This window comes from Microcoleus sp. B4-C2, from assembly GCF_036705265.1.
Lineage (GTDB): Bacteria > Cyanobacteriota > Cyanobacteriia > Cyanobacteriales > Microcoleaceae > Microcoleus.
This window is the reverse complement of record NZ_JAUBUB010000024.1, coordinates 1-57,671: the sequence shown is the minus strand read 5'-3', so window position 1 is coordinate 57,671 and position 57,671 is coordinate 1. Positions and strand designations below refer to the sequence as shown.

Here is a 57,671-nt window from a genome sequence, read left to right as displayed (position 1 = left end):
TACTTGGAACTCTCGTTTATGAATACGAGAAAACTTGAGAACCCATACCTGACATTTATGGGATAGAACTGTTAAAAGCTTTAATCGAAGAATTTGACCTGAGACAAAAAGACCTAGTTCCTATTTTTAAAACCGAGTCAATTGTCTCAGATATCCTCCATGAAAAGCGTAAACTTACAACTGAACACATACAAAAACTTGCAGAGTTTTTCAGTGTCTCGCCGGCTGTTTTCTTTCCAGTGCATCCAGTTAAAACAACTACTTGAATTGAGAAACATATTTTTGTTTGTAGTAAGGACTTTAGTCCAGAAACCCGGTTTTTACGATAACACGCATTGTCACCGAGAGATTCTCTAAAAACCCGGTTTCTTGAATCGGAGTGCCTAAATCCTGAGAATGCTTCCTTTTCATTGTTTCTTAAAGGCGAGACAGTTTATCATAATTAGCAACTAAATAGAATTTAAACAACCTGCCATGCTGTGGACACCCGGACAAATCCTCAAAACTCGCCCTTTCCGCATTGACACCATCCTGGGAATGGGGGGATTTGGCATGACTTACAAGGCCACACACTTGCAACTTAACTATCAAATTGTCCTCAAAACACCGAATCTAAGTTTGCAAAATGACCCGGAATACGCCAACTTTGTTCGCAGATTTATCCGCGAAGGGCAAATCTTAGCAAAATTTTGCCAAAACGCACATCCTGGAATTGTCCGCATTAGCGATTTGTTTGAGGAAAAAGGCCTTCACTGTTTGGTAATGGATTTAATCGTCGGTCAAAGTTTATTTGATACAGTACGGCAACGGGGGCGACTCCCGGATACAGAAGCAGTGGCAATTATCCGCCAAATTGGAGAAGCATTAAGTGATGTTCACCAAGCCGGAATAGTCCATCGAGATGCCCATCCAGGTAATATTATGTTGCGTCCCAACGGGCAAGCAGTATTAATTGATTTTGGTCTGGCAAGTGAATTAATGCCAACTGTTATTAGTAGCAGACATCCTCATAACCCTGCTTTTGCTCCTTGGGAACAGCATATCGAAGGTAGTGGTAAACCAACAGTTGATATTTATGCTTTAGCTGCATCTTTATATTATACAGTAACGGGAAAACCGCCAACAGCTTCCCTCAATCGGCAGTTTAGAAACGAAGCATTGCCACCTGCGAAAGATTTTGGGGTGAAGGATTGGGTGAGTTTAGCAATAGAAAAAGGGATGGCATCCGAACCACAACAGCGATCGCAGTCGATGAAAGATTGGTTGAGTTATCTCCGGGAACCGATTCCGCAAACGGTTGCGAGTGTTTCGGTACAGCTTAAATCAGCGCGGGGTGTTGACTATACTCGCCTGCGGGATTTATTGGCGGCGGGGAAGTGGAAAGAGGCGGATCAGGAAACAAACTGTGTCATGCTGAAAGCCGCTAAACGGGAGGTAGACGGTTGGTTAGATACGGAATCCATCAAAAATTTTCCTTGCGATGATTTACACATGATCGACCAGTTGTGGGTAAAGTATAGTCATGGTCGCTTTGGCTTTAGCGTCCAGAAAAAAATCTGGTTAGAAGTCGGTGGAAAATATGATTATGATGATGAGGCTGAACGCAAGCTGGCCGAGCGCGTTGGTTGGCGAAAAGGGCGCAAGTGGTTAGATTATGAAGACCTAACCTTTAATAATCACCAAGCACCGAGGGGCCACCTTCCTGTGAGCGTAGGTGGATTGGAATTGGTGGGTTGTTGGGAAGGGTGCGTGGAAGCATGGTATGATATTTCTGATTGGGCTAATAAAGCTATAATATGTAATCTATAGGGATTTCAGCTCTTTGTTAATTTGTTTATAGAACCTTTTTATACGAAATTTATGGTGAGTTAGCGAACATTAATGCAAATCCTATCAAAATATATATAGCTTAGATATGCCCTATGAAATAGAATTTACAACTGAATCTTTAGCAGACCTAAAACTTCTCAGACCTATCGATCGCAGTAAAGTAATCGATGCTATTGAAATCCATCTGATACACAACCCTACCCAAGAAAGTAAAAGCAGAATTAAACGTTTGCGGGAGATGGATAAACCGCAATATCGGCTGCGGGTAGATGAAATTCGTATTTTCTATGACGTTCGGGAGAATATTGTAGAAATTATCGCAATTGTTCCTAAATCACAAGCCGCTGAATGGCTGTTACGTGAAGGAAAAACTACAGAACCAACGGAGGAATAGATAATGAAAACTGTTACTTTGACTGACTTACAAACAAATGTCTCAAAATACCTCGAACTTGCAGAAGTAGAAGACATCATCATCTTGAAAGAAGGAAAACCAATTGGCGTATTGCGAGGTTTTTCTGATGAAGATGATGCCTTTGATTATGACTTAGAAAATCATCCCCTATTTAAAGAAAGAGTCAGGAAGTCTCGCCAGCAATTTCGAGAAGGAAAAGGCATTAGTTTAGAGGATGTCAAAGCTGAACTTCTCAAAGAGAATCTACTCTAAAATCGAGGCGTAATCATGCGTTATGCCATTGTCATTGAAAAAACACCTAATAACTATTCAGCATATCCGCCCGATTTACCCGGATGTGCAGCCACAGGTGCTACCCTTGCAGAAGTACAGCAGCAAATTAAAGAAGCGATCGAATTTCACTTAGAAGGGTTGCGAGAAGAAGGTTTACCCATTCCCGAACCAACTACTCTTTGTGAGTATGTAGAAGCATGGTAGTAGGGCAAAATATTTCATAGATTAAGTCGGCAAAATTCAATTATAATCTGCTCTAAAGAGGATGTTATCGAACGTTTCTTAGTCCAACAGTAACAACTATATCATTCCAAATCCGCAAGAGCTAATTTCAAGCAAGCACGAACCTCCTTGCAGTCACGTTCCGACAGATGACCAATTAGAACTAAGTTGGAAGATGGGGGTAGAGTGACAATAAAACTGCGAAAAACTGAAGCGACTCGTAAACCTGCTGCGGCCCAATCTTGGAGTATATAATCAGTTAAACCTAAAGCAGTGGTCTGTGTAGTAAGGAGTCCAGCTATGACATCAGAGCGAGTTGTGTTATAGGTAACTGATGATAGAATTACAGCCGGACGACGTTTAATGCCAGTGACACCAGGAAAATCTACTGTCACCACATCACCAGGATTAAAAGACACTATTACATCTCCTCATTTTCAGAAAAAATGGTTGCCGCGTACTGCAAAGAAAATGCCGTCACATCGAGTTTATCTTCCTCAGTCCAAGTCTCGCTTTCATCGACAACCGACAGATTTTGCTGCACCAAATCGTTGAGAATAAGAGTTGCCAAGCGCAGTCTATCCTTTGGTGAAAGGGTAGACAGAACGCGATCGTAAACTTCTCGAACAGTAGTTAACATAGCAAATCCTCTTGCTTCTTATCTTGTGGAACACTTAGGACAGGTTGATTTGATTATAGCTCAAAAATTTAATAAAATTATGCTATAATTAAGTTCTAATTTATAACCCCATATTCACCTATGCCAACTTTAACTGATATTGGCACTTTAATTATCCGCGATCCGCACCTTCGCGGTGGCATCCCTATTATTGCAGGTACTGCCACATCGGTGCAGCGAATCGTAGTCTTATACAAACAAGGTAATAGTGCTGAGGAAATAGCAGCGGATCTGGATCATCTCACCTTAGCGCAGGTTTATGCTGCACTGACTTATTATCACGCAAATCGAGCAGAAATAGAAGCAGATTTAGCGGCTGAACAAGCTGAATATGAACGTTTGGCAGCATTAAATCGGCTAAAAATGCAGAAGAAAGCATGAGCCAAATTCGTCTTTACTTAGATGAAGATTCACGAAGTAAAAAACTATTGCAAGCTTTACAAAGTCGTGGTGTAGATGTCATTACAGTTTCCGAAACAGGGATGTTATCTCGCAGCGATGAAGAGCAATTAATTTGGGCTTTTACTAATCAAAGGGTAATTTATAGTTTCAACATTAGGGATTTTTATAGAATCCATACCAATTGGCTAGAAAGAGGAGATTCTCATGCAGGAATTATTTTAGGACAGCAAAATTATTCAGTGGGAGAACAAATGCGTCGCCTTTTGAGTCTAATTTCTGCCAAATCAGCGGCAGAAATGCAAAATCAAATAGAGTTTATCAGTGCTTGGAGTGAAGAGTAAAGATATTATCGATCGAGATAATTAGAATCCCGACTTCTCCAAGAAGTCGGGGTTGTGAGTATTCTGGTTTGTGACTACAAACTGCACAGCCTAACTAAAAGATCGATCGTCAAACGGCAACTCATCAAACAGCGAATTAATATCAGCCTCAGAATTCGCAACAGGGGAATTAGCGCGAGATGCCGACGGCTTAACAGAATTCACCTGGGCTACCGATAACTTGGCGGCAGGTTCCGATTTCTGTAACTTAACTACAGGTAATTCTCCTCCATTTTCTCCATTTTTGCCCGTTTGATTCCACATCATCATTCCCAGCAAACCATCAACCAAACCACCACCACTACCGTTGCCTGTTACCGCAACATCCGGCACAACTCGCACGTTACGATCGCCTATAATTTGCATTAACTGCAAAGCCGTATAACCCGAACCTCCCAAAGCTACAACACCCGCGCGATAAGCTTCAGCTTGAGCATTTCCCTTCACCCGAATCGACTCTGCTTCGCCTTGAGCTTGTTTCACCTGAGAATTCGCTTTCAACTCAGAAATCTTCACGCCTTGTTCGGATTTTACCATCTCTTGTTGAATCTCAGCTAGCGCCGTTTCCCGCACCAATTGTTGCCGCTGAGTTTGTGCTAATTGCTGCACCTCATAAGTCTTGCACTGTTCCTCAGCAATTTTGCGATCTGTTTGAGTTTGCATCAACTCTGCAGGCGGCAAAATATCCCCGATTAAAGTATCAATTGCCTGCACGTCGTAGGTACGCAAAGCTGCTTTGATATACTCGGCGGCTTCCGCTTGCCTGCCGCTTCTTGCCGAGAGAAAATCTAATACAGAATAAGCTTGAGCCGAATTGCGGAAATAATTCCCAATTGTCGGCTGCAAAACATGGTCAACTAAATTCTGCATTGAGCCGACGCGAGAGATGACTTTTGGAGCATCCAAAGCGCCGACGTGAATAATCTGAGCTACTTCTAAATCAAAGGCAAAACCGTCTTGAGAACGCACGGTTAAAGACGGAATGCCTGTGCCGAACTCGCTATAAACTGCCGGAATGGCTGTTCATTCTTTGGATTTAGAACTTTTGGAGAGCTTACCCTCAAAAGGTTGAACTCCACTATTTGGATAGTTGTCATCACTGGGGCTAAAAATCCGCACCGCTGCTTCCGAAACGTAACGCATCGCGTTTGCCAAAGATTTAGAAAGATTCATAGAATCTGCCTCTCTTGTCTGAGTTCTGATACTTTTAATATTACTCTGATTTTGGGGCTGTGGATGAGTTTAGCAATATTTATTTGAATTACTTATTGGTCTGCAACATCGAAGCAAGCTGAAGGTTTAAGAAATTACGCATTTTTGGACGATCGACCTTTTGCTGGTAGATTATTTCCTCGCTCAACTCCAGCACTCGCGATCGCCCTCCCGACGGTCAGAAACCGGGTTTTCTAACTCTATTCAAAGGCTGCAACGAAATATTTTCGCAAAAAACCCGGAACGCTTGAGTGTTTGTGCTTAATTCTGAGTTTGTTAAATTCAATATTTATATTGAATTTACCATAATATTAATGTACAAATTAACCGAGATCCGCTATCAAAGGGCATTATAAGCGAATTTATCCGACAAATATCTGCAATCTTCATCAAATATTTACAAAAAGATATGGTGTTTGTCACTATAATTAAGAAAAAGAAGTTTGTCCGGGGTTTTTTTTATGAAAACTACCACAGAAAGCCTGCAGCTCACAGGTTTTGAAGAAATCTTAGAAGACCAGGAACTAACGGTTTCTTCAGCAGATTACAGCCTTTTGACCGATCTCTACCAGCTAACGATGGCCGCTTGTTACGTCGGGGAAGGGCTCGACGGGCGGGCCGCGAGTTTTGAGTTGTTCGCGCGCAGGCTGCCAGAAGGTTTTGGCTACGCGATCGCGATGGGTTTGGCTCAAGTTATCGATTATTTGGAGAAATTTCGGTTTTCTCAGTCGCAAATTGAGGCTTTGCAGTCCACTGGGATTTTTGCCGGCGCCCCGGAACGATTTTGGACTTTACTCGCCACAGCCCGTTTTACTGGCGATGTTTGGGCGGTGCCGGAGGGGACGGCGGTTTTTGCCAACGAGCCTCTGCTGCGAATTGAGGCTCCTCTGTGGCAGGCTCAGTTAGTGGAAACTTATTTATTGAATGCCATAAATTATCAAACTTTGATTGCGACGCGGGCAGCGCGGCTGCGGGATGTGGCGGGCCCGGAGGCTAAGTTGCTGGAATTCGGGACGCGCAGGGCTTTTGGGCCTCAAGCTGCTGTTTGGGCGGCTAGGGCTGCTCTGGCTGCGGGATTCGACGGAACTTCTAATGTTTTGGCTGCTTTGAAGTTGGGCCGCAAACCTGTCGGTACGATCGCCCATGCTTTGGTAATGGCTGTTGCCGCCCTCGAAGGCAGCGAGAATCAGGCGTTTGCAGCTTTTCACCGCTATTTTCCGGGGGCGCCACTGCTGATCGATACTTATGATACTGTGGGGGCGGCGCGGATGTTGGCCGATCGAGTAAACAGCGGTGAAATGCAGTTGGAAGGCGTGCGGCTGGATTCGGGCGATTTGGCGGTGCTGTCGCGGGAAGTTCGATCGATCCTGCCTGGGGTTCCAATTTTTGCTAGTGGCGATTTGGACGATCGAGAAATTGCTAAATTAAAAAGTAGCGGTGCTTGCATTGACGGTTACGGTTTGGGAACCAAGTTAGTCAGCGGTTCCCCTGTGAACGGTGTTTATAAGTTGGTGGAAATTGACGGAATTCCGGTGATGAAAGAGGCAAGCGGCAAGGTAACATATCCAGGAAGAAAGCAAATTTTTAGACATATTGAAAATGGGCAAATTCTCGGAGATTGTTTAGGATTGTCGGGAGAAAATATTCACAATTGCGATTCTTACTTACCATTAATGGAGTTGGTTTTCAAGGAGGGAAAACGAGTCAAGAACCAGGAAAGTTTGGAGGATATCGCCAAACGCACTGCTGCTTCTGTCGCCAGTCTTAGACCCGAAACTCGTCAACTTGACAACCCGATTTCGCCGTCAGTGGAAATTTCTACAGATTTGCAGAGTCTCACCGAAAAAACGAAAAAGAGTCAATCGATTTTAGATTTTAGATTTTAGATTGAAGTCAGTAGTCAGTAGTCAACAGTCAACAGTCAACAGTCAACAGTCAACAGTCAACAATTACCGATTCCCTATGCAGAAGATTGCTCTTTTTGGAACCAGTGCCGATCCACCAACAGCGGGACATAAAACAATTCTGAGTTGGCTTTCGCAACATTTTGATTGGGTAGCAGTTTGGGCGTCGGACAATCCTTTTAAGTCGCACCAAACTTCTCTAGAACACCGATCGGCAATGCTGCTGTTAATGATTCAAGAAATTAATTCGCCCAGACACAATCTTTGCTTGCATCCAGAACTCAGCAGTCCGAGGACTGTGGAAACTGTGGAACAAGCAAAATTGCTGTGGCCGAATGCAGATTTGACGCTGGTAATAGGTTCGGACTTGGTGGGGCAACTGTCTCGCTGGTACAAATTTGAACAATTGTTAAAACAAGTGGACTTGCTGATAGTACCGCGACCCGGTTATCCATCAGAACAATTAGATTTGTGGCAGTTGAGGCGCATGGGTGCAGAGGTGGCGATCGCATCTTTGAGTGCTCCCAATGTTTCTTCTACTTCCTATCGGGAAAAAGGAGACAGGGAAGCTCTGACTCCCACCATCGAAGATTACATCCATAGGGAGCATTTGTACGCATGGCACGAGGCACAAACAAGAGCGAGGGTTGCTCATTAGCTGACTTTAAAGTAGGAGTAGATAATGTTATTTTTTCCGTCGATACCGTGCAGAACCGCTTGTTGGTGCTGTTGCTAATGCGGCCAGACGAACCGTTTATCGATTCTTGGAGTCTTCCCGGTACTTTGGTGCGACACGGAGAGTCTCTTGAAAATGCGGCTTACCGGATTTTGTCTGAGAAAATTAGGGTAAAAAATTTGTATCTGGAGCAATTGTATACTTTCGGAGAACCGGGGCGCGATCCTCGGGAAATTACCAGGGGCGATCGCTATCTTTCGGTGAGTTATTTTGCTTTGGTTCGTTTTGAGGAAGCTGAGTTAATTGCTGGGAGTGTAGTCGCGGGTGTGGGCCACCGCGTCGGCGGCATTGCTTGGTATCCCGTGCAACAAGTTCCTAAGCTGGCCTTCGATCACAATCAAATTCTCGAATACGGATATCGGCGACTGCGTAACAAACTTGAATACAGCCCGGTAGCTTTTGAAGTGTTGCCGGAACTTTTTACTTTGAGCGATTTGTATCAACTTTATACAACTATTTTGGGGGAAAATTTTTCTGATTATTCTAATTTTAGAGCTCGATTGTTGAAATTGGGTTTTTTGTGCGATACCGGTGTTAAGGTTTCGCGCGGGGCGGGCCGCCCTGCTAGTTTGTACCGCTTTGATGCGACCGCTTTTGCTCCTTTCAAAAATAAGCCTCTGGTGTTTATCTAGCTGTTTATTGGATGACATTCGGGGAGCAATTTAGTAACATGAGAATAGAAGCTATTAAGGAGTACGGACTATGAAAGATCCAGATGAATGCGCTAATATTCACGAAGTTCGGGAGGAAATTGATATCATCGATCGAGAAGTGATCGAGGCTTTGAGCAAGAGATTTCAATACGTCATCGCTGCAGCAAGGTTCAAAACGAGTGAAGCTAGCGTTAAATCGTTCGATCGCTTTCACGATATGTTACAGCAGCGGCGCGAGTGGGCTCAACAATCGGGTTTGAATCCTGATGTGGTTGAAAATATTTACCGGGATTTGGTAAATTATTATATTGAGGAAGAGTTGAAACATTACAAATCAAAGTAATCTTTCGCTACATTCAAATCTAGGACTATAGGAAAGTAAGTCCGCGCGGGCGGACTGTTAGCAATATTTATTAAGTGATTTGGTAATATGAAAATTGCGATCGCACAACTCAATCCTACTATTGGTGATATCTTTGGCAACTCCAACCTAATTCTGGAGGCTGCGAAAAAAGCTGAGGTTGAGGGCGCAAACTTATTGCTAACACCGGAACTTTCCCTGATCGGTTATCCGCCGCGCGATTTGTTAATCAATCCGAGTTTCATTGCAGATGCAGGTGCACAGTTGCTGCAACTAGCGCAAGCTTTGCCGCCGGAGTTGGCAGTCATAGCAGGCACTGCCTTACCTAATGCTAATGCTGTTCAACTAGGCGGAAAATCCTTGTTTAATAGCGCTGTTTTGTTGCAAAATGGCGTGGTCAAACAAGTTTTTCATAAACGCTTGTTGCCTACTTATGATGTATTTGATGAAGATAGATATTTTGAACCGGGAGAAAACAGCAATTACTTTTCTATTGGCGAAGTCAAAATCGGCGTGACAATCTGTGAAGATTTGTGGAACAATGAGGAGTTTTGGGGTAAACGCAGTTACGCGGGCGATCCTGTTTCCGATTTGGCAAAATTGGGTGTAGATTTAGTGGTGAATTTGTCGGCATCGCCTTATTCTGCTCTGAAGCGGGGAGTGCGATCGGCGATGTTGCAGCACAGCGTCATCCGCTGCGGGATACCGATTATTTATGCTAATCAAATAGGAGGAAATGACGATATTATTTTTGACGGCAGCAGTTTTGCTGTGAATCGAAAGGGTGATTTAATTCAGGTATTAGCTTCTTTTGAAACGGATTTTGCGGTGCTGGAATATGATGCAGCTAAACAAGATTTAGTTGCCAGCGGGAACGGGCAAGATGCCCGTTCCACAACTGATTTGGGATTAGGTGAAGGACGACAAAAACTAGGTTCGATCGGCAGTGGCGTTGGCAGCGGCGGGAACGGGCATCTTGCCCGTTCCACAACTGATTTGAGTTTTTATCCGGCAGAAGGAGATGCCGAAATTTGGGCGGCTTTGGTTTTGGGAGTGCGAGATTATGTTCGCAAGTGCGGTTTTTCTAAGGTTGTACTCGGTTTGAGTGGCGGGATAGATTCGGCTTTGGTGGCTGCGATCGCCAGTTGCGCGATCGGGCCCGAAAATGTTCTAGGGGTGTTGATGCCTTCTCCTTATAGTTCGGATCATTCGGTTAATGATGCTTTGGAATTAGCCCGAAATCTGGGCATCGCGATCGAAATGTTGTCGATCGACGATTTGATGAAAACTTACGATCGCACTCTCGCCGATTTGTTTGTCAACACAACTTTCGGCATTGCTGAGGAAAATATTCAATCGCGGATTCGAGGCAATCTGTTGATGGCAATTTCTAATAAGTTCGGACATTTGCTACTTTCGACTGGCAATAAGTCGGAAATGGCGGTGGGTTACTGCACCCTCTACGGCGATATGAATGGGGGATTGGCGGTGATTTCCGATGTGCCGAAAACTCGCGTTTATTCGCTTTGTAGGTGGCTGAATTCTGGCGGATATGTAGGGGCGGTGCCCCCGTGCCCGCCCTCTCCCTACCCACCCCCGTACCCGCCCCTGGGAAAGGAAATTATTCCGGTTAATATTATTACTAAACCGCCTAGTGCTGAACTGAAACCGGGGCAAGTTGACCAAGATTCTTTGCCGGATTACGATGTTTTGGATGACATCTTGCAGCGGTCGATCGAACATCACGAATCGGTTCAACAAATTATCGCTGCCGGACACGATGAAGCGGTGGTTAAACGTGTAGTAAAATTAGTCAGGCAAGCGGAGTTTAAGCGGCGGCAAGCAGCCCCAGGTTTGAAAATTAGCGATCGAGCTTTTGGTACCGGTTGGCGGATGCCGATCGCCAAATCTTCCTTCTATTAAACCCATCCTTAAACGCAAAATGGTTAACATCGACGGTACTTTCGGCTTCGATTTTCTCGCGGGAACTCTCAGCAACGATACGATAAGAGGATTTGCGGGTAATGATACTATTCAAGGTTTGGGGGGAAACGACCGAATTTTTGGCGATCGGGAAAATGACTTGCTAGCAGGAAATGAAGGCGCTGATACGCTGTCGGGTGGTCAGGGAAGCGATACAATCTATGGAGGACAAGGTGAAGATGGGATTTTTGGCGATCGGGGTAACGATTTGCTAATAGGCGGCGAAGGTAGGGATATCTTGACAGGAGGGGCAGGCGATGATTTATTTGTGATTGAAAGAACCGCCGCCGCATCAACTATTACGGAAGCCGATATAATTACAGATTTTGGCAACGGCAATGATAAAATTGTCTTGACCGAAGGCATGAAGTTTAGCGATTTAGAGCTTTCTGTTTCTGACAACCAAACTATTATGAAAGATAAAAACTCTGGTAATTATTTAGGAGTTGTTTTGGGAAACTCTAATCTGACTGAATCAAACTTTATGTCGCTGTTTGGCGGACTAGATATGGGTCAACTTTTGCCAATTTCTGTTAACACGATTATAGCCGATCGCGCGTTAGCGGAGCCCTCGCAGAGGATCGGACTGGAAGTGGCGCAAACTCCCCAAGAACAAGCCACAGGTTTAATGTTTCGCACAGAATTGCCGGATGACAGGGGAATGCTTTTTCCCATCGAACCCGCGCGAAACGTGCGTTTCTGGATGAAAAACGTGTTTATTGAGCTCGATATGGTTTTTCTGCGGGAAGGCGTCGTGCAGGCGATAATTCCTAACGTACCGCCGTGTTTGAGCGAAACCTGCCCCAACTACGGCCCGGATGTTCCCGTTGACGGAGTGATCGAACTCAGAGGCGGAAGGGCGGCCCAATTGGGATTGAAAGTGGGCGATCGGATTCCCAATTTACCCTAAAAGGTAGATGATATCATGTCTGTTTGATTCGGACTTGTATGATATTAAATTTTGTAGGGGCGGGTTCACAAACAATAATTGCCCATAATCTACAATATAATAAACCCGCCCCCGCCCATACTACCGGACATGATATGATTTTATCGCAGCATTAAACATTTGTGCATCCCATGAATCCTATTGAATTAAAAATAATCCCCCATCAAACTCAAGACGGTTTAGCTTACCAACATTTGCGCTTGCGAATTACAACTCAAGACGGTATCATCACACCAGATGATTTACAAGGTTTGAAACTTCCTCAAGACGTTCAATTGAGCCAAGGAATTGTCATTGAAGGTAGAGGAGCAATTTGGCTGTACGGGTATTTAGTACACGAATGTCATCCTGCAGCTTGGGTGGGATGTTACGATCCGCGATTAGAAGGTGCGGTGGTAGTAGCGACGCACAAGCACGAGGTATCTGTTGGACAGGTATTAAAATTGAGTTTACCAAGCGATTAAGACTCTCCTGAGTTTTAGGTGATAATAAATAAAAATAAAACTTCCCGTAGTGGGGGAATCTTACCTGCCTTAGCGACTGTGAATTTCTTACTCCCTCCCCTTGCTAAGGGGAGGGTTGGGGTGGGGTAAAAAATTTACGAGTCATTTAGCATTGCTATAGCTGCCTCAGAAGATTATTAGCCACAGATGCACGCACAGCAATCCGTATAAATTCACAAAACATCTGCGCTGTTTAGCGTGCAGTTGGTGTTGTCATGCACCTTACTGAATCCGCACTAAGGCAAAAAAATAGTTTGACGGGCAATATACTATTGTTAGTTGTTATTTCTTAGTTATTAATTATGGCAAATTACAGAACTGTATTGTTGTTCAATAGTCTAACTTTAGTGCTAGTTGGGCTAGTGACGGCGTGTCTGAGTTTATTCGGTTCTTCAGTAAAAGGGTTATTTTTGCCGCCTTGTTCTGCCACGTATCCGGGTGCAGGTTTCTTTTTCTTGGCGTTTCAAATGTTATTTTATTTATCGGTAATGGTGTGCGCTTTTACCTTTGGATTGCTGAGAATTATTCAACCCGATCGCCCCGAAAATCGATTTATTTTATATTCGGCACTGTTTGCAGGTTGCTTTCTGTGCAATGAAGTTTTTCGCACCCACGTTCATCTGGGACGTGCGGGTTTTCCGAAAGTTACAATTGTCATATTTTACGCGGTGCTGGCAATTGCATATGGATTAGCTTTTCGGAGACAAATTCGCTCGACTCCCTATCCTTTACTGCTGAGTGGCGTTGGTTTGTTATTTGTTGCCTTTTTTGCAGAAGCGCTGCCTTTAAAAAACGAGATCATTTCGAGCTTACTGGAGGGAATACCGAAACTGTTGAGCGGGATTAATATTGCACTTTATTTTTGGTTTTTGTGTCAGGGTTTGATAGTGCGATCGCTTGTTGCAGGTGGCGGCAAAGCCGGAGGAAATTGAATTTCACCACCAATTATTTCAGGAGTATATCAGACCCGCTCGATCGCTGATAATATACGTAGGTTGGGTTGAACGAAGTGAAACCCAACTCCAGATATGTAGGTTGGCTTTAACGAAGCGTTGGAGTTGGGTTTCGTTCCTCAACCCAACCTACATATCTACTATGCTACGAACTTATATCAAAACAAAAAGTACCGCTGGGCCATTGGCAAAACAGTTGCCGGTTCGCAAGTTAACAATTCCCCATCCGCCCTGACTTCATAAGTTTCTGGATCGACTTCCATTTGTGGCAAATAATCGTTGAGTTTCATGTCTCTTTTGCTAATTTGTCGTGTGCCGGAAACTGCTACAGTGGGCTTTTGCAAACCTAGCTGTGCGGCAATACCTCGATCGCGCGCCGCCTGCGAAACGAATGTCAGACAAGTCGCCCCAATCGCACCGCCAAAGCTGCCAAACATCGGCCTCATGTGCACCGGTTGCGGCGTCGGAATGCTGGCGTTAGCATCTCCCATCTGCCCGTAGGCGATCGCCCCTCCTTTAATTACCAGTTCCGGTTTCACCCCAAAAAAAGCCGGCCGCCACAAACACAAATCCGCCAATTTCCCCTCTTCCACCGAACCGACATACTGACTAATTCCGTGAGTAATCGCCGGATTAATTGTATATTTTGCAATATACCGCTTCACCCTAAAATTATCATTAATCCCCTCTGTTTCCCCCCCTTGATAAGGGGGGGTTATCCCTCTTGTTTCCCCCCCTTGATAAGGGGGGGTTATCCCTCTTGTTTCCCCCCCTTGGTAAGGGGGGGTTAGGGGGGGTAAATTCCCCCGCTGCACTTTCATTTTATGTGCCGTTTGCCAAGTCCGAATAATCACCTCTCCCACTCTTCCCATCGCCTGCGAGTCAGAAGAAATCATACTAAACGCACCTAAATCGTGCAAAATATCCTCAGCAGCAATAGTTTCCCTTCTAATTCTCGACTCAGCAAAAGCCACATCTTCAGGAATGCCTCGATCCAAATGGTGGCAAACCATCAACATATCTAAATGTTCTTCTAAAGTATTGACAGTGTAAGGGCGAGTCGGGTTAGTTGACGAGGGCAAAACATTAGCTTGGCCGCACACTTTAATAATATCCGGTGCGTGTCCGCCGCCAGCACCTTCAGTGTGGTAAGTGTGAATAGCGCGATTTTTAAATGCGGCAATTGTGGCTTCGACAAATCCCGCTTCATTGAGAGTATCGGTGTGAATTGCAACTTGCACATCGTACTCGTCAGCTACACTCAAACAAGTGTCGATCGTTGCTGGTGTAGTTCCCCAATCTTCGTGGAGTTTCAAACCCATTGCACCGGCGAAGATTTGTTCAATTAATCCTTGGGGTTGACTGCTATTTCCTTTACCTAAAAACCCTAGATTTACGGGGAAAGCGTCGGCTGCTTGCAGCATTCGGTACATATGCCAAGGCCCAGGAGTGCAAGTTGTGGCGTTTGTACCCGTTGCAGGGCCAGTGCCGCCGCCGATCATTGTCGTGATTCCAGAGGCGATCGCCACTTCTATTTGTTGCGGGCAAATAAAGTGAATGTGAGAGTCAATTCCCCCAGCGGTGAGAATCATTCCTTCACCGGCAATTACTTCAGTACCAGGCCCGATAATAATATCTACCCTATCTTGAATATAAGGATTTCCGGCTTTACCAATTTTGTAAATTTTGCCGTCTTTAATGCCTACATCTGCTTTAACAATTCCCCACCAGTCTAATATTAAAGCATTAGTAATTACCGTGTCAACAGCGCCGTCTGCATTAGAAATCGGCGATTGTCCCATGCCATCTCGGATGACTTTGCCACCGCCAAATTTAACTTCATCCCCGTAGGTTGTGAAGTCTTGTTCAACTTCTATGAATAATTCTGTATCGGCTAACCGGACGCGATCGCCCACAGTCGGCCCGAAGGTTTCCGCGTAGGCGCGGCGATCCATTCTGTAACTCATATTAATTAGCTCCTTACTTGATTTAATTTTCCCACAAACTGGTTCACCTGTTCTTCTGTTTTAAAGAATCCTTCACCAATTGAACCAAAGAAATCATCTTGTGCTATTTCTTGATAGTTAGGTAACAAATTAGCCAACTCTTCTACATCAATGTTTAAATAGTTTGACAATCTATCTATGTATACCTTAAACTTTAGACCCTCCCTAGGCGTGCTTTCAGTTAACAAAATATTGAAGATAACTTGGCTATTTTGACTTGTTCCTCTCAATGCCAGACCTCTTGTTGTTGTATTTATCCAAAATATTTGTGGTATAATTTCGTTGTAAAGTAGTCTATACACTTTTCCAACTTCATTGCTCTCTGCTATTTCAATTAATTCTTCCAGGGTCAAGTTGGGCTTTCTTTTTGATATTATATTTACAGGTTTTATTTCAGCCTCAATCAAGAATTTTCTTGCTAGTAACTCTCTACCACTAGAGTCACAGAAATACTGGAATGTTGCGACATTGATTCTCACACCATAAGTTTCTAATAAGTATTTAATAATCCTTTCAGAACTACTATCAATCTGTGCAGCTACAATTATAATGTTGTGCTGAGCATTCAAAATATCAGGGAATTCTGAGCTAAATTTATCACAAAAAGCCTTTTCTAAGTTACTGCCATTTTTAGTCCGTAAATAAGCATTGGCAATTTCTCTAACTCTCTCGTTTGACAAATCCTTAACCCATGAGGCGTAATCCAAGGCTTGTGCTGTTACTTCTCTTGATGTTTTGTCCTTCTTTAACTCAACAATGACTAAATCTCCGTTCCTATCTATACATAAAAGATCAAGTTGTCCACCATAATCAGTAATCACTTGCCGACCAATTACCAAGAGATCATCTGCTAGGATTGAAATATCATTATCTAGCCAGGTTTCTAAACGAGATTCTAAGTCTAACTTAGATTGGGTAATTTCCTTCAATTTATCCTTTGATATTTCCCACAATCTAATTTGATCGGGCATATCGAATTATACTCCTACTAATTATTCTTTTTAAGTTCTGCCAAAAAGTCTCGTCCCTCTAAAAACCTCATTCATCTAACATACCGTTCACTTTTCCATTAAAGCCGTAGACTTCACGACTACCTACAAAAGGTACTAATTGCACTTCCCTTTCATCTCCAGGTTCAAATCTAACTGCTGTTCCCGCCGGAATATCCAATCGCATTCCTTTTGCTTGTTCTCGATTAAATTCTAAGGCTTCGTTAGCTTCGTAAAAATGGTAGTGGGAACCGACTTGTATCGGGCGATCGCCCGTATTCCCTACCAGCATTCGCACCGTTTGGCGATCGGCATTTAATTCTATTTCGCCTGCTGAAACAATCATTTCTCCTGGAATCATCTTTTCCTCCTATGAGTTTCTGCGGTTTATTTTTTAACGGATCGGATCGTGTACTGTTACCAACTTAGTTCCGTCGGGAAAAGTCGCCTCAACCTGGACTTCATGCACCATTTCCGGTATCCCTTCCATCACATCTTCCCGCGTCAGGAGAGTTGTTCCATAACTCATTAAATCGGCGACGGTGAGGCCGTCTCTTGCTCCTTCTAAAATGGCTGCGGAAATGTAGGCTAGTGCTTCGGGATAGTTTAATTTTAAACCTCTTTGTTTCCGGCGCTCTGCTACCAGGGCTGCGGTGAAAATCAGCAGTTTGTCTTTTTCTTGGGGGGTGAGTTGCATTTTTATTCTGGTAAGTGCGATCGCATTATTTGGTTATGATATCGTTTACGGTTGTTTCTGAATGATTAAACCGCAAAGGGCGCAGAGTCAGAGAAGAGAGAGAGGAATAATCTAGTTAGGAGGGCAACTATATATTGAAACTCAAAGATCATCCTATTTTATCCAAACTCGGGGCAAACAGCAAGGGCCTTGTGAAAAAGACAAGCGCAGCAATTGCCAAATGTTGACAAACCAGTCTCTAGCTGCGGTGGTTGATGTACCGCGATATCGGCACAGCAAACCGTTAGGAATACGAGTGACGCCGACGGTGGAATTACCAGGATAAATTGTTGCCTCAGATGGCAAAGAGCGCACTTTCTCCACCAGTTCCGCTGTAACAGATTCGCCTACCCAAGCGAGGGTGGCGACTACGGGTTTTCCTGCGAGGCCGTGAGGACTTTCGAGCATTTTTTCTCCTCCTTTGAGCAATTGTCTGTCAATCCATAAAGGACTGTTTTGTTGCCAGACTTCGGTGTGCGATCGCCATTCTCCAGACAAGAACTTTTCGCCCCTAGCACTGCGTCCAAATCTGGTAATTTCCCACAGTAAAATCCTCGCTGTTGGTGCTAATTCTACCCGCAAATTTTGCCGATATATTGCGCCGTCAAAAACTATTGTTTCCTGTGGCAGCCATTCTAAATTAGCACCGGTTTCTAGTTGAATGTCAATATTTTGTTGTGATTCTAGTCCGCTGCTGCGATAGATTTTACCAGCGGCGGCCGTGGTAATCAAGGCTTTGGCGTTGGGTTGGAGGTGAAAATGGCTGGAAAGTCGATCGCCCCCGACAACTCCCCCAGCCGTGTGCAAGATGACGCTGTGGCAAATCTCTTTCCCTTCAGGATAAAACGGGCGCTGCACCTTGAGGGGCGCTTGCATTTGATTGTGAATAATTTGAGTTGCACCGCTGCGGTTAGCGTAGGCTAAATTGAGGTGGCCGTGCCATCCAGTTTGAATGTTATTTGTAGGTGTTTCAGTCGATTTTTGAATCACAGATTTTTGGGAGTTAATAATAAAGATTATTAACTATATAGTATTACTACCCGCTACCCAACATTCCGCCAGGGAATTAATTCCCTGGCTCACAGCTAAAGTCCTCTGAAAGAGGACTAAATAAATAGTATCAAATTTTTTGGAAAAAAATAACATATTCTTTCCAGTCCTCTTCAGAGGACTTTAGCTATTAGACAGGGACTTCAGTCCCTGGCGGGCTATGACAAAAGATAACACTAATACAAGATATCAGATTATACTAATTAATATGCGTTTTAAATTATCCTCCCATGCCAGCAACCCCTGAAAGCCTCCAAAAATTCGTCACCTACTGCCAACAACACATTACAGGCGATGAAAAAGGACAAGCACAAGTATTTTTAGACCGATTCTTCCAGGCTTTCGGCCACGATGGGGCATTAGAAGCCGGCGCAACCTATGAGGAACGGATAGAGAAAAGTAGCAAAAAAGGTCAAATGGGATTTGCTGATTTGGTGTGGAAAAAGCACGTTTTGATTGAAATGAAAAAGCGCGGTGAAGATTTGACTAAAAGAGAACACCGCACCCAAACAGAACGCTATTATATTCGCCTCAAAAAAGACGATCGCCCGCGCTACGTAATGATGTGCAATTTTGACGAGTTTCACATTTACGATTTCGACCTTCAGCCGGATCAGCCTGTAGACATTATATCCCTAAAGCAATTGCCCGCGCGATCGCCCGCTTTTGCCTTCATGGAATCTACCAGCCGCCGCCCCATATTCAAAAACAACCAAGTCGAGATTACCGAAAAAGCTGCTAGCAGAATGGGGATGCTACTGGAAATGCTAATCGATCGCGGAAAAGAGCGCAAATTTGCTAAATTTAATCAGTTTCAGGCCCAGCGATTTGTGTTGCAATGCGTCTTAGCAATGTTTGCCGAAGATAGGGGACTTTTGCCGTCGGCACTCTTTACTCGCTGCGTCAAAGATTGCCTAGAAGGAGCAAGTTCTTACGATGTCTTGGGCGGCTTATTTCAAGCAATGAATCAGCAGGGAGTCACGCCCGCAGGACGTTATGAAGGAGTCGAGTATTTCAACGGCGGATTATTTTCGGAAATACACCCCATTGAACTGCAACAGGGAGAGTTGAAAATATTAGAAGTTTGTGCCGAACAAAATTGGAGTCAGGTACGCCCTTCTATTTTTGGTAATATCTTTGAATCGGCTTTGAAAACAGATAAAAAACAGCGCCGCGCTTACGGGATTCACTTTACTACAGAGGGAGACATTCGCCGCATTGTTTTGCCCACAATTAGCTATTACTGGGAAGAGCGAATTAACGCTGCAAATACCGTAGCCAAACTGCAAAATTTGCACCAAGAATTAGGTCGCTATCGCGTCCTAGATCCGGCTTGCGGTTCGGGTAATTTTCTGTATGTAGCTTATCAGGAACTCAAGCAAGTTGAAAAGTTACTTTTAGATAAGCTAAACGAGTTCGACGGTACAAGAGGTTATATGAATTTAGTCACGCCGCAGCAATTTTACGGCATGGATATTAACTCGTTTGCAGTGGAGTTGGCGCGGGTGACGTTGATGATTGGCCGCAAGGTGGCGATCGATAATTTGGGATTGAAAGAACCTTCTCTGCCTTTAGATACTTTGGATAAAAATATTGTCTGTGCTGATGCTTTATTTACTGATTGGGTGAAGGCTGACGCGATTATCGGCAATCCTCCGTTTTTAGGCGGAAAGCACATGAGGATTGCCCTGGGAGATGAATATATTGACCGAGTGTTTAAACGCTTTCCTGATGTGAAAGATTCGGTTGATTTTTGTGCTTATTGGTTTCGCATTGCTCACAATAATTTAGAACTCAATGGCAGGGCTGGTTTAGTTGCTACTAATTCAATCAGTCAAGGTAAAAGTCGTGCTGCTGCTTTAGATTATGTCGCGCAAAATAGCGGTCACATTTATGCAGCCGTTTCTACTCAGCCTTGGTCGGGGGAAGCTAAGGTTCATGTTAGTTTGATTAACTGGAGCAAGGAAAAGCAGAAAGTTTACTATTTAGATAACCTCGTGGTTTCAAGTATTAACTCTTCACTACAAGCTACAATTGATGTTTCTCAATCTTCCAGATTGTTAGCGAATTTAAACAAATGCTTTCAAGGCGTGATTCCAGTGGGAATGGGATTCATTGTTACTCAACAACAGGTTAATGATTGGATTAAAGCTAATGCGAAAAATCAAGAGGTTATTAAACTTTTTTCAATGGGGGCAAATCTAGCAAAAACTCCTAATTGTAAGCCGGAACGCTGGATTATTGATTTTAATGATATGAGTATGGAAGAAGCTAGCAATTACGAACTACCATTACAGCATATTAGGATTCATGTTAAACCTGAACGCGAGCAAAACCGCGAAGCTATTCTGCGAGAAAAGTGGTGGAGATTTAAGCGTACTAATCAAGGAATGAGAAAGGCGATCGCCCCTTTATCTCACTACTTCACTGTACCGAGAGTCTCAAAGTGGGCTATCTTCATTCCCGCTCCCGTTAGTTGGCTACCAGGAGACAAATCAGTAGTTGTTGCCTCAGAAGACTTTTATATTCTCGGCATTCTCTCATCTAACATTCACCGAATTTGGATGCACGCTCAAAAATCAACTCTCAAAGGAGATATCGCATACACCCACAATACCTGCTTTGAAACTTTCCCATTTCCCCAGACACCGACTCGTAAATCAGTAGAGCAAATTCGGGCAACGGCGGTCGAATTGCATCAATACCGCACTCAACAAATGTCCGCAAAGCAGTGGGGAATTACTCAACTTTACAATAAATTTTTTGAAGAACCCACAAGTCAACTTTATAAACTTCATGAAGCGCTCGATCGCGAATGTAATGCAGCTTATGGATTTACTGACAGCGACGATATTTTAGCAAAAGTGCTGGAATTAAACCTAGAAGTGGCAGAAAAAGAAAAACGGGGAGAGCCGGTAGTTGGGGCTTGTGTTCCAACTGACTACAAATACTAATCGCTCTTATCATAACTTTTGTAAATTTGCGTATAATCACATAGATTGTTGATATAGATCACAAACACTCTAGTCGAAAAAGAGAGATACTAGGGGAAGCCTTGAGTCTTGAGTTGTGATTTTTGAGTTAAAAATTTAAAATTTAAAAATTAAACACTCAAAACAGCTTTCTGCTTTCAGCATAAGTGCCTTCTGCATTTATTCGCTCAATTACTCCTGATTGTTTTGGGAGGAGCTTTCAATGTTATTATTTACCCACACTCAGCCCCAAGATAGCAAAGTAGAGCAAGAACACTCTGCTAAAAAAACCTTGTTACACCATTCAAACATTAATATAAGTTGGCTAAAAGGACGATTCAACTATTTGCGGATCGGTCAAAAAATCAGCTATGGCTATGCTTTAGCTATCGGCATAGCGATTTTGGGAACTGGTGCGGGACTGAGATTGGGAGACTACTTTCACAAGCAAGCTTTAGTTCAGGTAAATGTTGCTGGGCAGCAGCAGCAACTGCTGCAAAATTTGCAAAATACCGTATTTGAAGCCCGATCGCACGCGGCGAGATTGCCAGTCGTTTTGGGAAACGCCGTGTGGCTGCAATACGAACACGATCGCTTTGTCGGGCAAATCAATCAGGCCAAAATCCTGATTTCAGAACTTGAATCTTTCGCACGAGAACATCCCAAGAGACTAGCAACAGAAGAGGCAGCATTGCACGCTATATTGAAGAAATCTGCCCTCGTCATTGATTACTACGGTCAGCTAATTAAATTGCAGTTAAAAGAAGCGGAAGTTTGGAATTTGCCCCCCAACAGCATCGAGTCCGCACAGCTACAAATGTTGAGGACTAGCAGCGGCCAAGAGGCGATCGTACTAGATAACCTCGCTCAACGTTTAACTGAGCTAATTTCTCAAGTAGAAATTCACAAACAGGAAGGAACCCAAGCATTAGAAGAATCTGAAAATTTGCGAAACCGAATTATTCTCGGAAGTATGCTAATTTCAGCACTCATCGCCGCGGCGCTAGCGGACAAAACCAGCCGCGCGATCGCCCAACCCCTCGAAACCGTCACTAATGTCGCTCAGCAAGTCGCTCGCGAATCGAATTTTAACCTGCAAGTACCAGTCACAACCGACGACGAAATAGGAGTTTTAGCTGTCTCTTTCAATCAATTGATTCAGCGAGTTAGTGAGTATACAAAAGAACTCAAAGAAACTCAATCCCAATTAATTCAAACCGAAAAAATGTCATCTCTCGGTCAAATGGTGGCAGGGATAGCCCACGAAATCAACAATCCTGTCAACTTCATCGGGGGCAACATTGACTATGCCAACCAATACATCGAAGATTTGGCAGGTTTGGTAACTCTCTATCAAGAATACTATCCCAACCCACCAGATGCCATTCTAGAGCGCATCGAAGACATTGAACTCGAATTTCTCAGAGAAGATTTGCCAAAAACCCTCTCTTCGATGAAAATGGGAGCCGATCGCATTCGCGAAATTGTCGTATCCATGCGGAATTTTTCGCGATCGGACGACGGAAAAATGAAATCAGCCGACATTCACGAAGGAATTGATAGCACCCTCGTAATTCTCAATCATCGGCTCAAACAAGGTATTCAAGTTATTAAACAATACGGCAAATTGCCTGCGGTTGAGTGCTATCCCGCGCAACTGAATCAAGTATTTATGAATATTATTAGTAATGCAATAGATGCGCTGGAGGAGGTGAAAAAGGAAGACAAAGGCTATTCGCCAACGATTTGGGTGAGCACGGAAATTACAGCCGACAATACTGTCACCGTCAAGATTCGGGATAACGGGCCGGGAATTGCAGCAGCCTGTGCCCAACAGATTTTTGACCCATTTTTTACTACAAAGTCGATCGGCAAAGGTACTGGATTAGGATTGGCTATTTCCTATCAAATCCTTGCCAAGCATCAAGGCAAAATAGAGGTGAATTCTCAAATAGGACAGGGTACGGAATTTGTGATTACTTTGCCAGTTGCTGTGTAATATTCGCGGGGCGACTTCGTTTTTGTTTGGACGTGCAAAAATTAGACAATCAAAGTCCTCTTGAGGCGTGCTGGTGATACGGGATTGTACCCCATCAGAGATCCGTTGAGGCGATCGCTCCCTTCAAAGCGGTTGCAGGATAGCCAGACGCTTAAGCGCGATCGCACCCTCGATCCAATCTCCGAAAGCCTGCCCATCACCTACGTTATCGATCGCAATACAATTTTTCTAAGTTTTGGCATCTCCGGGGTCGAAACTCTCAACGCCGATCGCGTTTACATTAGTGTCAACACTTAGATTATTCCGGCTATCGAGACTGTCGCCCCCATTATATTCAAGCCATGCAAGAAGTATTTCGGATCGGGGCATAATAGGGGAGAGAAGGCGATGCACTCTCTATCTTAATACCTCTGATTGAGCTAAAAAAGACAGCAATCATTAAATTAGGCAATAATGGGGGAGTGCCTTGCAAAAAAACTTGGTTTTGTTACGGCGGCGGTAAAGTTGCTGATTGCTGACGGCGTTGGCGATTCCTGTGAGGAATGAGAATTAAATAACTTCCACTCTTGAAAGTGGGATGGGCGTCCCGCCCGTCCTTTTTGGACGGGCGGGACGCCCATCCCACAATAACAATTAAAATTGTAAGTTATTTAATTAGCGCTCCTGAGTTAAAGCTGGCAGCGTTTAATGAGTTAAGTTTACAAGATCCGCTGCCTGATACTCGCAACCATAAAACCCCTCGATAAAAATTTTCTTAATAATTTTGCCACAACAGTTGACTGAAGCTTAACCAACGGATAATCTATTTTAATGAAACTTGCTTCCAAATAGCTTATAATAGTTATGCAATTTTCAACTGCCACTCAAACTCCTAAAAATTATGAAGCGGCGGCATTTTGTTGGGTTATCGCTATTGTTTGTAGCAAGCTGTTCTACAACAGTAAATCAATCTAATCGCACTTCTTCCAGTTTGGCCGTAAGTGAACCTGAAACCCTTGAATTTGCTGTGACTGATGTTCATGGTGCAGAAGATTTGCAGCAAAATTATCAAACCTTTCGCACTGTTCTTGGGGAAGTTTTGGAGAAAAAAATTGAATTGTTCCCTGTCGATAACTATATAGAAGCAGCAGTAGCCCTCCAGTCTGGTCAGCTAAAACTAGCTCTAACAGGGCCATCTGAATATGTGATTATGCGGGCCCGGACAAATGCTGTTCCCATCATTGCCATCACCCGCCCCGACTATCACTCAATTATTCTTGTTCGTGCCAATAGCGAAATTAAGTCCGCAGCACAATTGAAAGGTAAAACAATAGCTATGTGGGAAATAGGTGCAACTGGTGGTCATCTAAGCCCGATTAAAATTCTCCTGGATGCTGGCTTAAATCCCCAATCCGACTTCAAAATCTCAATGTTGGGAATCAAGGGTTTGCAGGCTCTCAAAAAAGACCAAGTTGATGCCTTAGCAATTGGTGTGAATAGATACAAAGATTTACTCAAAACAGACAGTTTGTCAACCAAGGATTTTCGGATTATTGCCACAGGGCAACCCTTACCTAATGATTTGTTTGTTGCTAGTAGTAATCTGCCTAATACTCTTGTTGAAGAAATTCGCGATCGCCTGGTCGAAAATCAAGATCAGCTAATTGAAGCAATTTTAGTTGGGAAAGATAATGATAAGTATCAAGGAGCTAAACTGGTGCCAGCAAACGACAGTGATTATAACATGATTCGTGAAGTTTATAAAGCTATTGGTCAGGGGAATGTTTTTTAAGGTTAAGTTTTATCTAATGCCTACTTTGTAGTAGGGCGTTAGCCCTTAATCCATAAACTATAGGGAACATTTGGTACTAGGAATCAGAAAGTTTATTTACGTGCATTTACTAATTGATAAAGTTGTTAATATTTAGCTCAGGTTGCCAGTATGCAAAAGTTTGAACAGGGAGAGAATAGGGCTGTGAGGTTCAAAAACCTTATCCTAAATAGAGGAAAAAATAATGCCGCTGTCACTGAAGGATCTCGCGACATCAAAAATCCTCTCAAAAAAACTCCCTTGACTGCAATTAACCGTTTCATTTCTCGCTTAAGCATTGCCCAAAAAATTAATTATGGCTACTCCCTAGCAATTGGAATAGCCGTACTAGGAACCACAGGGGGAATGATCTGTGGAGACTATTACCAAAAGCAAGCTTTCAAAGCTTTAACCTTCGCCGACGATCAACAAGATTTGCTCAGGGATTTAGAATATTCCGTGCAGGTAGTCCAGTCACATCCCAAACGACTAATATCTATCTTGGGAGATTCAATCTGGTTTGAATATGAAACTGCTAAGTTCTCGAAAGATGTTAATGCAGTTAAAAAAAATATTGCAGAAATAGACACTTTTAGTGAAGAATACTCGGAAGAATTAGCAGTAAATTATGCTGAATTAAAGGAATTATTAGACGGTTACACAACTGCGACAGATTCGTATTCTAAATTGCTCACCTCTTTTTGGAAAGAAATAGCTCCCTCCTCACTAAAACCAGAGGACGTTAAACAGGCGCAGCAGCAAGTATTGGATTTAATCAGAGGGGATAGAGCTGTTAAGCTCGATGTTAAGTTTGAGCGACTCTCAGAGAGTTTGAGCTTGATGACAGAAGTAGCTAATGCACAGGAAAGACAAGCCTCTGTTAATTTTAATATAGCTGAAAAATTGCGAGTGCAAATCATCGTAGTGAGTATGTTAGTTTCAGTTGTGATCGCTACTTTTCTAGCCATCTGTACCAGCCGCGCGATCGCCATCCCTATCCAAGCTGTAACCAGCGTGGCTAAAACTATTACTCAACAAGCAAACTTTGATTTGCAAGCGCCTGTCACCACAGAAGATGAAGTGGGAACCTTAGCAAAATCCATCAATCAATTAGTTCAATGGGTAGCAGAATACACGGAGGAATTAGAGCTGGGTCGCCAAACTTTGGAAGAGCGAGTAGAAGAAAGAACAGAAGAGCTTACAGCAGCGCTTCACCAACTTAAACACACCCAAACCCAGTTAATTCAAACCGAAAAAATGTCGAGTTTAGGGCAGATGGTGGCAGGGGTAGCCCATGAAATAAACAACCCTATTAACTTTATTCACGGCAACCTAGAATATGCCAACGAGTATATTATAAACTTGCTGCATTTACTTCGTCTATATCAGCAGGAATACCCGCAACCCACAGAGGCGATCGCAGAAGAAATCGCAGAAATAGAACTAGAATTTATCACAGAAGATTTACTAAAACTTCTTGAATCTATGAAAATAGGTTCAGAACGCATCCGGCAAATAGTTTTGTCTTTGCGAAATTTCTCTCGCTTAGATGAATCTCAAATGAAATTAGTTGATATTCATGAAGGCATTGACAATACACTGTTGATTTTGAACAGTCGGCTCAAGCAGGGAATTGAAGTTGTCAAAAACTATGGAGACTTGCCAGAAGTAGAGTGTTATCCAGCGCAGCTAAATCAAGTATTTATGAATATTATAGCAAATGCGATAGATGCACTAGAACAATCATCCCATGACTCTAAAAAAGGGAAAAATCCTCAGATTTTAATTCAGACGCAAAAGTTGGACAGTAGCCAAATTCTGGTGCGAATTTGCGATAACGGCCCTGGCATTCCATCCGCAATCCAAAACAAGCTATTTGACCCATTTTTTACAACTAAAGAACCAGGAAAAGGCACTGGTATCGGACTCGCAATTTGCTACCAAATTGTGGAAAAACATCGGGGAAAAATAGAGGTAATTTCATCTTTGGGAGGGGGAGCAGAGTTTGCGATCGCACTCCCCGCCTCATCTCAAACTTGAAGCTAGATATTGTCTATTTTGAGGACATTAATGTGTTAACGACGGCACATAATTTGTTATTCGACTATTTAAACTCAGCTCCGACAGCCGCCCAATTTCCCAAACCAGCCGATTTGCTCAACCAGTTGACAGCCCGACGTAAAAAGTCGGGGCGAACTGGGCAGATATAGAGGCGCTTTTGGACTTAGTAAAAAACCATTAGCGCGAAAATTGAGCGGAAAACAGAACTCTTGGTGACAAGAAATCTGAAACCGTTGAATCACAAACGATTGAAATGGATGGGGGCGGAGGGACTTGAACCCACACGACCGTTTCGGGTCAACGGATTTTAAGTCCGTAGCGTCTACCATTCCGCCACGCCCCCCTTTGGTCAAGCTGCTGTGGTTTTGAGCCACTAACAGCAACAGCCTTTTATTCTACAGGCAAAACCCCGATTTACGCAACCCCTAATCAAAAAATTCCCAAAAGTCGCGCTGGATCTCCGCAAGCGGTACAATAGTTAACCAGCTAACGGAGCGTGTCAACTGACTTACCGGTGTTATTATTCCCCTAAAGCAAATCTATGTATATTACCTTACTGCTTTACGCCGTCTTGGCAGGAGCCTACCTCCTGGTAGTACCCGCGGCCACCTACGCTTACCTGAACAGCCGCTGGTACGTCGCTACCTCTTTTGAGCGTGGCTTCATGTACTTCTTGATGTTCTTCTTCTTCCCAGGTATGTTTCTCCTAGCTCCATTTTTGAATTTTCGGCCCAAACGGCGGCAGATAGAAGCCTAAATGCGACGTATTGACGTAATTGGAATCAGTGTCGGCTTTTTTGTAGCAGGTGGGTTTGTCTACTTGCTACTGCAATTTGCCGGACTCGACAGTATGAATGCCGGGATTTGGAGTCAGTTGTTTTTGGTTGCTGGCTTGATTGGCTGGCTGGTGACTTATTTATTTCGAGCACTGACTCAAAATATGACCTACAGCCAGCAATTGCAAGACTACAAAGAAGCTGTCTTGCAGAAGCAACTGGATGCACTCACTCCTGAAGAATTAGCCAAACTTCAAGCCGAAATTGAGCAGGAAAAAGATAGTTAGTCATCAGTCATTAGTTTGGTAGGGTGCGTCGCTGCGATATCTTGGAGAAAACTTGCAGATTATAGATGGCGACGCACCTTACACGGGATTTCGGAATATTGCGTGTATCACACATACATGGAATATGCTGTATTAGTCATTAGTCCTTAGTCCTTAGTTATTAGTCCTTAGCAATAAACTGTGAAATAAGGGCTACGGACTAAAAACCAAGGAATAGGAATATTGACTACGAATTAATGACCAATGACTGATGACCAATGACTGATGACTAATGACTGATGACTAATGACCAATGACTGATGACTAATAACTAATGACTATTTCTAATTGTTTTGAAAAGTTACGCAAGAACCACCAATGTGCATTGATTCCTTTTATTACTGCTGGCGACCCAGACTTGGAGACAACGGCTAAAGCACTGCAAATTTTGGATGACAATGGTGCAGATGCGATCGAGCTTGGCGTTCCCTATTCTGACCCGCTAGCTGACGGGCCGGTGATTCAAGCCGCTGCTACAAGGGCTCTACAGCGGGGGACGCGGTTAGATGCGGTGCTGGAAATGGTAGCGAAAGTTAGTCCGAATTTGCGATCGCCCATCATTCTCTTCACATACTACAACCCAATTTTGTACCGAGGTATAGAAACCTTCTTGCAGCAAATCAAAAGTGCTGGAGTTCAGGGATTGGTTGTACCAGACTTGCCCTTAGAAGAAGCAGACAGTCTCATCCAACCTGCCAACAAATTAGGGATTGAACTAACATTATTAGTTGCTCCGACAAGTCCCAAAAGCCGTATAGAAGCGATCGCTCGTCAGTCTCAAGGATTTATTTACTTAGTCAGTGTGACGGGGGTGACGGGAGTACGCGAAGGCTTAGAAACGAGAGCAAAAGAGTTGCTGCAAGAACTTCGCGCCGTCACCGACAAACCCATCGGCGTCGGGTTTGGTATATCGCAACCCGAACACGCTCGCCAAGTGAAAGAATGGGGTGCAGATGCTGTGATTGTTGGCAGTGCTTTTGTCAAACGCTTGGCCGAAGGAACTCCCGAACAGGGTTTAGAGGCGATCGGCGAATTCTGCAAAAGTCTAAAAACAGCGATTCAAAATCCTTAGTAACTGTACAATACTTTCAGCCATTAGACAGATGTGTGCGATCGGGATGTGCCATCACAATTGCGATTAAAGACCTTGTTGTACTTGAGATAATACACCACATTCCTTCTAGTTCCTGACTAGAAGGTTTTTTTTGAGCCGAACACGCACAACATTTCAACATAGTGGAGGCATGGAGAACCAAACAGCTATGTATGCAAACGACTTTGCCTTCTCCGGTGGGGTGTGCTGCGACTTTTAATAATGGGTAAAAGATTGAGGATTATTCATTCCTTCTTCCTGATTGGTGATTTCTCTCCGCTCGCCAAGCTGAAGAGCCTTCTTCCTTCTTATTTCTTCCTTCTTCCTTCTTCCTTCTTCCTTCTTCCTCCTACTATAACTTGAGGAATGTAACTTGGGATAGATGAAAAGCTACGGTTTCTATTCGTATACTTAAAAAAGTGTTTAAGTGCCTAATTTGGTAAGGCTAGCCATCTACAAAACCACCAGGCATTTGAGCATCTCACAATAGAAAGGAGCATTTTTGTCAGGAACTCAGGGCTAAGTGCCACTGAGCTTGTAAGAAATTGCAAGCTGTTCTGACCAGACCCCCCGCATGGCGGAGACGTTATTTAGGTCACGACACCGGTGAATGCGACGCCAGTTTTCCGCTCTGTCATCTGCAATTAAACAGTTTTAAAGTCACTGAAACAGTGTTGCAGGTCTAACAAGCCTTTATAACCAGGTCGAGGCGAACATTACCCCGCAAGGGAGAAAGGAGACAACCATATCTCCATCGGAGGGGCAACCATACCTCTCCAACCCCGAAAGGCGATTCAAAGCGGTTGAAACCGCCGCGTCGTTTCCTTCTCAGGGCTCAAGCCACGCTTGTTTCCCACTTACCGAGCATTTTTATGAAGACACTAACTGCATTTCTGAAAAAAATTCGAGCTGTACAAATTTTAACAGTTTTTCTGGCTGGCATTTTAGTATTTGTGAGTACGGCCTGCAGCAGCGCCCCTGATATTATGGCAGGAAAAACTGATGTGATGACAGGAAAAGGAAAAACTGCCGACCAAATTAGAGAAGAAGTGCCGAGCGGCGCTGTAACGTCCGAATTCAAAGGCGGCATGAACGATTACAGCGATGTCGATCCTAGAAACAAAAAGATGACAACAACAGAAGCAAAAGCTCAGCTTCTCAAAGATCAAGCGCAGCGCCGCATTGACACGAAATCTAGCAACAATGTAGGTGAAAATGTGCGGCGGGTAGCGGATGATGCGCCTGAAAAACTCGACCAAATTGGCGAAAAGATCAAGGAGGATGCTCGCACCGCCCAGCAGAAAGCTGATGACTTTGGCGACAAAACCAAACAAGGCTTTGCTAATCTTAAAGAAAACACTCGCGAAGGCTTGAAGGGAGCAAAAGATATTGTTAAAGAAGCCACCGAGGGAGCAAAAGAAAGAGTATCAGAGGGTACTGAGTCTCTGAGATATAATACCGCCGGCGGCCAAGAAAATATCAATGATGCAGCACGAGATGCAAGATAGAAGGCTCAAGATGCCTCAGACGATATTTGCTCGAAAGTGAATCGAGATATTGACTGAACTCAACGATAGGCCCAAAGAGCGACAGACTACTAATCTCAAATAACGCTGTTTCCTTTTCTGGAAGCTACATTCCGACAGGGGTTTTAACCTCTGTCGGAATGTAGGTAAAGTCAATCAATTTTAGATTTTAGATTTTAGATTTTAGATTTTAGCATTGACTTGCGCGAGATAAATTCGGGGCCTGTATCCTGGATGCTTTCGGTAAATCGATTTTAGATTAAAGATTAAAGAATTGAAGCATTGACTTGCGCGAGATAAATTCGGGGGACTGGAATGCCACTGCTCTCACGACGGATTCTTTATAATATATATAGATTGTATTTGGACTTTTTAAGGTAATAACTTTTCGATCGGCTTTGCGGAAATTTGGGCGATCGAGCTATATTAAATTCAATTAATTAAGGTGTGTATTTTTCAATACATGACAAGGCAGTGTTTATACGGTATTTCGCGTTTATTTAATCGCCTTTGAGATTAAGAGCAGAAACTTATACGTAAGTAAACAGCTTTAATCGCGATCGCTCAAGTATAAAACATTATTTTTTAATAGATAATTTGATTTTTTGATCTACAGCTCGAAAATTATGGTGTTTATGCCCTAAGATAGATAGACCAAGTTTTGTCAAGTTAATGTCTGGGTTGAGGTCAGCCAATATGGACACAATAATAAATGGAGTATATTTGACTAGGGTAATACCGGGGTATCGCTCGATCGCGCAATCGCGCAATCGTACACAGATTCTCGATCGGCTATCGATCGATTCATGGGCGAGAAAGACCGACAACCCGCCGCTAAAATTCTCAAACCTACGCTATTGTGGCGGAGGATTTCCGGGAGGCGGTGCTGCCCAAATCTCCAAAAGTTGCATTAGCGACCGTTAATTACATCGGTAGAAATAGTCCTAAACAGAAGAGAAATTTTCGACAGACTGAAATGCAGACCGGTTATTTACAAATACATTAAACCTTCCAATCTTTCAATTAATCTTGACTGTTACCTGCTATATAGAGGTGTATAAAATTTAGCAAAAAGAGGCCACGGATTCAGGATATATTAGAGCAGTAATCCGCAGCCAATCGACAGGGGAAATGGAGGTAAACCTTATCTTGGGAATTGTGTTTTGATGCTAGTAACGATGATGCACGACTTTTATGATGCGCTGGCAGATTTGGCAATCTATGCAGAGGCCCCACCGGCGGAGCGCCAACAAATCCTTGATCGCGTTGGGGCTAGTCAGAAAAAACTCAAAGAATTCGCGCACCATACGCCGATCAATTACCAACACAAGTTCGATCTGGTTGAGGCAGAATTGCTAGGCGTTTTGGGACAGACAGCAGAAGCAATGGAACTGTACGATCGAGCTATTACCGGAGCTAAAGCTAACGAATATGTCAATGAAGAAGCTCTTGCCTGCGAACTCGCTGCTAAATTTTACCTGTCATTAGGAAGGGAAAAAATTGCCAGAATCTACATGATAGATGCCTATGATTGCTATGTCCGCTGGGGAGACAGAGCAAAAATTGATGACTTAGAAAAACGTTATCCTCAATTATTAAAACCGATTTTAGAACAGGCAAAACTCCCTGCAAATTCATTAGCAAATTTTCCAACACCTGCTGGGCAAAATCAATCGCTTCATCCATCCATTCATCCATCCATTCATCCATCCATTCATCCGTCTGTTTCGGCGAGTGTCTCAGATTTCGGGAATTTTTCAACACTGCTCAAAGCTTGTCAAGCGCTCTCTAGTGAAAGAGAACTCGATCGACTGATTGCCAAACTCATGCAACTGGCGATGAAAAATACAGGAGCTGACAAAGGAGCGCTGATTTTACCAAACGGCAATCAATGGGAAATCGCGGCTACCAGCACGCTCGACAATTCGGGAGTCGAGTGGGCGATCGACTTATCATCCGCAAAACTCGATGACAACAGCGATATCTTGCCCCTCAAAATTGTTGACTGCGTTAAAAATTTATTGAAACCTGTGATTGTTCGGGATCTCGCTCAACAACGTGATTGGGATTCCGACTCCTACATCCTCAAATATCAACCGCAGAGCCTGTTGTGTTGGCCGATTCTCGATCGAGGCAGCTTAGTCGGCATTTTGTATCTGGAAAATCGCTTAACCGCAAGAGTTTTTACCCGCGATCGACTGCAACTTCTCAATCTCCTGTCTTCCCAAGCAGCCATCTGTTTGCAAAATGCTCTGCTCTATAAAAAATATCAGGATTATAACCAACAATTAGAGCGATCGCTAGTAAAAATTAGCCGAACCGAAGCTCAGCTTGCGGAGCAGAAACAAATGCTGCAAGCGATTCTTGATGTCGCTCCGATTTGGATTTGGATGGTTAATCCTAGAGGTAAAGTAAAGTTTTTCAACAAGACATTTTGTGAAGATGTGGGCGTGCCTCTGAGCGAGTTTTTAGCTGTCGATCATTACAAAGATATACTCGGAGAGAATGCAGCGAACTGTCTGGTTTCAGATGCGGCCTGCCTTGCCCAAGATTCGCCGCATTACTCCAACGAAACTCTCAGACTTGTTGACGGCAAACTGCACTATTTAGAAGTCACCAAAGTGCAGTTAAAAAATTCCCAGGGCGAGACAATCGGGATTATCGGTTTGGGCGTGGATGCCACCGAGCGCAAGCGAGCCGCAGAACTTTTGCAAGAGCAAAATCAACAGCTCGAACAAACTTTAAAAAATTTACAACAAGCGCAACTGCAAATCGTCCAAAGCGAGAAAATGTCAGCTTTGGGCAATTTAGTCGCCGGAGTCGCCCACGAAATTAACAATCCGATTGGGTTTATTTCTGGCAATTTAAGCGAAGGTAAAAGGAGTTTGGAAGATGTAATCGAACACTTAGAATTGTATCGCTCCGATGCCTCGCCATCGGAAATTGCCGACCACGCCGAAGAGATAGACATCGATTATCTTTTGGAAGATTTACCGAAGATGATTGATTCAATGCAACTTGGGTGCGAACGCATTTGCAGCATCAGCAACAGTTTGCGTACCTTCTCGCGAGGCGACAAAGACTACAAAGTTCCTTTTAATATTCACGAAGGCATTGATAGCGCTATTTTAATTTTGAAACACCGCCTCAAAGCAAACGAACACCGCCCGCAGATCGAAGTTATCACTAAATACGGCAATCTCCCTAAAATAGAATGTTTTCCCGGTCAATTAAATCAAGTTTTCATGAACATCCTTGCCAATGCGATCGATGCCTTAGAAGAGTCAAATATAGGACGCACTTTTAGCGAAATTACCGCCAATCCCAACCGCATCACGATTTGCACTGATATAGTTGGCGAAGGGTACATTAAAATTCAAATTGCTGATAACGGCACCGGAATCAAAGAGGAAATTAAACAGCAGATATTCGACCATTTGTTCACGACGAAAGGTGTCGGAAAAGGAACTGGATTGGGGTTGGCAATTGTCCACCAGATTGCGGTAGAGAAACATGGCGGAAGCATCGAGGTGAATGGCGAGCCGGGAGTTGGCACTGAGTTTGCGATCGTTTTACCTGTGAAGGGATAAATTTGAATTAAAATTTAATGTTTTTTGGGCGATCGCGTAATAAGATATACTGACTTTAATTCGGGTCTTTTTTTGAAAGCCTTAGCATAACTCTTTTAAAGTTGTATTTTAGACACCCTATAAGTGAGCGCGTCACCAATTTTTATTTGGGAGATATCTATTATACAAAAAAATTAATCACCACGGCTTCGCCTACAAAAATTTATCTTAAATTTAACCAATCTTGAATTTCTTGCGCTAACCAAGCCGCCTCAACCTCTGTCAAATTTTTTCCTAAAACATAAAAGTAAGTTCCCATATCGTTACCGGCACGAATCTTGATTTGATTTCCCGAAAGAGAGTTATTGTGAATGAAAGCACCCAAGATTTCTGATATTTCTCCTGTTTCTTGTAAGTATTTACACCCCAATACCTGATGTGTTATTTTAAAAAATTTGCGATTAAATTTAACTTGCTTTATCTCAAAAATAACCTTAACTAATAAACCTATTATAAGTACCGAAATTACTACCCCTATGCTCAATTTTCCTGTTAAAAAGGGAATAATTGTCGGGATGAATGTCATTAGCATTACTGTTCCTAGATAAGCAGATAATAAAGGCTTTCTGACTAAGACAGCCGGAATTTTAATGTGTAACTCCGTCGCTGATTTGCTAACTTGAATGAGACTGTGAGGCGGTTTAGCAATTTTCCGAACAGTCGCAATTTGAAGATTAGCTCCTTGTATGTTGCCCGATTTCAAAGCGGCTAAAGCCTCTCTAGCCAGGCGGAAACGCTTTTCTAACCCGATTTCCGTCATCTTCTCAATCCAGCTTACCAAAGTAGGATTGACACTCACGCGATCGCTAAACTGAATCCGAGAATCTTTCTGTGGTAAATCCGCAGGTGTCGCCCCCGTTAACAAATGAATTAAAGTAGCTCCCAAAGCATACAAATCCGAAGCCGCCACCGCCCGCCCCCAAAACTGTTCTAAGGGTGCATAGCCACTCGTTCCTACCACTGTAAACGTTACACCTGTCACCGCCGCTTGAGCTTGTACCGCACCAAAATCTACTAGATAAACCTGCTGATCTTCCCCCAAAATTAAATTACTCGGCTTAATATCTCGGTGCAAAACCGGGGGACTCAATTCATGCAAATAAATTAAAATTTCTAGCACTTCAGTGGCAATTTTTCGTACTTGTTTTTCGGAAAAATGCTGACCATTTTCTAAAAATTCCTGAAGTGAAAATCCCGGAATATAATCTTGCACTAATCCAAACCAAGGCAATCCTGCTCCGGCTTCCCGCTCCAGGGAAAAATAATCTCGATAGCAAGGAATGCGGGGATGATTTAGCGCCTGCAAAACTTGTGCTTCTCTTTCAAAAAGCTTGAGTTCTTCCCACTGCATTTCCGGGCTAAAAGCTAACATTTTCAGCGTCACCTGTTCTTGAAACTCTAAATCTACTGCTAGCCAAGTTTGATGACCGGCGGCTGTGCGCCCTAAACGCTGTTGCAATTGATAACGTTCTTGTAAGATTTTTCCTGGTTCTAACACAGCATTGCCTATTTTTTTTTAATTATATGAAATTTCCTTAACTATTAAATTAACTATTTTGCCGAGAGCGTTAAATTGCTAGTACAAGTAATTATCCGTGCATTTCTCCATTCGGCATAATTGTACCGCGCCACTGAGCCCCCGCTAAATTAGCAGTGCTCAAATCTGCCCTAATCAAAGTTGTGCGGTGCAAAATTGCCTCCCGCAAATCTGTTCTAGCCAGGTAAGCATCAGTCAAATCAGCTTCACTCAAATTTGCCTGATTCAAATTAGCTCGACTCAAATCAGCCCTCACCAAATTAGCTCGACTCAAGTCAGCCATAACTAAATTAGCATTGCTCAACTTAACATCAGGAAGAAATGCACCCCGCAAGTTAGCGCCAGCAAATTCAGCATCAATTAACACAGCTCTTTCCAATTTAGCATTTGTCATTACAGCCCAGGAAAAATTTGTTTCTACCAAAGTTGCTTCAGTCAAATATATGCCATCTAAAATAGCTTCGCTCAAATTCGCCTGAGTCAGATTTGCTTCCCCCAGAGATGCTTCTGTCAAATTAGCGTGACTGAGATTAGCTTTAGTCAAATCGGCACCTTGCAAATTGACGCCCCGCAAATCGGCACCTTGCAAATTTGCACCCCGCAAATTTGCACCCTCAAAAATCCGCACCTCCTTCCGCAAATTTGCACCCCGCAAGCACGCCCCGCGCAAATCTGCACCTTGCAAATTCACACCTCGCATATCTGCATCGCTCAAATTTGCATCAATAAAAACTGCCAAAGAGATATTGGCTCTGCGAAAGTCTGCACCTTGCAAAGTCGCTCCGTGGAAGTCTGCATCGGACAAATTTGCTCCGCTCAAGTTTGCTTGATTTAAGTTAGCACCGCACAGCTTTGCATTAGTTAAATTTGCGCGCTGAAGGTTAATTCTGCTCAGGTACGACATCGCTAAGTTTGCACCCCAGAGGTCAGCATTACTTAAATTGACGCCAATTAAATCGGCACCGCTCAGGTATACCCCTCTGAGATTCATACCTTGAAAATCTAGTTCTCCTGATGTATATCGCCTTAAAATTTCGCTGGCATTCATATTTTTTTTGTGGTGAATTAGGTACAATCTGCTATTTCTAGACTTGTTAAAATTCTTCTGTTCGCGCAGGCGGAATTAGTTTTTCTAGCCCCTGACTTAAGTCGGGATATTTAATGATTTTGATTGACAAATTCTTGAGTCCAAGAAACTGTTTTGCTGCCTAACTGTCGCCCGTGAATTTTCACATGAGTAAGATATTTTGATTTTAAAGTACACAGTTTTTTGTGAATGTATGTAGCTGTAGTCTGTTGGTTTGGTACTTCAGCAGACTCCAGAATCACATGGAGCCAACCGTCTTTAAATCCTACTGTAGCAGCAATTCCTTTAGGCTGTAGCAATTGATTGATCAATTGGGCGATCGCCTTTGGTTTGCCTTGTTTTGCCATTTCCAGAAGCTGATACTGATTTGCTTTAGGGCTAGAGTTTTCCGGCGGGATTTCGGAAATATTGTCTGCCATATTTTCTGGGATTTTAGAAAGATTTTTTCCGCTTTCTTTTGACTCCAATTCAATCAAAATTTCCAGCAATTTATCGGTAAACTTCTGAACTTTGCCTACATACTCTCTGAGATTTTTATATTTCCAGTACAAACGATCCTCTGCACTTCCGGTTGAAAACTTTCCATTTAAGGCTGATTCTAACTGGGTGAATATATTTTCTATTTGCGCTGTGGCGGAGTTAGCACTTTGACTGACTAATTCTGTCATTTCTTCTTCCAATCCCAACTTGCGTTTGATGGAATCGCTAATATTTATAATAACAGGAGCAGCAGGTTCTAAAATTTCGATAATAGTCGGCATTTCTGCAACTGGGAATGTTTCTACCATTTCCTGTCTGAACTCAGTAGGATAATTATTGCTGGTTTCTGGTTCTTGAAACGGTAGATTTTCTGCCGTGTCCGGCACTAAGTAACTCTTTTGAGGGTCATAATGATAGTGAGGTGGAGCAGCTTGAAGGATGTGGGTAATCTCGCCTGGATCAAAATAATCGCTGCCTTTGTCCACCAGCTCGATCTCTTGATAAACACTGTTGTTTAAATGTGTCTGATCGTAATCTTCACTAGCCGAAGATTCGGCTTCATGGGGTTCTTCCTGTTGCATTTTTGCGTAACAAGGATTCATCGCTTTGATGATTACGCTCGCTGCTTGGTCGTTTTCATCTCTGTTGTCGAGATTGCTAGCAGTTCTGTACAACTGAGATTCCAGTTCGGCTAGGGTGGTACAGACATTAAACAGTTGTCGCAGTAGATTGTCAAGTTCTTGAGTTTTCAGAAGTAGCCAGTCGCGATCGCTAAAAGTAAACTGGTGATAAAGAGTAGAAAAAATGAGGATTTTCGCCCTCAGCGGATTTGTTTGCTGCAAAATTTTTTGTCGCACATCAAATAAAGTGCCGGGGTTTCTTGCCCTTTCTTCGCTGCTGGGTACTTCCGAACTAAAGTGTTCTTCAAATGCGGGAGATTCCTGACCGCCAAAACTAGATATGTTTACTTCTAATTTGGTGAAGTCTTCAAATTCATACAGCCTGCTAAGTTGACAGACTATGAGGTCTGCTACTAAAGCATACTCGTTTTTTTTATTAACCTTAGAGACTATACTATTTAAAACAGCTTCAATATCTTCTAACCTGCTGTATTTGGCGCACAGTTCTTCAATTAAAATCCTTACATCGGCGCTGGCGAGTTGGGCAGGGTCGTTTTCCCAGAACTCTTTACAAGCAAAAAATATTATTTTTTTAATGCGCGAGAGATTCACGTCTTGTTCTAATTCGCGAACAACTTCATCTAAAATAGATAAAGCTTTCATAGTTTTCCTCCCATAAAAATACCCTGTCAGTCGATTTTAGATTTGAGATTTTAGATTTGAGATTTACTTGCAGCGCCGTGAATCTGGGAACCAGAACTTGAGTCTAAAATTTTAGTATCTCCACTCAGGAGCGTAGGTGGCACGGTACCCGTTTTTGGGCGGGTCAACACTTAGCAAGAAATAATACAATTATACCACATTTGATAAATGCAAGACTTTGATGCGATCGTAATTGGGAGCGGTATTGGGGGCTTAGTCGCAGGCTCGATGCTAGCTCGCTACGGGAAGCAGGTGCTCGTCTGCGAGAGCCACATCATAGCGGGCGGGGCAGCTCACAGCTTTTCGCGCCGGGGATTTCACTTTGATTCGGGGCCTTCTTTTTATTGCGGTTTGACTGACTCCCGCTCGTTCAATCCTTTGCGGCAAGTTTTTGATGTTTTGGAGGAATCGATCGCAGCAATTTCTTACGATCCGCTGGGGCATTACCATTTTCCAGAGGGAAGTTTACCAATTTATGCTGATGCGAGAAGTTACTTAGATGCTGTAGCTAAATTCGCACCGCAAGGTGCTGTAGAATTACAGCAATTTCAACAAAATTTATTAGTTTTGTATGAAGCTTTGCGTGGAATTCCGGCTTTAGCGCTGAGATCCGACTGGCAGTTGATACCTGTTTTGCTGTCTCGGTACTCGCATGCTTTGCTGAAGCTGTTGCCGCTAGTAGGTGCGATCGCGGGTTCAGCAGGTTCCTTGATGGATCGCGATGTGCGTGACCCTTGGGTGCGACGTTTGATCGATTTGGAGTGCTTTTTGCTGTCGGGTTTGAAAGCGCACGGAACTGTCGCGCCGGAAATAGCTTTTATGATTGGCGAACGATCGCGATGTGCGATCGAATATCCTGTAGGTGGCAGCGGTGCGATCGTCGATGCTTTAGTCAGAGGCTTGCAGCGCTGGGGAGGAAAATTGCGCCTGGGAACTCCCGTCGAGCAAATATTAGTTGAATCCGGCAAAACCAGCGGCGTTCGCTTGAAAAATGGCGAAATTATCCGCGCCCCAATTGTCATTTCCAATGCCACAATCTGGGATACTTATACAAAATTACTGCGGCCTGAAGATTTGCCGAAAAGCTACCGAAAAAACGCTTTGTCGATGCCAGCAGTAGACAGTTTCATGCACCTACATTTAGGAATTAAAGCCGAAGGACTCGAAGGTTTGACCGGCCACCACGTCGTCGTTCACGACAGCAAGATTGACATTACAGTACCCGGAAATACTTGCATGATTTCGATTCCTACAGTGTGGGATGCAACTCTCGCGCCGCCCGGACATCACGCCATTCACGCTTATACATTGGAACCTTACGAAGGTTGGGAATATGGCGAATTGTATCAGCAGAAAAAGCAAGAGCGATCGCAATCTCTGTTTCAAGCTTTAGAAAAAATTATACCGGATTTGCGATCGCGGATAGTCTTAGAGTCGATCGGCACACCGCTAACCCACGCCCGATTTTTGCGCCGATATCAAGGAACTTACGGGCCTGCAATTGCCGCCGGAAAAGGCACATTTCCCGGCCCGCAAACACCAGTCAAAGGCTTGTATCGCGTGGGAGACAGCACCATGCCGGGAATTGGCGTCCCCGCCGTCGCAGCCTCGGGTATTTTGTGCGCGAATACTTTGGTAAATTCCGATGTTACAGGACAATTTTTATAAGCGAAGGAAGTTCGGCAACGGATTATGTAACGGATGTAACGGATGTAACGGATGTCAGGAAGAAGCAAGTTCGGCAACGGATTATGTAACGGATGTAACGGATGTCAGGAAGTTCGGCAACGGATTCTGTAACGGATGTAACGGATGTAACGGATGTCAGGAAGAAGGAAGAAGGAAGAAGGAAAATTAACTGGTTCCCTGCCTCTGGCTGGGAACCGAGATCCAGAGGCTCTGCCTCGCTGGCAAAAAAACAGGAGGCTGAGCAAGAGTGAAATGCGTTCCCAGGCTCTTCCTGGGAACGAGGAAAACGAGGAAAAAACTACTTTTTACAAAATCTGCCTGCTGCCAAAACTGATTATCCACCAGCGGCAAAAGCGCCCATAATTGCGATCGACAAAGCCAAACCTGGCAACAGCAGCAATCCTAACATCAAAGCATCGTGTCCGCTCATCACTTTCTCCTGATATTGACGTTAAACATTATACTCTATAAACTGCCATCTTGCCTCGGTCTTAATAATTAATTAAAACCGACAGATAGATTCAGGATTGACAGGGCAAATTTTATTAACAATGGGATTGCCGCGCAAGTCCAGCGTAGTCAACTTTTGCAAAGATTGCAGGGAACTGATATCAGAGATTTGATTGTTGTACAAGTCTAGTAAAAATAAATTATTTAAAGCTTGTAGCGCGCTGCTATCCGAAATCGGATTGTTGAACAAATAAAGTTCAGTCAAATTAGTTAACGATTTCAGCGGACTGATGTCTGATATTTGATTGTTACCGAGGTTGAGTTCAATTAAATTAGTCAGCGATGTCAAAGGACTAATATCTGATATTTGATTTTGGAATAAAACCAATTTATTTAAATTAGTTAAAGATTTCAACGGAGTAATGTCAGATATTTCATTTCCGAACAGAAACAGCGTCTTGAGATTTTTTAAGGAAGCCAGCGGCGTGATATCCGATATTTTATTATTATAAAGGTAGAGTGTCTGGAGTTCAGTTAAATTTGCCAGAGGAGCGAGATCGGAAATTTGATTGTTGTAGAGAATCAGCGCATTTAAGTTAGTTAAATTTTTCACCGGAGTGATGTCGGAAATTTTGTTGTCAAACAAGACAAGTGCGGTAAGATTAGTTAGACCTGCTAGGGGACTGATGTCTGAGATTTGATTGGTATCGAGAACGAGTATAGTCAGATTTATTAGAGATGAAAGCGAACTGATATCTGATATTTGATTGACATCTATAACCAGAGTTTTCAGGTTAGTTAAAGATTGCAGGGTATCGAGGTCAGATATTTGATTACTGCCTAGGATGAGATTAGTAAGTTGAGTGAAAGATGAGAGGGGGCTGATATCGGTAATTTGAAGATTTTTGAGGTTAAGTTCTTTGGTATTAGAAAGCAGTTCGTTCGCGCGATCGCACTCGGCCGTGTCTGATATTTGCAACAGTATTTCTACCGTATCTTTTGCGCCGGGAGAGATGTTTTCTTTGTGCTTGCACCACTCGGAAAAGTTATTATAAGTTGTCATGGGCTGTGCTGCCTTAATCGATTTTAGATGGGAGATTTGAAATTTTAGATCAGTATAGCAATTATATTTCATTTGTGAATGAGATTTTTTTCGGGTTTTGAGAAATTTCCGCAAAAATTGTGTAAAGTAATCTTAACATCCTTAATTGCATTGCATTCGCAGGAGCCAAGAGCCAACTATGACACCAGAACTAATTTTTAATGTCGGTAATCTGTTCGTTGTGCCTTTCTGGGCAATTATGATTTTATTACCAAACTGGGGAATTACCAGAAAAGTGATGAATTCCTTTATTCCGTTTGCAGTGCTAGCCGTTTTGTACATATATTTGTTTGGTAGCAGTCTGACTGCGGAAAATGCGGCTGCTTTGTCGAATCCTAAGTTAGCAGATATTGCTAAGTTTCTGGGGGAAGAAACGGCGGCTGCTACGGGATGGATACATTTTTTAGTGATGGACTTGTTTGTCGGGCGCTGGATTTATTTGGAAGGACAGCGGACAGGAGTTTGGACGGTTCATTCTTTGGCTTTGTGTTTTTTTGCTGGGCCGATGGGATTGCTTTCTCATATTGTAACTGCTTGGATTACTCAAAGGTTTTTCCCGAATTCTGAAAGTCTTTCAGGGGCGGACAAGATGCCCACCACACAAGAAAATTGATGTATTGTGGAACGGGCCGCTCGTGCCCGTTCGTCCCTAAGAAGGGCGCAAGTTATCAATAACAATATAGAGCGTAGCTAAACCCGCTCCTTGTATTTTGAAAGAGGTAGATGGCTGTTTAATGTTGGGTGGGGCGGGTTTATGAGATTATGGGTTTTAGGCAATTATTGTTGGTGAAACCCGCCCCTATAATCCTCGATCGCAGCTTGGAACTTTTACAAAATTTTGCAATATTAAGAATTGGCTAGGGGCAGCACTAAACGAGCGACAATTAAATTGTTTTCTAACATTTCTATGGAAAAGTTTCCCCCCATTAAGCGTACCGCTCGCTGACAAATTAAGAGATTTTGCACGATCAACCTATTGGAACTAGAAACCGCTAATATATCGGGTTCGGAATCCCCGTTGAAGGCTGCAATGAAGTGTCGATCGCACGCGCCGCTATCGATTACAGACAATTCTAACAAATCTTCCCCCAACAACTGAGAGCGAATATCAATCTTGGCGCCAACAGCAGAGCGCCTGCAAGCCGTCGCCAGCAATTCGCACAGGATCAAATCCAGCTTGATGCTGTCCCCGCGAACGCTCAAAGTCTGACCTGCAGGCATCGACACAGCAGTTTCTCTGTGCACTTCCAGCAAGACTTTAGACTGTTTCACCAGGGGGGCCGTTCGATCGAGCGATCGCCTCAGCCAAGCGCTCACAGGCACCGCATCTTGTCCGAATTGCAGCCGCCACTGTTCCTGTTTCAGCAGCAAATGAGTTGACCCCACAGCATTGCCAATGTGTCGCAAAACCTGTTGGTAGCGCAAAATTTTCAGAGCATCCTTTTGTTCCTTCGCCGACTGCAAAATCGACTGACTCAACTCCCCCAACTCCTTCACCCCCGCTCCCACAGTGCGGTAAAAGTCCTCAAAACGGCGCTGTTTGTACCAGTTGAGCAACTCTAGATCCAATCGCTGCGACTCCTGGATCGATTGCACCGCCAAATACCTGCGCCACCAAGCCAACTGAGACGCCATCGAGCTGAGTAAACTCACCGACAACTCCGACCACTGGCGGCCCGGAGCGTCTGCAGCCACCACAATGCCCACCGGAGCGTGTTCTGGGGCCGTCCGCAGCGCCACCGTCATAATCTCGCCAATTCCCGGACTGCGTAGCCACCGCTTTGTCGCCAGTGGCAGTTGGCTCGTGCTCTGTTGCACCACGCAGTTAGCAGCCAGGGTTTGTTGGATCAAAGCATCTGTTTGGACAGGAATCACCGCCTCGGGATTGAGGGCAAATACGGGATTGGCAGCTACCGTCGCCACGATCGAACCTTCCTCATCACCGGGATTCCAAGTAATTACGGCTACTAAAGGACAGGAAATTGTCTGGGAAACGTGTTGAGCAAAGTTACGATCGAGCTTTTGTAGCGGCAACTCTGGGAACATCGGCGGTGAAGCAGCAGATATCTCTTGCTCAGATTGCTCATCAGGAGAATGGTGCAAAACCGCCAAACCCGATTTGAGTGATCGCTCAAATTGCTGATATTTGTCGATTGCCGAACTCTGCTGCCACGAGTGCAGGATCAATCCGAGTTGTTCGCCCACTAGCCGAACTAATTCTTGCTCCGATCGCCTCCAAGTGCGAGTTGCACTGTGCCCGACAACCAGCAAACCCTCGATCGATTTGCGATTGGCGATTTTCGATTTGAGATTGGGGTTTTCTCCCTCGGACTTTTTCGCCCTAGTGCTCGATGCCAACAGCGATCGCACCCCAGCTTCCCCCAACACTTCCCGCCAAGCGCCCAACCGCCCATCTTCCTCCCAATTTTCAATAGCCAGAGGTGCACTTGCTTGCAACAGCCCCACGTCAGCCACATCCAGGGCGTTGAGTGGCGACGGCACTGCCCTGCGGTTGCGGGGCAGATTTTGGCAGACAATTTCAAAGCGATTTTGTTCTTCGCCGTACAGCAGTAGCAAAAAGTATTCGCATTTGAGCCGATCGCACAACTGTTCGGCGGTATTTTTCAAAGTCGTCTCCCAGTCAGCATCGCTGTAGATGGCGTGAGCTATTCCGGCAGTTAAATCTCGATCAATCTCAATTTGCTGAATTTTCTCCTCCATCTCCGACACAGGAGCCGTCAGAGCCACTAACTGCGCCACTCCCCGCAGATAATGCTTTTCATTGTCTTGCCAAATCCGGGGCTCGCCGGCTTCGACTGCCAAAAATCCCAACAATTCCCCTTCCGAAACAATCGGCGCAGCCAACAGAGAGCGAGCGCGGATTTGCTGCATCAACCGCCCCGTCAGCTCAGTTTTCAGAGAACTTTGAGATTCACCGATCCAAACCATTTCTTCCCTGCCCAAAGCCTGATAAAATTCGCCCAAGTCTTGGACGGTGATGCCCGAAGCCGCTCGGCCCGGCCCGCTCAAACCCGGAGTAACTTCGCGGTTGCTGACTCGGCGCCAAAAATAGCGCCGCTCTCGCTCGAACCAATAAACATTGGTGCGCGTCGGCTCAATAAATTCATGAGTTTGTTCTACCACCGCTTGCAAGTATTGGTCGAGCGATCGCAATTCCCCCAACTGCGAAATCAGCGCTAAAAGAGACTCATCTGGGTGTTTAACTTGTTGTCGCTGCCAGTCTTTTTCTATTTGGTAAAGAGCAGTTGCCAGCGCTCCAAATACGATCGCCAACTGGGTTTTTTCCCCCGACTTGGGCGACGCTCCCCATACCTCAGTTCCGAGCAAAATCACGCCGTAGCAGCGGTCTTTGTAGCGCAGCGGAAACAGAGTCGTGCCTTGAATATTGAAAGTTTGAGCTGCTTTGCGCCATTCTCCGGCTCGGTTTTCCGATCGCAAATCCGGGACTCCCACCGGCCGGAGCTGAATCACCACTTGTTCCAGCAAATCCCCTGGACTGAGAGCAAACCGCTGTTTGAGAAAAGACTGGTCGCCGTTAGGAGTTATGCCGCCTTTCCCGAACAATCTGTGGGCCTGTCGATCGTACAACCCGATCCAAATCAAACCCCAGTCAAATTCCGCTTGCAAGTAACCGAGTGTGGTCGAAAGTAGCACTTCAACATTCTCCTCTTCTCGGAGAGTCTGGAGAACGCGCTCTAGGGTCGCGATTTGTTCGTCTAAATCCTTTGGTCTTTGCTGCTGCCCCATTTCCAAGCTTCCCCGCACCTTGTCTAATTTAAAATTACTAACTTAAAGATTCAAAAAATTAAAATGCCAAAGAGTCAACTTATAATATAATCGTCTCACTTATCCTTCAGTCTCAAACATTGGATAAAGTCGATCGAAGTTGAAGTAACAACCTCACCTTCACTGTCTGCTCGTGAATATTTTTATTTTCCTTCTCCTTTCTAATTTGTAAATTGCCCCAGTACAAATCATTGGATATTTATCAATCAAGTGTACGCCCGCTGTTGTTTTCCGTATTGAAAACCGATGCCGAGTGGCTGCACAACCGCACTCTCCAAGTTCTTGAACTCGCAGCCAGAACCCAGTCAAACCCCGCCACCAGCCAAATGCTCTCTCGATTGCAGAAATCTTTGGGAGTCCAAGATTCTCGCCTCGAACAATCTTTGTGGGGACTGAGCTTTAACAATCCTGTCGGCTTGGCCGCCGGATTTGATAAAAACGGCGTAGCTGCCGATATTTGGGCAAATTTTGGCTTTGGCTTTGCCGAACTTGGCACTGTCACTTGTCAACCACAGCCGGGAAACCCCCAACCTCGCTTGTTTCGCTTGACGGAGGACAGTGCAGCCCTCAACCGCATGGGATTTAACAATCAAGGAGCCGGGGCAATGGCAGCCCGGTTTCAGGCAGCACAGAAAAAGTCCCCACTCGATGCCCAGGGCCCCATGCCTCAGTCTCCGTTCCCCTTGGGCATCAATCTCGGTAAATCTAAGGTAACACCGTTAGAGCAGGCAGCAGCCGACTATTTGGAGAGTTTTAAGCTGCTGAAAGATTGGGGCGACTATTTTGTAGTCAACGTTTCCTCTCCGAATACGCCTGGGTTACGATCGCTCCAAGATGCTGCTGGGCTTAGCACAATTTTGGAAATTTTGCAACAAGAAAATCAGGGAATCAAGCCAATTTTAGTCAAGATTGCGCCGGATTTGGAGTCAGAGGATCTCGTATCTATCCTCGACTTAGCAAAAACCTACCAATTAGCAGGAATTATCGCCACCAATACCACCATCCGCCGCGACGGATTGAAAACACAAATATTGCCAGAAACAGGCAAACCAATCGCCGAAGAAGCCGGGGGAATTAGCGGGCTTCCTGTGCGGGAGCGATCGACAGAAGTAATCCGATTTATCTGGCAATATACAAAAGGCGAATTACCCATAATTGGAGTTGGCGGCATTTTCACCGCCGAAGATGCTTGGGAAAAAATAGCCGCCGGTGCCAGTTTAATTCAAGTTTACACCGGTTGGGTTTACGAAGGGCCTTGGATGGTGCGTCGGATTCTCCAAGGTTTGCTGCAAAAGTTAGAAGAACGCGGATTTAGTTCTATTTCTGAGGCAGTAGGTTCGGACAATCAATAGACATAGGACTGTTGACTGTTAACTGTTAACTAATGACTAATGATATCAATTCCGGTTGCATTGGAATGATTAAACCGCAGAGAACGCAGAGAACGCAGAGGAAGAGAACAGAGAGATGAATAATTCTGATGCTAACGGATTTGATATGACTAATGACTAATGACTATTGACTGTTGACTGGTGACTGTGAGTAAAAAAATGAAAATTGCGCGAATTATTTGTTGGCAGCTTGATTCGACTTTAAGCCCGACTTAGAAGCGCGGATTTGATATCATTCCGGCCTGACTGCCGGAATTGATATGACTCACAGTGCGATCGCTAAAAAAAGTATCAGGCAACACCATACCAACAGTTCCCTAACATTAATACTACAAAAAATCTTTTGGTTTCGATCGATTTTAATTAGTATTGCATCAAAAGTAAATCGGCGTTCAAAATCTTCAACAATCTTAACAACTCGATTTATCTAACACGCATCTAATCAAATATTTCCGCTAATTTCAAAGCATTAACTTGAGCTTGAGCTTTCTGCAGCGACTCCTGCCATTCCCTTTCTGGATCGCTATCAGCAACAATCCCCGCACCCACTTGTCCCCAAACAACCCCCCCCGTCGTACCGTCACTTTTTGGTGCATATAAAAGGGTGCGAATCAAAATATTTAAATCCAGGTTGCCGCGCCAGTCCAAATAACCGCAGGAACCGTAAAATAAATTGCGTTTCACCGGTTCCAATTCTTCGATGATTTCCAGACAGCGCACTTTCGGGCAACCTGTAATCGTACCGCCCGGAAATACCCCTCGAATTAAGTCGATCGCGTCGCAATCTCCTCTTAATGTACCGATAACATTACTGACGAGGTGCATCACGTGACTGTAGCGTTCAATAGTCAGAAATTCGTTAACTTTTACCGAACCCCATTCACACACCCTCCCGATATCGTTGCGCTCTAAGTCAACTAACATAATATGTTCTGCTCTTTCTTTGATATTCTCTATTAATTCCTGTGCTAACTGCTCATCTTCAATGCAGGTTGAACCTCGCCGTCTCGTTCCCGCGATCGGTCTAGTATCCACTTTTTTTCCTAATAATTGAACCAGTCTTTCCGGCGAACAACTAACTATCGCCCCCCACGGAGTTTGCCAATAACTTGCAAAAGGCGAAGGATTGATCCGTTGCAAAGCGCGGTAAATTGACCAACTACTGCAATCTGTACGGGCTTCAAACCGCAAAGATAAATTAGCCTGAAAAATATCGCCTGCATGAATATACTTCTGAGCTTTTCGCACTATTTCTTTATACTCACTCTGAGATAATTGGAAAATAGGAGTAGCGGAATTTTGTTGATAATTTTCCGGTAAATTATTCTGGATTATTTCTCCCTTGGCTTGCTCTAATTGATGCTGCATAACATCGAGTTGAGAAGGTTGACTTGCAGCCAACCAGAGAATTTGCGTTTGATGGTCTAAAACCGCAAAAGATTCTGGTTCGTACCAACAGCTAACCGGGAAAGGAAGCGGATCGGTATTGAGTTGGGGCAGGTGTTCGATTTCCCATGCTAAATCATAACCTAGCCATCCCAACCAACCCCCCGTAAAAGGAATTTCCGGCGGTACATTCACTGCTAAATTTTGCTTTTGAGAGTCCAAAAGAGCGCGCAAAAAAGGTAAAATTTCCCCGACTGGCGGTGTCCATAGCTGAGATTGACCGTCAATTATCCGGGGAGAACCTGCACAAATAGAATATCGTGCCAAGTTAGTAGAAGATGTAACTGGACTTTCTAGCAGAACAGCCATATCGCGGGGGAAACACTCCGATATTGAGCCTGCACTGTCGGCGGTTTTACCGAGAAATAAAGTTTGAAAAATCTCCGATCCGCTGCGCTGATTTAGGGGAAGCTTTCGCCAATGCCAAGGTTGTATTTTTTTCATAATAGATTGCACTCTGGTTAACACTTTCAGGAATTACGCAAAATGTCAATTCTGTAGTAAAGTGCACAGTTCGCACCCTCCTAAAATCGATTTAAAGCGTTATCTCAGCCATTATTTACAACTTTCCAAATATCTCCGCTTGCCTCTTTTTTGAGGCGTATCCAACCCCTAACGGAGTTAATGAGAAATATAGTTTTGGTTCTGTGCAAATCATCTAAGGTAATTAATTCTTCTCTGATTTTTCCCTCCTCTAAAAGTTGAGAACGAAACGTCCCCGGTAATAAACCGCACTTGAGGGGAGGTGTGATGAGACCTGCGGATGTATCGATCGCGATATTGGCGATCGTGGATTCGGTGATAACTCCATCTTGATTCCACAGAAAGACATCCTGATATTGGGGCTGCGACTCCAAAGCCATTGTATAAGGCAATCGGTAAGTTGTCTTGTGGTAAAGAAATGGGTTTTGAGAATCGATCGGTTGGCGGGCAATTCCCACAGATGCACCGATTTTTAAGATACCGCTATCTAGTGTCTGAGCTTGTAATGTTATGTTTCCGTCACAAGATATTGTTAACCGTATTTTGTGTTTGACTGACCCGCAAGTCATACTTAATGCTTGTAAAGCTTTGCTTGTTTCTGTTAGCGATAGGGAAAAATTAAAATAATCAGCCGATCGCTCTAATCTTTGAAGATGTCTGTCTAGCAAAAAATAGCCGTTTTTGGGTTCCCATAAAAGTGATTCCAGCAATTCAAAGTTTGGCTGGTGTTGAATCATATTTTTGTCAATATAATATAATGTAAATTCGGGAACAAGACAATTATTAGACCCGCGAAGCGGCCTGTTCGTGTAATTATATAGGAAGTTAACTTGAATTTATGTTGCCTAAATCCTTTATATTTCAATGGCGCTTTGCCATCGGGCTGTTAATATTAACCTCAGTGCTCACACCCCTAGCGCTCAACTACTACGTCCGATTTGTTACCCGCAACTACCGCCACAGCGATATAGCTAACGTGCCGGCAGAACCCATTGCTATAGTTTTTGGTGCCGGACTTTGGGAAGACGGCACTCCAAGCCCCATGTTAGCCGATCGAGTGCAAGCAGCCGTCGATTTGTACAAAGCGGGGCGAGTGGACAAACTTTTGATGACAGGAGACAATAGCACCGTCGATTACAACGAAGTCCAAGCAATGCAGGACTTCGCCGAAGCCCAGGGCGTACCGATTAATAATATCGTTCTCGATTATGCCGGATTTAGTACCTATGAAAGTTGCTACCGGGCGAAAGAGATTTTTGGCATAACGCAGGCTGTTTTAGTTACCCAAAACTTTCACTTAGCCCGCGCTGTTTATACCTGTCGCCGGTTGGGCATAAAGGCGATCGGCTTAGGAACGCCGGATTGGGGCAAATTTCGCCAAAAGGGCATGATTCGCTACACTTTCCGCGAATTTTTGGCAGTCATCAAAGCGCTTTGGGAAGTGCGCGTTACCCGTCCCGAACCGACTTTTTTGGGGCCGTTTGAAGGAATTCAAGAAAAGTTATGATATCATGTCCAGTCGAGCGACCGTGATTTTTGTAGGGGCCCGTGAGCCAACAATACCTGCCAACAAAGGACAATCTCCAAAACCCGCCCAGACCAGGATATTATGGTTAATCGAGCGGACATGATATGAGTGATATGTTGAAGACTTTAGTCCTTAAAACAAGGACTAAAGTCTTCACTAAAAACAAATTTTCTTACAACTAACTGGACATCAGGTAAGGATCGCGAATTAAATAACTTACAATTTTAATTGTTATTGTGGGATGGGCGTCCCGCCCGTCCAAAAAAGACGGGCGGGACGCCCATCCCACTTTCAAGAGTGGAAGTTATTTAATTCTCATTCCTAAGTCCGGGAGTTGTAAGTTTTGAGTTAAACAAAACTTACAACAAAACTCACAAATCATAGCTGGCCCGTTGCGGTAGTGTTCCATAACTTACTCGCGTTTGGAAAGCCCCGCCAGCGACCAAGTTAGGCTCACCATCATTAAGCGGCCTAGAGCCTTCAAACGCTCTTCGGCGTTATTTTCAACCAATTGAGACAGAGTTTCAGACTTAAGATTTTTCGACAATTCTTCAGCAGTTTCTGCTGGTTTTTCCAACTGAGGTTGTTCAGAAGATGTCTCAAGGCTGACTTGTGGCTGCTGATTTTTTTCTTCGGTCATTTTCTGAGTCACCTCCTGGAGTTATTGCATACATAACCCTTAATACAAATGTAATTTATTTGTATCCGGGATTTGGCGAGTCAATCGATTTTAGATTTTAGATTTTAGATTTTAGATTGAAGCATTGACTTGCGCGAGATAAATTCGGGGGGCAACTTTCTCGGATACAGGTTTTTGATTTCTGGACGGATGAATCACGTGGCGGGTATCCTGGATGCTTGATTGTCAAGTTTTCCGTACCCGACAATCGCAGTTACCAACTGACTTAAAAGTTGTGATTTCAGTTGTTAGCTATCTTAAATAGCACTTAGCCAATTTTCCTCAGAAAGCCGATTTTTTCACAGATAGGTCGTCCTCAACGAATTTTTTGTAAGAAACGGAGTTTCTGAGCATAAGTCCTGTTAAATTCACAACTCACGCACTACTACCGATGATGCACATCACTGAATTGTTATATTTACTTAACAGTAATATTTCCGAGATTCTGATATTGTTAAAGCTTAACAATTAATTTTGCTCGGATTTATCTCAATCTGCAAGCAAGTGTCTGGAAATTATTAACAAACTGAAGGTGTAGAGCCGATGGCAATTTATGTTGATACTGCAATTGTAGCGGAAGCCGCACGGGCGAGCAAGTTCGGATGGATAGCGGGAATTACTACTAATCCGACACTTTTGGCCAAAAGCGAGTTATCTCCTGAGCAAACCCTTAAACAACTGGCACAACTGATTCCAGGGGAAGTGTATTATCAGCTAATGGCATCTGATGTTGATGGCATGGTAGCAGAAGGAAAAGCGGCTTTTGAATTAATTGGACAGCAAACAGTTTTGAAAGTTCCAGCAACGGCGGCTGGTTTTCAAGCAGTCGCGCATTTGTCACCGGAAATTCCTTGCGCGGTGACGGCGATATACAGCGCATCACAAGCAGTTGTCTCAGCAGAAGCGGGGGCTAAATATGCGATCGCCTACGTGAATCGCGCCACCAGATTGTTGGGAGACGGTTTTGCCTTAGTGCGGGATATGGCAAATGTGTTGCACAGAAGTAATACTGAGATTTTGGCAGCTAGCATTAAATCGCCGGAAGAAGCGGTGAAGACTTTGTTAGCTGGCGCCCATCATTTGACATTGCCTTTTGATGTGTTGCAGGCGATCGCAGTTCACGAATTATCCCAGCAAACAGTTGATGAATTTGCCCAAAACGGGCGGGGAATTTTGGGATAATACCAAATTTATGTGAAAAGTGCAAATTGCGAATTCCTAATGGGTAATTGGTATGGGTTTTGAATCACTAATATCAAATAGGCTAACATCCGAATGATGCCGATCGTGCGAGCGTCCTGCTCTCGATGAGAGCTCACGAGCGGGACTCTAGCTTGCAGGGTAAATTCCGAGTCACCGTATTTGATAGGACTGATGAGTGAGGACTACTAACTAAGGATCGCGAATTAAATAACTTACAATTTTAATTGTTATTGTGGGATGGGCGTCCCGCCCGTCTTTTTTGGACGGGCGGGACGCCCATCCCACTTTCAAGAGTGGAAGTTATTTAATTCTCATTCCTAATGACTATTGATACCACTAAAAAAAACAATGCAACTATAAGCCATTACTTCAAACCTTACAAAATCAGTCATTACCACATCTCAAATCTCAAATCTCAAATCTCAAATCTCAAATCTCAAATCTCAAATAGTAGGACTATGGCATTCGCCAAATCTTAATAGTGCGATCGGGACTGGCGCTCACAAAAGTCTTGCTATCTCTGGAAATAGCAACCGAACTCACAAACTGACTGTGACCAGAAAGAGTGCTTCTTTCTTTTCCTGTCTTCAAATCCCAAACTATAATATCTCCGCCCCCGCTGATCAAAGTGCGGCTGTCCGGGCTAAAGGCGATCGTCCTCACCCAGCTCGAATGCCCTTTAAAAGTGCGGGTGCGCTTCCCGTCTTGTACGTTCGACAAACGGATCGTGTTGTCGGTGCTAGCACTAGCCACAATTTGCCCGTTGGGGCTAAAAGCCACAGCATTAACCGGGCCCCCGTGACCTGTGATAATTCTTCTGACTTCTCCGGTACCGAGATTCCACAAACGCACAGTCTTGTCCTGGCTGCCGCTAGCGAGAGTTTTACCATCCCGGCTCAAAGCGATCGCGTTTACTCCCCCCGCGTGGCCGCTCAAAGTCCGCAACCTGCTGCCGGTTCTGACATTCCACAAGCGAACAGTTTTGTCATCGCTGCCGCTAGCGAGAGTTTGACCGTCCCTGCTAAAAGCGATCTCGTTGACGGCGGCTTTGTGAGCGGCAATTGTCCGCATCCGTCGCCCCGTCTTCAAATCCCAGAGAATCACATTATTGTCGTCGCCCCCACTGGCCAAAATCGAGCTGTCCGGGCTCACCGCCACCGTCTTGACCGATTTTTTAGAATGCACCGAATTGAGAGTCCGCACCAGGCGTCCCGTCCTCACATTCCAAATTCTAATCGTCCCAAAGCTTGCGCTCACCAAAGTTTGACCGTCAGGCGACAGGGCGATCGCATTTACACTCCCGACATTATCCAAACTTCTTTGCAAAAAATGAGTGGTAGGTAAAGTCGAAAGCAGCCACACGGGGTTTGCCGGAAACACCCCGTAACGCAGCGAACCGTAAATTTGAGACGCGCCAATACTCACCATCAAAACAGCCGTGCCCGCCAGCAACTTCTTTTTCCAATCAAAAACATCTTTCTGGGTCTTGTTCAATCCCGAATTCAGAGGTCTGAGGCGGTTTATGGAGCTCTGTTTCTTCGCCCCACCCTCCCCGGCAGTTGTGCGAATTTTAGTTTGCCCCGTCGTCGGCAACTGAGTCGGGATCTGAGTTTCTGCGCCGTCGAGATTAATTTCCTCCAAACACTGCAAAACCATCTGGGGACTTTGAGGTCGATTCCCCGGAAAAGGCGCCATCAGATAATCGATCACATTAGCCACGGAGTCGGAAACTTGAGGAGCTCCTTTGCGCCACATTAATCTGCCCGTGCGCGGATTCTCTGGAAACGCAGTCGGCGGCTTTCCAGTCAGCAAATAAACAAAAGTGCGCCCCAGAGCAAAAAAATCTGACTGCGGAACAGCCTTGCCATTTGTTTGTTCCGGCGGCGTGTAGCCGGGGGAAACAATACCAGTTACATTTTGCCCCTGGCCCACCTTAGCGAAATAAGTCGCCGAAACTTCCCGAGCAGTCCCGAAGTCAATCAGCACTAACTGCCCGTTTGGCTTGCACATAATATTGTGCGGCTTGATATCCCGATGGAAATAGTTGAGGCGGTGAACTTGGTCTAAAATTTCCGACAGTTGTTTGAGCCAGTTTACAGCTTGTTCTTGACTAATCGGGCGGCCCCGATGTTTCAGCCAGTCTTGCAAATTGGCCCCAGCAATTTTCTCCATCACCAGACAGTGAAAAGACTCTGTGCTGTGAGCTGGCGTAAATGTAAAATAACCGTCGCGATCGACTTTTGGAATACCTGGATGTCTGAGCCTGACCAATACGTCAGCTTCTTGCTTAAACAGTTCTACAGCTTTGGGATGTTCTTTGAGCAGGACTTTGAGCACTCTTCGGGCGCCGTTGTCGTCCACTTCAAATGTTCTGCCAAAGCCGCCGCCTCCGAGAGGCGCGACTAGCCGATATCGACCTTGCAACAAAAGTTCTGACCCGCAGTGGATACACGCGGATTTGCCAGAGTTGGCTGGATCGGAGGGATTCGGGCATTTGGGATTGAGGCAATAACTCACAGAAGCCACATAACCCTGATTGAGGTTGCTCTATCAAGTTTTACTTTGACACTGCTCTACAAAAGTTGGCTAAACTTATCTAAGTTTCACCATTCAACTAGAAGTATTTTCTAGAGGGTCTGATTCCTGCTTCTGCCAAGAGAGTCGGCTCTTACTTGTCCACAGGCGTAAATTCGGGTGGAGCAGCACCCTATTTTTGAAGTCTCTACAACTATTTATTATTGTCGAAGCTTTTAGCCATTGTTTAACCATTATTTTCAACCAATTTAACGAATCGTGGTATCCCGTTCGACCTTTTTATAGGCTGGTCAGTTTTAAATCGACCGTCGTTTACTGAGTCCAACTCAATTTTCAACTTATGACGATCGTAGCACACCTAGTAAAAGACTCATGAGCACCCTTGATTGAAATCTTCCAACGTCTCTGAAGTCGAGGGAGGCTTTAGTCTTGCTTGACTTCAGCATCCCGTGTTTTTGTATAACCGGGGCAGTGCGATCGAACGATCGGCTTGAGGCCAAAGGTTTTGTTATTTGTCACAGCCGATCGAGGTCACAAATCCCCGATCGCAGCACATAATGTACAAACAGACCAGAAATAATAACGAGAGAGCATCCACATTTCAATTGTACGATCGCAACCACCACTCTCGAAGAAAGAAGTGAGAGTGGGAGAGTGAACGAGTGAGGGAGTGAAAAAATCTGCCTTCTTCCCTCGAACCTCTTCCCTCTTCCTTCAGCACAAGAAAGCCTTTTAAACAAGTCCCTCAATTACCGGATGGAAGTAGAACGCCAGCGCCAAAACCGTATAAGCTGCCAAGAGCAAAGTACCTTCTAGCCAGTTAGAATTGCCATCAGAACTGATAGAATTGGCGATCAGCACCGACACCGCAACTGCTACAAGTTCAAACGGGTTGAAATTCAAGTCCATCGGTTGGCCCAAGACAAAACCTGCCAAAACCAACACCGGCGCAACAAACAAAGCAATTTGCAAACTCGAACCCACGGCCACAGAAACCGACAAATCCATTTTATTTTTCATCGCCACCGTCACCGCTGTTGTATGTTCGGCTGCATTGCCAATAATCGGCACTAAAATCACCCCGGTAAACAGTGATGTCAGCCCCAAACGCGCCGTCGCTTCTTCCAGAGTACCCACCAACAGTTCCGACTCGACAGCTACCATCAGGGTACAGGCCAACAGCACCCCAATCCACAGCGGCAGATTGACTTTGTGGTCAGGACTGTCTGGTGCTAAGTTACTTTCAGCTAATTCTTCAAGCATTTCTATTTCTGCTACCCCCGCATCGTACAGATAACTGTGGGTTTTCATCGAAAACAGCAGCGTCAGCACGTAGACGACAATCAGGACTATAGCAACAGCGCTAGAGAGGTTCTGCATAGTTTCTGCAGGGATGCCCGTAGAGGTGGCATTAACTGCAGTCGGCACCAAAATGGCAATCACGGCTAAGTTCATCGCTGAAGCGTTCAACCGGGCGACTATCGGCTGAAATTCTTGTTCTTTGTAACGCAAGCCGCCCAGCAGCATCGCAAATCCCATCACCAGCAACAGGTTACTCATAATTGAACCGGTGATGCTGGCTTTGACAACATCTATTAGTCCGGCGTTGAGGGCGACGATGCCGATAATCAGTTCCGTGGCATTTCCGAAGGTAGCGTTCAGCAAACCCCCCAAATTGGCACCGAGGACGACGGCGATTTCTTCGGTGGCCGTCCCCATCCACGCGGCTAGAGGGATGATGGCTAAAGCCGAGGTGACGAAGATTGTGGAGGATTCCCAGCCGAGAAAGTGTCCGGCGATGGAAACTGGGATAAATAACAGCAGGCTGGAAATAATTGTATTTGTGTTTAGCATTTAGATTCTCAAAAGCTGCCAACCGTCAATCATAGCCTGTGACCAAATGAAAAAAAGGGTGAGGGTGAGGGATTTGGGTGTTTGCTTAAAGCTGGGGGTGGGCGATCCTCTTCTGCAAGCTTCGCTAACGGGCGATCGCTGCATGGCGGCTTTCACTGATGTGACAAACTAAGAGAGGGATTTGTTTAGCCGATCGATTCAATGGATTTTTGTATTCGGTTAGCTTCCTTAGAAGACATTCCTAAGCTGACAACTTTAATTCCTGATTCTGCTAGAGCTTGTGCCTGCAGGGTACTACACTTCAGAGCAGATTGAAGGCGCACTGGGCAAAGCCTTTGGGGTTGACAGTCAACTGATTCTACAAACATACTTTGTTGCTGAGAACAATCACCAAATTGTTGGTTGCGGTGGTTGGAGTAAACGTAAAACGCTTTATGGAGGTGATTCAGGCAAAAATAATCCAGAAGACAGCCTCCTCAACCCAGACAGCGACTCGGCAAAGATTCGTGCATTCTTTGTTCATCCAGCATCGGCACGTCGAAGAATTGGAAGTCAGATTATGCGAGTATGTGAACTGGCTGCTGAGCGTGCTGGATTTAACTACCAGCCGGGAAGTCCCGGGCGTATATTCAGAGGGGATGAATCTGAGCGCTAAGCGAAGTACCCCGAAT

The 57,671-nt window shown here is 44.3% G+C and carries 52 protein-coding genes, 1 tRNA gene and 1 pseudogene (1 of these 54 running past the window's edge); 33 read left to right on the top strand and 21 right to left on the bottom strand.

The features are described from left to right. The 5 genes from QUB20_RS10375 to QUB20_RS10355 all read left to right on the top strand — a co-directional run. Nucleotides 1–38 carry the final stretch of a transcriptional regulator gene (locus QUB20_RS10375; protein WP_333249135.1) on the top strand. The gene continues 151 nt to the left of window position 1, outside the view, so 38 of the gene's 189 nt are visible here — the last part of the coding sequence; the start codon falls outside the window, past its left edge; its stop codon occupies nucleotides 36–38. A gap of 436 nt (nucleotides 39–474) precedes the next feature. After that, the gene (locus QUB20_RS10370; RefSeq protein WP_333249132.1) at nucleotides 475–1,809 is read left to right on the top strand and encodes a serine/threonine-protein kinase; all 1,335 of its coding nucleotides are present in this window, start codon (nucleotides 475–477) and stop codon (nucleotides 1,807–1,809) included. Nucleotides 1,810–1,915: 106 nt separating this feature from the next. Beyond that, complete coding sequence (locus QUB20_RS10365) at nucleotides 1,916–2,224, top strand: type II toxin-antitoxin system RelE/ParE family toxin (protein ID WP_333249130.1); 309 nt, start codon at nucleotides 1,916–1,918, stop codon at nucleotides 2,222–2,224. A 3-nt stretch (nucleotides 2,225–2,227) separates the two neighbouring features. Beyond that, on the top strand, nucleotides 2,228–2,497 hold the full coding sequence (locus QUB20_RS10360; RefSeq protein WP_333249128.1) for a type II toxin-antitoxin system Phd/YefM family antitoxin: 270 nt from the start codon (nucleotides 2,228–2,230) through the stop codon (nucleotides 2,495–2,497). Nucleotides 2,498–2,512: 15 nt separating this feature from the next. Beyond that, nucleotides 2,513–2,722, top strand: a complete 210-nt coding sequence (locus tag QUB20_RS10355) for a type II toxin-antitoxin system HicB family antitoxin (protein WP_333249126.1) — start codon at nucleotides 2,513–2,515, stop codon at nucleotides 2,720–2,722. Nucleotides 2,723–2,823: 101 nt separating this feature from the next. Here the strand turns inward: QUB20_RS10355 and QUB20_RS10350 are convergent, their stop codons facing one another. Together QUB20_RS10350 and QUB20_RS10345 are read right to left on the bottom strand one after the other, a co-directional pair. Then, nucleotides 2,824–3,159 carry a type II toxin-antitoxin system PemK/MazF family toxin gene (locus QUB20_RS10350; RefSeq protein ID WP_333249123.1) on the bottom strand — a complete coding sequence of 112 codons (336 nt, stop codon included), beginning with the start codon at nucleotides 3,157–3,159 and terminating at the stop codon, nucleotides 2,824–2,826. Nucleotides 3,160–3,161: 2 nt separating this feature from the next. Beyond that, nucleotides 3,162–3,380, bottom strand: coding sequence for a hypothetical protein (locus QUB20_RS10345; RefSeq protein WP_190734845.1), 219 nt, complete (start codon nucleotides 3,378–3,380; stop codon nucleotides 3,162–3,164). Nucleotides 3,381–3,500: 120 nt separating this feature from the next. Between QUB20_RS10345 and QUB20_RS10340 the strand changes: the two genes are divergently transcribed. Beyond that, the gene (locus tag QUB20_RS10340) at nucleotides 3,501–3,800 is read left to right on the top strand and encodes a DUF433 domain-containing protein (RefSeq protein WP_333249121.1); all 300 of its coding nucleotides are present in this window, start codon (nucleotides 3,501–3,503) and stop codon (nucleotides 3,798–3,800) included. Continuing rightward, nucleotides 3,797–4,162 carry a DUF5615 family PIN-like protein gene (locus QUB20_RS10335; RefSeq protein WP_333249118.1) on the top strand — a complete coding sequence of 122 codons (366 nt, stop codon included), beginning with the start codon at nucleotides 3,797–3,799 and terminating at the stop codon, nucleotides 4,160–4,162. Before QUB20_RS10340 ends, QUB20_RS10335 begins: the two co-directional genes overlap by 4 nt. 90 nt (nucleotides 4,163–4,252) lie before the next feature. On the opposite strand, the gene QUB20_RS10330 is transcribed toward QUB20_RS10335, so the two are convergent. Continuing rightward, complete coding sequence (locus QUB20_RS10330; protein ID WP_445299390.1) at nucleotides 4,253–5,185, bottom strand: SPFH domain-containing protein; 933 nt, start codon at nucleotides 5,183–5,185, stop codon at nucleotides 4,253–4,255. 39 nt (nucleotides 5,186–5,224) lie between these two features. Further along, nucleotides 5,225–5,374: an isochorismate synthase gene (locus QUB20_RS10325; protein WP_333143642.1), complete on the bottom strand. Its 150-nt coding sequence runs from the start codon at nucleotides 5,372–5,374 to the stop codon at nucleotides 5,225–5,227. A 500-nt stretch (nucleotides 5,375–5,874) separates the two neighbouring features. Here QUB20_RS10325 and QUB20_RS10320 point away from each other — a divergent pair, with 500 nt between their 5' ends. From QUB20_RS10320 to QUB20_RS10285, 8 genes are all read left to right on the top strand, one after another. Further along, nucleotides 5,875–7,299, top strand: coding sequence for a nicotinate phosphoribosyltransferase (locus tag QUB20_RS10320; RefSeq protein ID WP_333249112.1), 1,425 nt, complete (start codon nucleotides 5,875–5,877; stop codon nucleotides 7,297–7,299). Nucleotides 7,300–7,375: 76 nt separating this feature from the next. Next, nucleotides 7,376–7,975: a nicotinate-nucleotide adenylyltransferase gene (locus QUB20_RS10315; RefSeq protein WP_333056330.1), complete on the top strand. Its 600-nt coding sequence runs from the start codon at nucleotides 7,376–7,378 to the stop codon at nucleotides 7,973–7,975. After that, nucleotides 7,936–8,685, top strand: a complete 750-nt coding sequence (locus QUB20_RS10310) for an NrtR DNA-binding winged helix domain-containing protein (RefSeq protein ID WP_333241154.1) — start codon at nucleotides 7,936–7,938, stop codon at nucleotides 8,683–8,685. The genes QUB20_RS10315 and QUB20_RS10310 overlap by 40 nt, the downstream gene beginning before the upstream one ends. A gap of 70 nt (nucleotides 8,686–8,755) precedes the next feature. Continuing rightward, nucleotides 8,756–9,049 (top strand): isochorismate lyase, encoded by a 294-nt coding sequence (locus tag QUB20_RS10305; RefSeq protein WP_333056332.1) that lies wholly within the window; start codon nucleotides 8,756–8,758, stop codon nucleotides 9,047–9,049. An 87-nt stretch (nucleotides 9,050–9,136) separates the two neighbouring features. After that, nucleotides 9,137–10,990: an NAD+ synthase gene (locus QUB20_RS10300; protein ID WP_333249109.1), complete on the top strand. Its 1,854-nt coding sequence runs from the start codon at nucleotides 9,137–9,139 to the stop codon at nucleotides 10,988–10,990. Between the two features lie 19 nt (nucleotides 10,991–11,009). Further along, a complete protein-coding gene (locus QUB20_RS10295) occupies nucleotides 11,010–11,960 on the top strand; it encodes a DUF192 domain-containing protein (protein ID WP_333249106.1) in 951 nt (316 codons plus the stop codon). Between the two features lie 170 nt (nucleotides 11,961–12,130). Then, a complete protein-coding gene (gene crn3, locus QUB20_RS10290; RefSeq protein ID WP_333083735.1) occupies nucleotides 12,131–12,463 on the top strand; it encodes a CRISPR-associated ring nuclease Crn3/Csx3 in 333 nt (110 codons plus the stop codon). Nucleotides 12,464–12,804: 341 nt separating this feature from the next. Next, nucleotides 12,805–13,434, top strand: coding sequence for a hypothetical protein (locus QUB20_RS10285; RefSeq protein WP_333249103.1), 630 nt, complete (start codon nucleotides 12,805–12,807; stop codon nucleotides 13,432–13,434). 179 nt (nucleotides 13,435–13,613) lie between these two features. Here QUB20_RS10285 and ureC read toward each other — a convergent pair whose 3' ends face one another. The 5 genes from ureC to QUB20_RS10260 form a co-directional block, all read right to left on the bottom strand. Then, nucleotides 13,614–15,422 (bottom strand): urease subunit alpha, encoded by a 1,809-nt coding sequence (gene ureC, locus QUB20_RS10280; protein WP_333249100.1) that lies wholly within the window; start codon nucleotides 15,420–15,422, stop codon nucleotides 13,614–13,616. Between the two features lie 5 nt (nucleotides 15,423–15,427). Continuing rightward, entirely contained in the window at nucleotides 15,428–16,432 is a 1,005-nt protein-coding gene (locus QUB20_RS10275) for a DUF91 domain-containing protein (protein WP_333249098.1), read from the bottom strand. Nucleotides 16,433–16,499: 67 nt separating this feature from the next. Then, nucleotides 16,500–16,811 carry an urease subunit beta gene (locus QUB20_RS10270; protein WP_333249095.1) on the bottom strand — a complete coding sequence of 104 codons (312 nt, stop codon included), beginning with the start codon at nucleotides 16,809–16,811 and terminating at the stop codon, nucleotides 16,500–16,502. 33 nt (nucleotides 16,812–16,844) lie between these two features. Then, nucleotides 16,845–17,147: an urease subunit gamma gene (gene ureA / locus QUB20_RS10265; RefSeq protein ID WP_015179363.1), complete on the bottom strand. Its 303-nt coding sequence runs from the start codon at nucleotides 17,145–17,147 to the stop codon at nucleotides 16,845–16,847. Between the two features lie 153 nt (nucleotides 17,148–17,300). Beyond that, on the bottom strand, nucleotides 17,301–18,176 hold the full coding sequence (locus tag QUB20_RS10260; protein WP_333249092.1) for an urease accessory protein UreD: 876 nt from the start codon (nucleotides 18,174–18,176) through the stop codon (nucleotides 17,301–17,303). 290 nt (nucleotides 18,177–18,466) lie between these two features. Here QUB20_RS10260 and QUB20_RS10255 point away from each other — a divergent pair, with 290 nt between their 5' ends. From QUB20_RS10255 to QUB20_RS10235, 5 genes and pseudogenes are all read left to right on the top strand, one after another. Next, nucleotides 18,467–21,190 carry a DNA methyltransferase gene (locus QUB20_RS10255; protein ID WP_333249090.1) on the top strand — a complete coding sequence of 908 codons (2,724 nt, stop codon included), beginning with the start codon at nucleotides 18,467–18,469 and terminating at the stop codon, nucleotides 21,188–21,190. A gap of 241 nt (nucleotides 21,191–21,431) precedes the next feature. Next, complete coding sequence (locus QUB20_RS10250; RefSeq protein WP_333249087.1) at nucleotides 21,432–23,207, top strand: ATP-binding protein; 1,776 nt, start codon at nucleotides 21,432–21,434, stop codon at nucleotides 23,205–23,207. 60 nt (nucleotides 23,208–23,267) lie between these two features. Continuing rightward, nucleotides 23,268–23,725: pseudogene (locus QUB20_RS10245) on the top strand (7-cyano-7-deazaguanine synthase). Between the two features lie 362 nt (nucleotides 23,726–24,087). After that, nucleotides 24,088–24,978 (top strand): phosphate/phosphite/phosphonate ABC transporter substrate-binding protein, encoded by an 891-nt coding sequence (phnD, locus tag QUB20_RS10240; protein WP_333241195.1) that lies wholly within the window; start codon nucleotides 24,088–24,090, stop codon nucleotides 24,976–24,978. Between the two features lie 150 nt (nucleotides 24,979–25,128). Continuing rightward, nucleotides 25,129–27,036 (top strand): ATP-binding protein, encoded by a 1,908-nt coding sequence (locus tag QUB20_RS10235; RefSeq protein ID WP_333249368.1) that lies wholly within the window; start codon nucleotides 25,129–25,131, stop codon nucleotides 27,034–27,036. A gap of 279 nt (nucleotides 27,037–27,315) precedes the next feature. On the opposite strand, the gene QUB20_RS10230 is transcribed toward QUB20_RS10235, so the two are convergent. Further along, nucleotides 27,316–27,400: transfer RNA gene (locus QUB20_RS10230), tRNA-Leu, on the bottom strand. Between the two features lie 198 nt (nucleotides 27,401–27,598). On the opposite strand from QUB20_RS10230, the gene ndhL reads away from it, so the two are divergent. The 5 genes from ndhL (at nucleotide 27,599) to QUB20_RS10205 (ending at nucleotide 34,368) form a co-directional block, all read left to right on the top strand. After that, entirely contained in the window at nucleotides 27,599–27,814 is a 216-nt protein-coding gene (gene ndhL, locus QUB20_RS10225; RefSeq protein WP_193972727.1) for an NAD(P)H-quinone oxidoreductase subunit L, read from the top strand. Further along, nucleotides 27,815–28,120 carry a DUF3007 family protein gene (locus QUB20_RS10220; protein ID WP_333056347.1) on the top strand — a complete coding sequence of 102 codons (306 nt, stop codon included), beginning with the start codon at nucleotides 27,815–27,817 and terminating at the stop codon, nucleotides 28,118–28,120. A 313-nt stretch (nucleotides 28,121–28,433) separates the two neighbouring features. Then, nucleotides 28,434–29,231 carry a tryptophan synthase subunit alpha gene (gene trpA / locus QUB20_RS10215; protein WP_333249370.1) on the top strand — a complete coding sequence of 266 codons (798 nt, stop codon included), beginning with the start codon at nucleotides 28,434–28,436 and terminating at the stop codon, nucleotides 29,229–29,231. 893 nt (nucleotides 29,232–30,124) lie between these two features. After that, nucleotides 30,125–30,760: a DUF6658 family protein gene (locus QUB20_RS10210; RefSeq protein ID WP_333056350.1), complete on the top strand. Its 636-nt coding sequence runs from the start codon at nucleotides 30,125–30,127 to the stop codon at nucleotides 30,758–30,760. Nucleotides 30,761–31,944: 1,184 nt separating this feature from the next. Continuing rightward, nucleotides 31,945–34,368 (top strand): ATP-binding protein, encoded by a 2,424-nt coding sequence (locus tag QUB20_RS10205; protein ID WP_333249373.1) that lies wholly within the window; start codon nucleotides 31,945–31,947, stop codon nucleotides 34,366–34,368. 202 nt (nucleotides 34,369–34,570) lie between these two features. Here the strand turns inward: QUB20_RS10205 and QUB20_RS10200 are convergent, their stop codons facing one another. The 3 genes from QUB20_RS10200 to QUB20_RS10190 form a co-directional block, all read right to left on the bottom strand. Next, nucleotides 34,571–35,905 (bottom strand): serine/threonine-protein kinase, encoded by a 1,335-nt coding sequence (locus QUB20_RS10200; protein WP_333249375.1) that lies wholly within the window; start codon nucleotides 35,903–35,905, stop codon nucleotides 34,571–34,573. Nucleotides 35,906–35,996: 91 nt separating this feature from the next. Beyond that, on the bottom strand, nucleotides 35,997–36,992 hold the full coding sequence (locus tag QUB20_RS10195) for a pentapeptide repeat-containing protein (RefSeq protein WP_333056353.1): 996 nt from the start codon (nucleotides 36,990–36,992) through the stop codon (nucleotides 35,997–35,999). Between the two features lie 110 nt (nucleotides 36,993–37,102). Continuing rightward, nucleotides 37,103–38,794: a hypothetical protein gene (locus QUB20_RS10190; RefSeq protein WP_333056355.1), complete on the bottom strand. Its 1,692-nt coding sequence runs from the start codon at nucleotides 38,792–38,794 to the stop codon at nucleotides 37,103–37,105. Nucleotides 38,795–39,001: 207 nt separating this feature from the next. Here QUB20_RS10190 and QUB20_RS10185 point away from each other — a divergent pair, with 207 nt between their 5' ends. Both QUB20_RS10185 and QUB20_RS10180 read left to right on the top strand, forming a co-directional pair. Further along, entirely contained in the window at nucleotides 39,002–40,501 is a 1,500-nt protein-coding gene (locus tag QUB20_RS10185; protein ID WP_333249378.1) for an NAD(P)/FAD-dependent oxidoreductase, read from the top strand. Nucleotides 40,502–40,602: 101 nt separating this feature from the next. Then, nucleotides 40,603–40,773, top strand: coding sequence for a hypothetical protein (locus QUB20_RS10180; RefSeq protein WP_333249380.1), 171 nt, complete (start codon nucleotides 40,603–40,605; stop codon nucleotides 40,771–40,773). Between the two features lie 251 nt (nucleotides 40,774–41,024). On the opposite strand, the gene QUB20_RS10175 is transcribed toward QUB20_RS10180, so the two are convergent. Next, the gene (locus tag QUB20_RS10175; protein WP_333249382.1) at nucleotides 41,025–42,035 is read right to left on the bottom strand and encodes a leucine-rich repeat domain-containing protein; all 1,011 of its coding nucleotides are present in this window, start codon (nucleotides 42,033–42,035) and stop codon (nucleotides 41,025–41,027) included. 178 nt (nucleotides 42,036–42,213) lie between these two features. Here QUB20_RS10175 and QUB20_RS10170 point away from each other — a divergent pair, with 178 nt between their 5' ends. Further along, nucleotides 42,214–42,687, top strand: a complete 474-nt coding sequence (locus QUB20_RS10170) for an ABA4-like family protein (protein WP_333249384.1) — start codon at nucleotides 42,214–42,216, stop codon at nucleotides 42,685–42,687. A 233-nt stretch (nucleotides 42,688–42,920) separates the two neighbouring features. Here the strand turns inward: QUB20_RS10170 and QUB20_RS10165 are convergent, their stop codons facing one another. Beyond that, complete coding sequence (locus QUB20_RS10165; protein ID WP_333291323.1) at nucleotides 42,921–45,860, bottom strand: GAF domain-containing protein; 2,940 nt, start codon at nucleotides 45,858–45,860, stop codon at nucleotides 42,921–42,923. Between the two features lie 212 nt (nucleotides 45,861–46,072). Between QUB20_RS10165 and QUB20_RS10160 the strand changes: the two genes are divergently transcribed. Then, nucleotides 46,073–47,233: a quinone-dependent dihydroorotate dehydrogenase gene (locus QUB20_RS10160; protein ID WP_333249388.1), complete on the top strand. Its 1,161-nt coding sequence runs from the start codon at nucleotides 46,073–46,075 to the stop codon at nucleotides 47,231–47,233. A gap of 477 nt (nucleotides 47,234–47,710) precedes the next feature. On the opposite strand, the gene QUB20_RS10155 is transcribed toward QUB20_RS10160, so the two are convergent. Next, nucleotides 47,711–49,162, bottom strand: coding sequence for an anthranilate synthase component I (locus tag QUB20_RS10155; RefSeq protein WP_333249390.1), 1,452 nt, complete (start codon nucleotides 49,160–49,162; stop codon nucleotides 47,711–47,713). A 104-nt stretch (nucleotides 49,163–49,266) separates the two neighbouring features. Beyond that, nucleotides 49,267–49,938 (bottom strand): aminotransferase class IV, encoded by a 672-nt coding sequence (locus QUB20_RS10150; RefSeq protein ID WP_333249392.1) that lies wholly within the window; start codon nucleotides 49,936–49,938, stop codon nucleotides 49,267–49,269. Nucleotides 49,939–50,039: 101 nt separating this feature from the next. Here QUB20_RS10150 and QUB20_RS10145 point away from each other — a divergent pair, with 101 nt between their 5' ends. Continuing rightward, nucleotides 50,040–50,708: an ElyC/SanA/YdcF family protein gene (locus tag QUB20_RS10145; protein ID WP_333057545.1), complete on the top strand. Its 669-nt coding sequence runs from the start codon at nucleotides 50,040–50,042 to the stop codon at nucleotides 50,706–50,708. Nucleotides 50,709–51,141: 433 nt separating this feature from the next. Here QUB20_RS10145 and QUB20_RS10140 read toward each other — a convergent pair whose 3' ends face one another. Then, nucleotides 51,142–51,369: a hypothetical protein gene (locus QUB20_RS10140; RefSeq protein ID WP_333057544.1), complete on the bottom strand. Its 228-nt coding sequence runs from the start codon at nucleotides 51,367–51,369 to the stop codon at nucleotides 51,142–51,144. A 582-nt stretch (nucleotides 51,370–51,951) separates the two neighbouring features. On the opposite strand from QUB20_RS10140, the gene QUB20_RS10135 reads away from it, so the two are divergent. After that, a complete protein-coding gene (locus QUB20_RS10135) occupies nucleotides 51,952–52,590 on the top strand; it encodes a transaldolase family protein (RefSeq protein WP_333246485.1) in 639 nt (212 codons plus the stop codon). Between the two features lie 477 nt (nucleotides 52,591–53,067). Here QUB20_RS10135 and QUB20_RS10130 read toward each other — a convergent pair whose 3' ends face one another. Continuing rightward, the gene (locus tag QUB20_RS10130; RefSeq protein WP_333246487.1) at nucleotides 53,068–55,137 is read right to left on the bottom strand and encodes a serine/threonine-protein kinase; all 2,070 of its coding nucleotides are present in this window, start codon (nucleotides 55,135–55,137) and stop codon (nucleotides 53,068–53,070) included. 741 nt (nucleotides 55,138–55,878) lie between these two features. After that, nucleotides 55,879–57,000, bottom strand: a complete 1,122-nt coding sequence (gene cax, locus QUB20_RS10125; RefSeq protein ID WP_333246489.1) for a calcium/proton exchanger — start codon at nucleotides 56,998–57,000, stop codon at nucleotides 55,879–55,881. A 46-nt stretch (nucleotides 57,001–57,046) separates the two neighbouring features. Here cax and QUB20_RS10120 point away from each other — a divergent pair, with 46 nt between their 5' ends. Further along, nucleotides 57,047–57,172 carry a hypothetical protein gene (locus tag QUB20_RS10120; RefSeq protein ID WP_333211290.1) on the top strand — a complete coding sequence of 42 codons (126 nt, stop codon included), beginning with the start codon at nucleotides 57,047–57,049 and terminating at the stop codon, nucleotides 57,170–57,172. A gap of 13 nt (nucleotides 57,173–57,185) precedes the next feature. Here the strand turns inward: QUB20_RS10120 and QUB20_RS10115 are convergent, their stop codons facing one another. After that, entirely contained in the window at nucleotides 57,186–57,368 is a 183-nt protein-coding gene (locus QUB20_RS10115; protein ID WP_333291326.1) for a hypothetical protein, read from the bottom strand. On the opposite strand from QUB20_RS10115, the gene QUB20_RS10110 reads away from it, so the two are divergent. Further along, the gene (locus QUB20_RS10110; RefSeq protein ID WP_333246491.1) at nucleotides 57,281–57,655 is read left to right on the top strand and encodes a GNAT family N-acetyltransferase; all 375 of its coding nucleotides are present in this window, start codon (nucleotides 57,281–57,283) and stop codon (nucleotides 57,653–57,655) included. The two genes, QUB20_RS10115 and QUB20_RS10110, sit on opposite strands and share 88 nt — an antisense overlap. The last annotated feature ends 16 nt before the right edge of the window (nucleotides 57,656–57,671 follow it).

Coding starts and splice junctions, on each gene's coding strand:
- QUB20_RS10370 (WP_333249132.1), top strand. CDS start 475: ATGCTGTGGACACCCGGACAAATCCTCAAAACTCGCCCTTTCCGCATT.
- QUB20_RS10365 (WP_333249130.1), top strand. CDS start 1,916: ATGCCCTATGAAATAGAATTTACAACTGAATCTTTAGCAGACCTAAAA.
- QUB20_RS10360 (WP_333249128.1), top strand. CDS start 2,228: ATGAAAACTGTTACTTTGACTGACTTACAAACAAATGTCTCAAAATAC.
- QUB20_RS10355 (WP_333249126.1), top strand. CDS start 2,513: ATGCGTTATGCCATTGTCATTGAAAAAACACCTAATAACTATTCAGCA.
- QUB20_RS10345 (WP_190734845.1), bottom strand. CDS start 3,380: ATGTTAACTACTGTTCGAGAAGTTTACGATCGCGTTCTGTCTACCCTT.
- QUB20_RS10340 (WP_333249121.1), top strand. CDS start 3,501: ATGCCAACTTTAACTGATATTGGCACTTTAATTATCCGCGATCCGCAC.
- QUB20_RS10335 (WP_333249118.1), top strand. CDS start 3,797: ATGAGCCAAATTCGTCTTTACTTAGATGAAGATTCACGAAGTAAAAAA.
- QUB20_RS10325 (WP_333143642.1), bottom strand. CDS start 5,374: ATGAATCTTTCTAAATCTTTGGCAAACGCGATGCGTTACGTTTCGGAA.
- QUB20_RS10320 (WP_333249112.1), top strand. CDS start 5,875: ATGAAAACTACCACAGAAAGCCTGCAGCTCACAGGTTTTGAAGAAATC.
- QUB20_RS10315 (WP_333056330.1), top strand. CDS start 7,376: ATGCAGAAGATTGCTCTTTTTGGAACCAGTGCCGATCCACCAACAGCG.
- QUB20_RS10310 (WP_333241154.1), top strand. CDS start 7,936: ATGGCACGAGGCACAAACAAGAGCGAGGGTTGCTCATTAGCTGACTTT.
- QUB20_RS10305 (WP_333056332.1), top strand. CDS start 8,756: ATGAAAGATCCAGATGAATGCGCTAATATTCACGAAGTTCGGGAGGAA.
- QUB20_RS10300 (WP_333249109.1), top strand. CDS start 9,137: ATGAAAATTGCGATCGCACAACTCAATCCTACTATTGGTGATATCTTT.
- QUB20_RS10295 (WP_333249106.1), top strand. CDS start 11,010: ATGGTTAACATCGACGGTACTTTCGGCTTCGATTTTCTCGCGGGAACT.
- crn3 (WP_333083735.1), top strand. CDS start 12,131: ATGAATCCTATTGAATTAAAAATAATCCCCCATCAAACTCAAGACGGT.
- QUB20_RS10285 (WP_333249103.1), top strand. CDS start 12,805: ATGGCAAATTACAGAACTGTATTGTTGTTCAATAGTCTAACTTTAGTG.
- ureC (WP_333249100.1), bottom strand. CDS start 15,422: ATGAGTTACAGAATGGATCGCCGCGCCTACGCGGAAACCTTCGGGCCG.
- QUB20_RS10275 (WP_333249098.1), bottom strand. CDS start 16,432: ATGCCCGATCAAATTAGATTGTGGGAAATATCAAAGGATAAATTGAAG.
- QUB20_RS10270 (WP_333249095.1), bottom strand. CDS start 16,811: ATGATTCCAGGAGAAATGATTGTTTCAGCAGGCGAAATAGAATTAAAT.
- ureA (WP_015179363.1), bottom strand. CDS start 17,147: ATGCAACTCACCCCCCAAGAAAAAGACAAACTGCTGATTTTCACCGCA.
- QUB20_RS10255 (WP_333249090.1), top strand. CDS start 18,467: ATGCCAGCAACCCCTGAAAGCCTCCAAAAATTCGTCACCTACTGCCAA.
- QUB20_RS10250 (WP_333249087.1), top strand. CDS start 21,432: ATGTTATTATTTACCCACACTCAGCCCCAAGATAGCAAAGTAGAGCAA.
- phnD (WP_333241195.1), top strand. CDS start 24,088: ATGAAGCGGCGGCATTTTGTTGGGTTATCGCTATTGTTTGTAGCAAGC.
- QUB20_RS10235 (WP_333249368.1), top strand. CDS start 25,129: ATGCAAAAGTTTGAACAGGGAGAGAATAGGGCTGTGAGGTTCAAAAAC.
- ndhL (WP_193972727.1), top strand. CDS start 27,599: ATGTATATTACCTTACTGCTTTACGCCGTCTTGGCAGGAGCCTACCTC.
- QUB20_RS10220 (WP_333056347.1), top strand. CDS start 27,815: ATGCGACGTATTGACGTAATTGGAATCAGTGTCGGCTTTTTTGTAGCA.
- trpA (WP_333249370.1), top strand. CDS start 28,434: ATGACTATTTCTAATTGTTTTGAAAAGTTACGCAAGAACCACCAATGT.
- QUB20_RS10210 (WP_333056350.1), top strand. CDS start 30,125: ATGAAGACACTAACTGCATTTCTGAAAAAAATTCGAGCTGTACAAATT.
- QUB20_RS10205 (WP_333249373.1), top strand. CDS start 31,945: ATGCTAGTAACGATGATGCACGACTTTTATGATGCGCTGGCAGATTTG.
- QUB20_RS10195 (WP_333056353.1), bottom strand. CDS start 36,992: ATGAATGCCAGCGAAATTTTAAGGCGATATACATCAGGAGAACTAGAT.
- QUB20_RS10190 (WP_333056355.1), bottom strand. CDS start 38,794: ATGAAAGCTTTATCTATTTTAGATGAAGTTGTTCGCGAATTAGAACAA.
- QUB20_RS10185 (WP_333249378.1), top strand. CDS start 39,002: ATGCAAGACTTTGATGCGATCGTAATTGGGAGCGGTATTGGGGGCTTA.
- QUB20_RS10180 (WP_333249380.1), top strand. CDS start 40,603: ATGTCAGGAAGTTCGGCAACGGATTCTGTAACGGATGTAACGGATGTA.
- QUB20_RS10175 (WP_333249382.1), bottom strand. CDS start 42,035: ATGACAACTTATAATAACTTTTCCGAGTGGTGCAAGCACAAAGAAAAC.
- QUB20_RS10170 (WP_333249384.1), top strand. CDS start 42,214: ATGACACCAGAACTAATTTTTAATGTCGGTAATCTGTTCGTTGTGCCT.
- QUB20_RS10155 (WP_333249390.1), bottom strand. CDS start 49,162: ATGAAAAAAATACAACCTTGGCATTGGCGAAAGCTTCCCCTAAATCAG.
- QUB20_RS10150 (WP_333249392.1), bottom strand. CDS start 49,938: ATGATTCAACACCAGCCAAACTTTGAATTGCTGGAATCACTTTTATGG.
- QUB20_RS10145 (WP_333057545.1), top strand. CDS start 50,040: ATGTTGCCTAAATCCTTTATATTTCAATGGCGCTTTGCCATCGGGCTG.
- QUB20_RS10140 (WP_333057544.1), bottom strand. CDS start 51,369: ATGACCGAAGAAAAAAATCAGCAGCCACAAGTCAGCCTTGAGACATCT.
- QUB20_RS10135 (WP_333246485.1), top strand. CDS start 51,952: ATGGCAATTTATGTTGATACTGCAATTGTAGCGGAAGCCGCACGGGCG.
- cax (WP_333246489.1), bottom strand. CDS start 57,000: ATGCTAAACACAAATACAATTATTTCCAGCCTGCTGTTATTTATCCCA.
- QUB20_RS10120 (WP_333211290.1), top strand. CDS start 57,047: ATGAAAAAAAGGGTGAGGGTGAGGGATTTGGGTGTTTGCTTAAAGCTG.
- QUB20_RS10115 (WP_333291326.1), bottom strand. CDS start 57,368: ATGTTTGTAGAATCAGTTGACTGTCAACCCCAAAGGCTTTGCCCAGTG.